This window comes from Flavobacterium ustbae, assembly GCF_003946915.1.
Taxonomy (GTDB): Bacteria; Bacteroidota; Bacteroidia; order Flavobacteriales; family Flavobacteriaceae; genus Flavobacterium; species Flavobacterium ustbae.
The window spans coordinates 1-57671 of sequence record NZ_RPOC01000022.1 but is presented as its reverse complement, the minus strand read 5'-3'; the positions used below and the strand labels follow the sequence as shown (position 1 = coordinate 57671).

The 57671-nt window shown below is 35.4% G+C and carries 45 protein-coding genes (1 of these 45 running past the window's edge); 11 read left to right on the top strand and 34 right to left on the bottom strand.

Features of this window, described 5'->3' with window-relative positions; translation table 11 throughout:
- From EG814_RS19290 to EG814_RS19270, 5 genes are all read right to left on the bottom strand, one after another.
- Positions 1 to 87 carry the 5' end (the start) of a 3-hydroxyacyl-ACP dehydratase FabZ family protein gene (locus EG814_RS19290; protein WP_125723511.1) on the bottom strand. It extends 351 nt beyond the left edge of the window, so only the first 87 of its 438 coding nucleotides appear in the window; it begins with the start codon at positions 85 to 87; its stop codon lies beyond the left edge, outside the window.
- Positions 88 to 98: 11 nt separating this feature from the next.
- Complete coding sequence (locus tag EG814_RS19285) at positions 99 to 1151, bottom strand: type III polyketide synthase (RefSeq protein ID WP_125723510.1); 1053 nt, start codon at positions 1149 to 1151, stop codon at positions 99 to 101.
- Positions 1148 to 1861, bottom strand: a complete 714-nt coding sequence (locus EG814_RS19280) for a methyltransferase domain-containing protein (RefSeq protein WP_125723509.1) — start codon at positions 1859 to 1861, stop codon at positions 1148 to 1150. Before EG814_RS19280 ends, EG814_RS19285 begins: the two co-directional genes overlap by 4 nt.
- Positions 1862 to 2989, bottom strand: coding sequence for an NAD(P)/FAD-dependent oxidoreductase (locus tag EG814_RS19275; protein ID WP_125723508.1), 1128 nt, complete (start codon positions 2987 to 2989; stop codon positions 1862 to 1864). It abuts the gene before it with no gap.
- 428 nt (positions 2990 to 3417) lie between these two features.
- On the bottom strand, positions 3418 to 4818 hold the full coding sequence (locus EG814_RS19270) for an alkaline phosphatase (protein ID WP_125723507.1): 1401 nt from the start codon (positions 4816 to 4818) through the stop codon (positions 3418 to 3420).
- Between the two features lie 148 nt (positions 4819 to 4966).
- Between EG814_RS19270 and EG814_RS19265 the strand changes: the two genes are divergently transcribed.
- Positions 4967 to 5323, top strand: coding sequence for a hypothetical protein (locus tag EG814_RS19265; RefSeq protein ID WP_125723506.1), 357 nt, complete (start codon positions 4967 to 4969; stop codon positions 5321 to 5323).
- Positions 5324 to 5463: 140 nt separating this feature from the next.
- Here the strand turns inward: EG814_RS19265 and EG814_RS19260 are convergent, their stop codons facing one another.
- The 5 genes from EG814_RS19260 to EG814_RS19240 form a co-directional block, all read right to left on the bottom strand.
- Complete coding sequence (locus EG814_RS19260; RefSeq protein ID WP_206430324.1) at positions 5464 to 5985, bottom strand: PPC domain-containing DNA-binding protein; 522 nt, start codon at positions 5983 to 5985, stop codon at positions 5464 to 5466.
- Positions 5986 to 6096: 111 nt separating this feature from the next.
- A complete protein-coding gene (locus EG814_RS19255; RefSeq protein ID WP_125723505.1) occupies positions 6097 to 7626 on the bottom strand; it encodes a glycoside hydrolase family protein in 1530 nt (509 codons plus the stop codon).
- Positions 7627 to 7843: 217 nt separating this feature from the next.
- Positions 7844 to 10024 carry an HAD-IIB family hydrolase gene (locus EG814_RS19250; protein ID WP_125723504.1) on the bottom strand — a complete coding sequence of 727 codons (2181 nt, stop codon included), beginning with the start codon at positions 10022 to 10024 and terminating at the stop codon, positions 7844 to 7846.
- A gap of 408 nt (positions 10025 to 10432) precedes the next feature.
- A complete protein-coding gene (locus EG814_RS19245; protein WP_125723503.1) occupies positions 10433 to 11332 on the bottom strand; it encodes a carbohydrate kinase family protein in 900 nt (299 codons plus the stop codon).
- 156 nt (positions 11333 to 11488) lie between these two features.
- Entirely contained in the window at positions 11489 to 12520 is a 1032-nt protein-coding gene (locus EG814_RS19240) for a LacI family DNA-binding transcriptional regulator (RefSeq protein WP_125723502.1), read from the bottom strand.
- A 392-nt stretch (positions 12521 to 12912) separates the two neighbouring features.
- Between EG814_RS19240 and EG814_RS19235 the strand changes: the two genes are divergently transcribed.
- From EG814_RS19235 to EG814_RS19215, 5 genes are all read left to right on the top strand, one after another.
- Positions 12913 to 15933: a SusC/RagA family TonB-linked outer membrane protein gene (locus EG814_RS19235; RefSeq protein ID WP_125723501.1), complete on the top strand. Its 3021-nt coding sequence runs from the start codon at positions 12913 to 12915 to the stop codon at positions 15931 to 15933.
- An 18-nt stretch (positions 15934 to 15951) separates the two neighbouring features.
- Positions 15952 to 17565: a RagB/SusD family nutrient uptake outer membrane protein gene (locus tag EG814_RS19230; RefSeq protein WP_125723500.1), complete on the top strand. Its 1614-nt coding sequence runs from the start codon at positions 15952 to 15954 to the stop codon at positions 17563 to 17565.
- 339 nt (positions 17566 to 17904) lie between these two features.
- Positions 17905 to 19452, top strand: a complete 1548-nt coding sequence (locus tag EG814_RS19225) for a sugar porter family MFS transporter (protein ID WP_125723499.1) — start codon at positions 17905 to 17907, stop codon at positions 19450 to 19452.
- Positions 19449 to 21032 carry a glycoside hydrolase family 43 protein gene (locus EG814_RS19220; RefSeq protein WP_125723498.1) on the top strand — a complete coding sequence of 528 codons (1584 nt, stop codon included), beginning with the start codon at positions 19449 to 19451 and terminating at the stop codon, positions 21030 to 21032. Before EG814_RS19225 ends, EG814_RS19220 begins: the two co-directional genes overlap by 4 nt.
- A gap of 57 nt (positions 21033 to 21089) precedes the next feature.
- Positions 21090 to 22226: a glycoside hydrolase family 26 protein gene (locus tag EG814_RS19215; RefSeq protein WP_125723497.1), complete on the top strand. Its 1137-nt coding sequence runs from the start codon at positions 21090 to 21092 to the stop codon at positions 22224 to 22226.
- A gap of 92 nt (positions 22227 to 22318) precedes the next feature.
- Here EG814_RS19215 and EG814_RS19210 read toward each other — a convergent pair whose 3' ends face one another.
- The gene (locus EG814_RS19210) at positions 22319 to 22798 is read right to left on the bottom strand and encodes a hypothetical protein (protein WP_125723496.1); all 480 of its coding nucleotides are present in this window, start codon (positions 22796 to 22798) and stop codon (positions 22319 to 22321) included.
- A gap of 219 nt (positions 22799 to 23017) precedes the next feature.
- Between EG814_RS19210 and EG814_RS19205 the strand changes: the two genes are divergently transcribed.
- Both EG814_RS19205 and EG814_RS19200 read left to right on the top strand, forming a co-directional pair.
- Positions 23018 to 23743 carry a beta/alpha barrel domain-containing protein gene (locus EG814_RS19205; protein WP_125723495.1) on the top strand — a complete coding sequence of 242 codons (726 nt, stop codon included), beginning with the start codon at positions 23018 to 23020 and terminating at the stop codon, positions 23741 to 23743.
- 305 nt (positions 23744 to 24048) lie between these two features.
- A complete protein-coding gene (locus EG814_RS19200) occupies positions 24049 to 24210 on the top strand; it encodes an aspartate-alanine antiporter-like transporter (protein WP_125723494.1) in 162 nt (53 codons plus the stop codon).
- A gap of 29 nt (positions 24211 to 24239) precedes the next feature.
- On the opposite strand, the gene EG814_RS19195 is transcribed toward EG814_RS19200, so the two are convergent.
- The 9 genes from EG814_RS19195 to EG814_RS19155 form a co-directional block, all read right to left on the bottom strand.
- Positions 24240 to 24686, bottom strand: a complete 447-nt coding sequence (locus EG814_RS19195; RefSeq protein ID WP_125723493.1) for a CopD family protein — start codon at positions 24684 to 24686, stop codon at positions 24240 to 24242.
- Between the two features lie 21 nt (positions 24687 to 24707).
- Complete coding sequence (locus EG814_RS19190; protein WP_125723492.1) at positions 24708 to 25424, bottom strand: anaerobic ribonucleoside-triphosphate reductase activating protein; 717 nt, start codon at positions 25422 to 25424, stop codon at positions 24708 to 24710.
- The gene (nrdD, locus tag EG814_RS21280) at positions 25381 to 25545 is read right to left on the bottom strand and encodes an anaerobic ribonucleoside-triphosphate reductase (RefSeq protein WP_206430323.1); all 165 of its coding nucleotides are present in this window, start codon (positions 25543 to 25545) and stop codon (positions 25381 to 25383) included. The genes EG814_RS19190 and nrdD overlap by 44 nt, the downstream gene beginning before the upstream one ends.
- Positions 25526 to 27649: a ribonucleoside triphosphate reductase gene (locus EG814_RS19180; protein WP_125723491.1), complete on the bottom strand. Its 2124-nt coding sequence runs from the start codon at positions 27647 to 27649 to the stop codon at positions 25526 to 25528. Before EG814_RS19180 ends, nrdD begins: the two co-directional genes overlap by 20 nt.
- 242 nt (positions 27650 to 27891) lie before the next feature.
- The gene (ric, locus tag EG814_RS19175) at positions 27892 to 28623 is read right to left on the bottom strand and encodes an iron-sulfur cluster repair di-iron protein (RefSeq protein ID WP_125723490.1); all 732 of its coding nucleotides are present in this window, start codon (positions 28621 to 28623) and stop codon (positions 27892 to 27894) included.
- A 31-nt stretch (positions 28624 to 28654) separates the two neighbouring features.
- The gene (gene nadB, locus EG814_RS19170) at positions 28655 to 30169 is read right to left on the bottom strand and encodes an L-aspartate oxidase (RefSeq protein WP_125723489.1); all 1515 of its coding nucleotides are present in this window, start codon (positions 30167 to 30169) and stop codon (positions 28655 to 28657) included.
- 28 nt (positions 30170 to 30197) lie between these two features.
- Positions 30198 to 31130, bottom strand: coding sequence for a quinolinate synthase NadA (nadA, locus tag EG814_RS19165; RefSeq protein WP_125723488.1), 933 nt, complete (start codon positions 31128 to 31130; stop codon positions 30198 to 30200).
- A gap of 293 nt (positions 31131 to 31423) precedes the next feature.
- A complete protein-coding gene (locus EG814_RS19160; RefSeq protein ID WP_164515349.1) occupies positions 31424 to 32743 on the bottom strand; it encodes an OmpA family protein in 1320 nt (439 codons plus the stop codon).
- A gap of 29 nt (positions 32744 to 32772) precedes the next feature.
- Positions 32773 to 39771: a T9SS type A sorting domain-containing protein gene (locus EG814_RS19155; protein WP_125723486.1), complete on the bottom strand. Its 6999-nt coding sequence runs from the start codon at positions 39769 to 39771 to the stop codon at positions 32773 to 32775.
- Between the two features lie 93 nt (positions 39772 to 39864).
- Between EG814_RS19155 and EG814_RS19150 the strand changes: the two genes are divergently transcribed.
- A complete protein-coding gene (locus EG814_RS19150; protein ID WP_125723485.1) occupies positions 39865 to 40872 on the top strand; it encodes an SAM-dependent methyltransferase in 1008 nt (335 codons plus the stop codon).
- Positions 40873 to 40890: 18 nt separating this feature from the next.
- Here EG814_RS19150 and EG814_RS19145 read toward each other — a convergent pair whose 3' ends face one another.
- Positions 40891 to 41448 (bottom strand): phage tail protein, encoded by a 558-nt coding sequence (locus EG814_RS19145; RefSeq protein ID WP_206430322.1) that lies wholly within the window; start codon positions 41446 to 41448, stop codon positions 40891 to 40893.
- A 211-nt stretch (positions 41449 to 41659) separates the two neighbouring features.
- A complete protein-coding gene (locus tag EG814_RS19140) occupies positions 41660 to 44011 on the bottom strand; it encodes a mechanosensitive ion channel family protein (protein WP_164515348.1) in 2352 nt (783 codons plus the stop codon).
- Positions 44012 to 44414: 403 nt separating this feature from the next.
- Between EG814_RS19140 and EG814_RS19135 the strand changes: the two genes are divergently transcribed.
- Positions 44415 to 44708 carry a winged helix-turn-helix transcriptional regulator gene (locus EG814_RS19135; protein ID WP_125723482.1) on the top strand — a complete coding sequence of 98 codons (294 nt, stop codon included), beginning with the start codon at positions 44415 to 44417 and terminating at the stop codon, positions 44706 to 44708.
- Positions 44709 to 44811: 103 nt separating this feature from the next.
- Here the strand turns inward: EG814_RS19135 and EG814_RS19130 are convergent, their stop codons facing one another.
- The 11 genes from EG814_RS19130 to EG814_RS19080 all read right to left on the bottom strand — a co-directional run bounded on the left by EG814_RS19130 (position 44812) and on the right by EG814_RS19080 (position 56242).
- A complete protein-coding gene (locus EG814_RS19130) occupies positions 44812 to 46431 on the bottom strand; it encodes a sensor histidine kinase (RefSeq protein WP_125723481.1) in 1620 nt (539 codons plus the stop codon).
- A gap of 5 nt (positions 46432 to 46436) precedes the next feature.
- Positions 46437 to 47450, bottom strand: coding sequence for a SpoIIE family protein phosphatase (locus EG814_RS19125; protein WP_125723480.1), 1014 nt, complete (start codon positions 47448 to 47450; stop codon positions 46437 to 46439).
- Positions 47443 to 47859 (bottom strand): anti-sigma regulatory factor, encoded by a 417-nt coding sequence (locus EG814_RS19120; protein WP_125723479.1) that lies wholly within the window; start codon positions 47857 to 47859, stop codon positions 47443 to 47445. The genes EG814_RS19125 and EG814_RS19120 overlap by 8 nt, the downstream gene beginning before the upstream one ends.
- On the bottom strand, positions 47840 to 48238 hold the full coding sequence (locus tag EG814_RS19115; RefSeq protein WP_125723478.1) for an STAS domain-containing protein: 399 nt from the start codon (positions 48236 to 48238) through the stop codon (positions 47840 to 47842). The genes EG814_RS19120 and EG814_RS19115 overlap by 20 nt, the downstream gene beginning before the upstream one ends.
- 18 nt (positions 48239 to 48256) lie before the next feature.
- A complete protein-coding gene (locus EG814_RS19110; RefSeq protein ID WP_125723477.1) occupies positions 48257 to 49093 on the bottom strand; it encodes an STAS domain-containing protein in 837 nt (278 codons plus the stop codon).
- A 224-nt stretch (positions 49094 to 49317) separates the two neighbouring features.
- Positions 49318 to 49959 (bottom strand): ligase-associated DNA damage response endonuclease PdeM, encoded by a 642-nt coding sequence (pdeM, locus tag EG814_RS19105; protein WP_125723476.1) that lies wholly within the window; start codon positions 49957 to 49959, stop codon positions 49318 to 49320.
- A gap of 6 nt (positions 49960 to 49965) precedes the next feature.
- Entirely contained in the window at positions 49966 to 52425 is a 2460-nt protein-coding gene (locus EG814_RS19100; protein ID WP_125723475.1) for a ligase-associated DNA damage response DEXH box helicase, read from the bottom strand.
- A gap of 281 nt (positions 52426 to 52706) precedes the next feature.
- Positions 52707 to 54308 (bottom strand): ATP-dependent DNA ligase, encoded by a 1602-nt coding sequence (locus EG814_RS19095; RefSeq protein ID WP_125723474.1) that lies wholly within the window; start codon positions 54306 to 54308, stop codon positions 52707 to 52709.
- A gap of 171 nt (positions 54309 to 54479) precedes the next feature.
- Positions 54480 to 55484, bottom strand: coding sequence for a ligase-associated DNA damage response exonuclease (locus tag EG814_RS19090; protein WP_125723473.1), 1005 nt, complete (start codon positions 55482 to 55484; stop codon positions 54480 to 54482).
- Positions 55485 to 55523: 39 nt separating this feature from the next.
- Positions 55524 to 55910 (bottom strand): YidH family protein, encoded by a 387-nt coding sequence (locus EG814_RS19085; protein ID WP_125723472.1) that lies wholly within the window; start codon positions 55908 to 55910, stop codon positions 55524 to 55526.
- A gap of 17 nt (positions 55911 to 55927) precedes the next feature.
- On the bottom strand, positions 55928 to 56242 hold the full coding sequence (locus EG814_RS19080; RefSeq protein ID WP_125723471.1) for a hypothetical protein: 315 nt from the start codon (positions 56240 to 56242) through the stop codon (positions 55928 to 55930).
- Between the two features lie 224 nt (positions 56243 to 56466).
- Here EG814_RS19080 and EG814_RS21275 point away from each other — a divergent pair, with 224 nt between their 5' ends.
- On the top strand, positions 56467 to 56595 hold the full coding sequence (locus tag EG814_RS21275) for a hypothetical protein (RefSeq protein WP_262700887.1): 129 nt from the start codon (positions 56467 to 56469) through the stop codon (positions 56593 to 56595).
- Between the two features lie 89 nt (positions 56596 to 56684).
- Here the strand turns inward: EG814_RS21275 and EG814_RS19075 are convergent, their stop codons facing one another.
- A complete protein-coding gene (locus tag EG814_RS19075; protein ID WP_125723470.1) occupies positions 56685 to 57314 on the bottom strand; it encodes a DsbA family oxidoreductase in 630 nt (209 codons plus the stop codon).
- Positions 57315 to 57671: the final 357 nt, after the last annotated feature.

The window sequence follows — 57671 nt, the reverse complement described above, 5'->3', positions numbered from 1 at the left end:
GCCATTTTCGTCTGCGTGAAGCAATTCATCAACAAATAAAAAAGGCTCACTGTACGGAAGCTGTTTGATGATTTCGTTTAATTCCATAAGCTCTTAAGTTACCATTGCAATAAAACTCTTTGTGCCGAAAAACCCGGGCCAAAACTTAGCATTAAACCTTTTTCTCCTTTTTTCGGATTTCGGTTCATAATGTTCTCCAAAACATATAAAACAGTTGCACTCGACATATTGCCATATTCTTTTAGTACTTCTTTTGTATCGTCGATATTTTTATTTAATCCTGCGAAAAGTTCTTGAACCGTGGTTACAATCTTTTTTCCGCCGGGATGAAAAATCATGTGGTCAATATCTTTTATTTCTAAATTATTCTGTTTTAAAAACGGATGAATAATATCGCCAAAATGAGAAGCAATCGTATCTGGAACTTCTATATCAAGAACCATCTGCAATCCGCCGTTGGTTAGTTTGAAACCCATCATGTGTTCGGCATCATAAAAATGATACATCTGTTCGTCCAGAATTTCGGGACCATTATCACTTTCGCTTGACGATAATAAACAACAGGCAGCTCCATCTCCAAAAATGGCAGCACTGACAATATTCGGCATCGAAAAATCATTGAGTTGAAATGTTGCTGTCGGCGATTCTACTGCAATTACCGCAGCGCGTTTTCCTGGATTTGATTTTAGAAAATTCTTCGCATAAATAATTCCAGATATTCCTGCCGCACAGCCCATTTCGGTTACAGGAAGTCGAACAATATCTTGTCTTAATTTCATTTTATTAATAAGATACGCATCAAGCGACGGAATCATAATTCCGGTACAGCTTACGGTAATAATATAATCTAAACTCTCAGGATCCCAATCTGCTTTTTTGAGTGCTTTTTCCAGCACTTTTTCTCCTAAAACAATCATTTCGCGGCTGTAGATATCATTTTTTTCTTCGAATGAAGTGGCCGTAAAAACCTCTGAAGGTTCCATAATGGAATAGCGTTTATCTACAGAAGCGCCTTCAAAAATCTTTTTTACTTTTTTGACAAAACGTTCTTCCTGACCTTCAAGCCAGACTTCTACAAGCGGAAGTATTTCTTCGGTTGTACGGGAATATTGCGGAAGCTGCTTAACAGCTGTAACGATCTTTACACTCATATTTTTGTAATTATCCATTGGTAACGGAAAGCCCATTTCCAGTTGATGGAATAGTTTTTTAAATTTAATTTTTCTGAAAAATGCTCTAATTCCCTTTTTTTGAATCCTTTTAGAATAGAAATAAGTCCGTCGTTGCGAGACATGGTATTAAGATTGAAAACAACGCCAATTAGCTGAAATAATCTATAAGCGACTTTGCTGCGATGCAAATCATTTACAACAATTCCAATTGAAGCATTACTATTCAATGTTTGCATTAGATCGCTGATCTGATTTGTAGTAAAATGATGCAATGTCAGCGTACACAAGACAATATCGTATTTTAGCGATTTAAACTCTTCGCTAAAAATATCCAAACATATATATTCAACATTGGTAAAATCTGCTGAAAGTTTTCGGGCATAATCAATCGTAAAAGCATTAGCATCAATTCCGATTAATTGAAATTTAAGATTATGTTTTTTTCCATATTTGGCAAGCATTCGTAGCATATCGCCATTTCCGCATCCAATGTCGGCAATTGTAATCGTTTTAGAAGTATCGGTCTTTTTTAAAAGTTCTTTTATCCCATGAAGCGTCAGTTTATTTCCGCCTAGCAACTGATTTATTGAAGCAATCTGATCTAGCGCGCCAATAAGTTCTTCGCTTTGAAGCGAAAAATCATCCATCATTTCGATTTCTTCTGTTCTATATTTGGTATTTACACTCATTTATTCACTAGTTATGGGACGGCCGTGTGTTTGTTTTATAATAAGGGAAAGTAATGACGGAAGCGATGCCGCAACGGTCGTTAATACGTGAGTAAGGTTTTTATGTGTGAGCGCTTTGGCTAATAATCGACCAAAAAGCAATCTTTTACTAAAATGCTTTTTCCATTCTTTACTGTATTTTTTTTCGAAGTCATTTCTGGATTCGATTTTTCCGTAATAAAAATCCAAAACTATTTCAGAAGCAATTTTAGCACTGTGAATCGCCATTGCCATTCCGTTGCCGCACATCGGGTGAATTAATCCAGCGGTATCGCCAATCATTAAGATATGGTTTTCCACAGGCTCTTTTTTATCGAATGAAATTTGGCTGATCGTTAAAGGTTTTTCGAATATGGAAGTGCTGTTTTCAAAAATGGCCTTTAGTTTTTTGTTTTTATAAAGAACTGATTTTTGATACTCTTCAATGTTTTTATATTTTTTAAAAGTTTCAAAATCGGCGAGATAACAAATGTTTATAATGTCTTTTTCGACTTTTGAAACACCGCAATAACCGCCTTGAAAATTGTACAAACCGACAAGACTTTCGTCAAAGTTTCCTTTATAATGCCCTTTTACAGCCAGCCACGGAGATTTTTTAGAAATAAAATCTCTGGACAGCACTTGGTCAATATTGGATCTTTTGCCAAAAGCGCCTAAAACAATTTTTGCAGAAAGCATTTCCTCAGAAGTAGTAACGGTAAAAATGTCGTTTTCAAAAGAAATATTTGTCACGGTTTCTGTAATAATGGTACAGCCGTTTTCTACTGCTTTTTGAAATAAAAAATGATCCAATTCGTAACGGCTGACTCCAAAACCGCCTAACGGAAGTTTCGTTTTTGCTGTTTTACCGTTTTGCGCCGTAAATTCAAAGTTTGAAATGGCTGTTGGATGAAGTTTAGAAACATCTATATCCAGCCAGAATAAATAGGGAAGAATTTCATTTGAGATGTATTCTCCGCAAACTTTGTGTTTTGGAAAAGTATTTTTTTCGATAAGAACAACCTTCAATCCTTTTTTGGATAAGTGTAAAGCGCCTGCCAGACCAGCAAGTCCGCCTCCAATAATAAGTACATCCGGATTTGTTCTCATACTACCAATTTAGCTATAAATTTTGATATGCTTTTATTAAATTCGATAAGAAATTAACAAAATATCAATGTGTTGGAAGTAGAAGTTATGTGTTAGAGTTATGAGTTGTGAGTTGTGAGTTGTGAGTTATGGGTTATGGGTTATGGTTTATGAGTTATGAGTTGTGAGTTGTGAGTTGTGAGATTTGAGTTATGAATTATGAATTATGAGTTGTGAGGTACGAGTTATGAGTTATGAGGTATGAGTTATGAGGTATGAATTATGAATTATGAAATGCAAATGCAAATGATAAATTATGAGTTATGACGTTTAACTTAAGAATATAAAATTCGACTATATCTTTAAAACTCACAACTCACAACTCATAACTCATAACTCATAACTCATAAACCATAACCCATAACCCATAACCCATAACTCAATAATTTCTAACTTTCTATAGAAGCTTTTAGCATTAAATAATGCATATCGGTATTTTTTACAAAAGGTTTCAGAAGTTCGCTTCCTGGGCCAAAAGCAGCAAGTTCTACATAATCGCCAGAATGATCCATGCTGATCCAACCTACATTGTTATGCTTTTTCTGAATTTCTGAATAGGCTTTAAACGGAAGTTTTTTATAATTATACAATCCGCCTTCTTGTTTTTCGAGTCCAGAATAGAAGCCCAATAAATGTTTTGCTTCTTCGTCAGTCAGGCTTATTTTGTTGGTTTCAAAAATCCAGTCTTTAATCTGCTGTAAATTGAAATCGCTATGAATGGCATTTAAAACATATTCGTTTGTGTATTTATAATCAGCAATGCTTTTGAAATTCTTTACGGCATCTGCTCCATAAATAAGCCCTGGATTGGCATTGCCGTGATCTGTAGTAATAATAACAAGCGTTTCTTTGTCTTTTTCGGCAAAATCTATCGCTGCTTTAATAGCATCATCAAAAGCCAACTGATCGTGAAGCAATGCCGAAATATCATTGGCATGAGCCGCCCAATCTACTTTTCCGCCTTCAATCAGCAAAACAAAACCATTTTCATGATCTTTCATTTGGTTAATTGCGGCAGTACTCATTTCGGCAAGAGTCGGCGTATTTTGCAATTCGGCAATATTAGCTCGGTCAATAGAATAGGGAAGTGCGCCCGAAGAAAAAACACCAAGTGTTTTATTTCCTTTTTTTAAATTGTTTAAGTCAGCACCATTTTTTAGAATCTGATATCCTTTCTGTTCGTATTTGCTGTAAACATCTTTTTTATCTGCTCTTTTTGCTGAATTGAAAAATTCATCGCCACCGCCCATTAGAACATCAATTCCAAGATCGGCGTACATTTCTGCAATTTCAGGCTCTGCATTTCTGCTATCAGAATTCACACAGAAACCAGCAGGAGTGGCATGAGTAATGGTAACGGTAGTCACACAGCCCGCTTTTTTACCGGCATTTTTGAACTTTTGCCAGATCGGCAGGTATTTTTCTCCATTAGTACCAACGTTTAAAACACCATTTTTGACACGATGTCCGCCTCCAAACGATGAGCTGGCTGCTGCAGAATCGGTTACTGCAGAACTAGCTGAAGCAGTATCCATCAACGCTCTTGAAACTTTATTTTCGTCATAAAGCGTAATCCAGTTTCCGTTTTTACCTAGAATATACTGAGAATATAAATTTGCCATTTGTAGCGTGCCAGAACTCATTCCGTCGCTAACCATGAATATAATGTTTTTTGCCTTTTTGCTTTTTTTAGAAATATCTTCTGAATTATTTGCAAATAGAACTGACGGACCTAGAGTGAAAAGTCCGGTTAACGCGGTAGAGCCTTTTAAAAATTTACGCCTATTCATTTTTTGATTGTTTTTAATGCGACGCAAATTAAAAACATTTTCCTTATTAACGAAACTTTGTTGCATTAATTTATTGTTGTTTTTTTCTAAATTTGCAATCTGCTCCAATTCCGATATTGGAATGGGTTTTATTTAGCATCAAAAATAAATGACGATACAAGATTTAGTTGGAAAGTATTCCATTTCAGGAAGCAATCAGGACGAAAGTAATGAGATTACCTATCAAGGCATTTTGACCTTAGCTTTAGACAAAAACAACCGAATAAAAGCGGACTGGCTTATCAATTCGCATAAACAAAAAGGAACTGGTTTTTTTAAGGATAATATTCTGGTCATCAATTTTAATTACAAAGGAGACGACAATAAAACGTATAAAGGCGTTGCCGTTTACAGGTGTATCACAAAAGATATCCTTGACGGATTTTGGTCAGAAAAACACGGAAACCCGCTATATTTAGGAAGTGAATATTGTTTGAGAATGGAGACTACAGAGCGATTGAATTAATGAATTTTAAACACATAGAAACATAGAATTTACTTTTTTGAAATAAAGAAGATAAAAAGAAACTAGTTTCTAACACATAGTTTTGTGTCGAGTTAACTTTGTCAAAGCTTACAAAAACTATGTTTCTATGTGTTTAAATTTTATTTTTTGCTATCAATACAAGGCAATTGTAGAACATTTGCATTCAACGGCTGTTCTATTTTTCTTTCCAGTTTTTCAGCATTTACCGTGATGTAAATTTCCATAGAACCCGTTCCGACTTTTAGTCCGAGAATGTGCCCACCGTAAGCGTCAAATTTGTCGTCGGTTGCTACGCCGTGCATGTGTATAGAAGGTTTGTCGCCGCTCCAAGCAACAGAACCTGTTATACTTCCCATTTCGACTTTATTAAATGTTTTAGGATGAAATTTCTTTTCATTAAAATCATAAAAACCAAAAGTAGCATCTTGCGCAAAACCAATTCCCGTGAAATTCGCCGAAGGAATATTTTGTTCTTTAGCCAATTTTTCGATTAATTCTAAAACATTATCGCCTTCGCGAAGAACCATCAGAAAACCTTGAGCTGTTTTGGTATAACGGCATTTTTCTGCATCATTTTTCTGTGCGTGTGAAAGATTAAAAAACAGAAAAAATAGTAATAAAGTTGCGATTTTTTTTATCATAGTCTTTGTGTTTAATTTTTTTAACGCAGATAAAACAGATTAATCCTTAAAAAAATTCGTTTTAATCCGCGTCTTTACGAAGTAAATCCGCGTCATCAGCGTTCCAAACAATTAGAGAGTTCCTGGACCCTGAACCTGAATAATTCGATTATGATCTTTTTCATATTTTTCAGGATCAGAAGCGGCATATTCATTTTCTGGTTCTGGAATAGCGTGAATTTTAGAATCACTTATCGAAATCACAGCCGAACAAACGTAGATTCCGACTTTTCCTTCGTTGTATTTAAAATCCAGTAAAGTCAATTTTACTATATCATTTATAGAAAGTTCGTAGTAATTTCCATAACGGATTATTTTGAAATAAATCTGTTTTTCCTCGCCAATTTCAAACTGGTTCGTTTGTATGTTTTGAAAGATAAAATTGTTTTTTACATCTTTTTCATTAAATCCCCAAGCTCTAAACTGTACAAAACCGTTCATGAAATCAATCGAAATATAATAGCCAGTTCCTTCTTTATCACATTCAATTACAAAACCAGTTTTTCCCATTCCTTCAACAGAAAGCGTTCCTTCCCAGACAAAATCCATTGACGGTTTTTCAAAACAGTAAATTTCGTAACCGCTTCTGCATCCAAAACGCCATTTGTTTTCATTTTCCTGAAGAAATTCTGCTGTTGGATTTCCCAAAATCGGCATGGGCTGCGGCAGGTCTTTTTGCTGAATCGTTTTCTGATATAATTTTTCCCAGAAATAGTAACTTTTTAACCGAAGTCTTCCGCTTTTATCGGTATCTAGCTCTTTTGGTGGCGGAATCACGCGATGTGTATTTACATTTCCGTCTGCGAAATAAAAATTATAAACCAAATAATGTTTTCCTTCTTTTACCACTCTCGCCGCATAATTGCCCTGAGGCATTAAAACATTATTATGAAAAGCGCAATATTCTCCTCTAAATTCTGGAGCAGACCAATAGCGTACTTTAATATCTTCTCGAATAGAACCTAAAAGATAATGCGTGCCTTTAATTTCGAAAACGCACGGACATTCTACATCGTCATATACGTACGGAATATGAAGCGGTTTTTGCAACACAAAACCTTCTTTTTCTCTTTTGGCAACACCAATACAACCTCTGCGGTATGTTGGTCCAGAGGCACTTCGGGAACAGATTAGTAAATAATCGTCTCCTTTGTATTGGTATTTAAAAGGATCTCTAAAACTAATCCATTCTCTGGGATTATTGTTTTGTCCTTCATAGTGTGGCGCTTCACTTTTGAAAGGAAGTCCGTATAGATTTTCTTTTTTCCAAGTAATTAAATCGGTAGAAACTGCTCTTCCTACTTTTTGCTCAATTCCTTTATCCTGACGTTTCAAACCAGTATAATACATTTCATAACCTTCGCCATCCGATTTTTTGCTCACATGCATCGTCCATAACATGTCATCGTCCCATTCGCCTGGATCGCCAACAAATAAAGCGTTTTTGACCCTTTTCCATGAAAGACCATCTTTTGAAACCGCGTGCGCAATATAATCGTGATTGGGAATAATTAAATGAAATAAATGATGAATTCCTTTTTCATCTATAAATACATCAACATCTCCAATTTCCCAGTTGCTAAATCCTGAACCTGAATACATTTTATTATTTATTTTATGGGTTATTATTTTTTTTTCGCCACGAATTCACGAATTTTTGTGAATCGTGAATTTGTAAAAAGTTGATCTTTCCGCCACGAATTCACGAATTTTTAAAACTTTAAAAATTGGCAAAAATTCGTCTAATTCGTTTTTTTTAACTGGTACAGTATTTTGAAATAAAATTCGTGAATTCGCGGCTTTTAACCATCACAGCTGATTACTTAATAATTTTATAATGTTTTAAACCTTCTAAAATTCCTTCTGAAGCTGCTGTTTTAGCCACATAAATGCTTTTTGTGGTTTCGTAAGCCAAAAGTTCTGCGCTTCTGTTTCCGACAATAATTCCTTTTACAGGGCCTCTAAACATGTCGACATCATTTCCGGAATCTCCCGCCGCGACTACATTTCCTAGTGGAATAGACCATTTTCGGCATAAAAATTTAATCGCATTTCCTTTGGAAGCACGTTTTGGAATAAAATCTAAAAACTGACCGTGGCTCGGAATAATATTTATTTTATACCATTCTTTTCCTAAAACCTCAATTAATTCGTCGTGATCGTAATGTCCTGCTTCATAATAATACGAGATTTTATACGGATTTTGAGCTTCATCTTCTTGAAGTTTAATCCATTTTACGGCTTTTAATTTATTGACAATTTCTTCTCTTTTCCATCTTCCAGAAAGAAATTTTGCCCAGCCTTTATCTAAAATATAATCTTCTCCGTTGGTGTAATAAATCTCGGTTCCGACCGAACAAATAATAAAGTCGGGTAGAGGAAATTCTTCTTCATTGATGACTTTTTTGACTAATTCCAGATTTCGTCCAGATGCCATTGCAAAAGCCATTTTATCCGTACGATTGGTTAAATGCGTTTTTAATTCTTTTAGACCAGGATTAGAAAGTTTAGGTTCGATCAGAGTTCCGTCAATATCTGAAACCAATATATGATCGATTTTACGTTTTAATCGGCTGATATTGATGTTTGGATAATGCTGTTTTTTGATTCCCGCACCAGACGAAACAGATAAATTTTCTTTTACTAAATCAACATAATGATTTACGTGGCTGACCCAACTGTAATGTTTCTGAATATTAATGGCGCCGTTGTTCGAATAATATTTCCATTGATTTTCATCGGTTAGAATATTTCGAAGCGCTTTTTTAATCTGACTTTCTTCTTGCGGATTTACCAATTCTCCGTTCTGGCAAACCGGAATAATTTCTGAAGGTCCGCCGTTCTTGGTCACGACAACAGGAAGCCCCGAACTAGCCGATTCTATAACGGTCAAGCCGAAGTTTTCATGCAAAGCTAAATTCACAAAAACACCTCTTTTTTCTGCCGCATAACGATAGATAATCGAAACTTCATTTTCTACATCATGTTTCTTCGGAATAGCCATTTTTCCATACAGATCGTATTTGTCCATTAAAAGAAGCAAATCGGTTAATACGTTTTTTTCCGATTCAGGCATTTTTGCAATGTCTTTTCGAATTCCGGCAAAAATGACCAGATTGGCAATACTTTGCAATTCCTTATCTTTTCCATAAACGTCAATTAAAGTATGCAGATTTTTGTGTCTGTCTGGTCTCGAAAGTGCCAGAATAATAGGTTTGTGCGGATTGGTTAAAAATTTAGAAATAGTTTCGGCAACCCAATATTTTCGTTGCGCTTCTTCCATATGTTTATCCGAATCATTTTCCTGATAATAATACGGAACAAATTTTCGAGTATCGATTCCTGGAGAGATGGCGTGGTATTTTCCGAGTTCGAAATTTTTATAGGCTTTGTAGGTTTCAATTTCCTGTTCGGTAGAAGTAACAATAAATTCTGCGAGTTCTAAGGTTTTTTCTTCGGCAGCAATTCTAGTTTTAAACTTGAACTTTTTTTCGAGTTCTTCTTCTGTTTCTCCGCTTTCAATTAATTTTTTCTTTTTATAAAAACCTAAAGAATGTCCTGTATGAGCAAATGGAATATTTAAAACGGCTGATAATTCGGCTGCGGCATATCCCGCGTCACCATAATGCGAATGAATCCAATCGGGAAAAATGTTATGCTGTTTAATGTGCTGCATTGCGCCATTCACAAAAGTATCTAGTCCCTCCCAAAGCTGTTCTTTTGCTTTGTATTTTTTTCCTAAAAACGGAATTCTTCTAATATCTAGTTTATCGTTGATAACCTCTACAGGCACCGCATATTCTGGAGAAAGAGCGGGATCGTCTATTAATCGGGTAAAAAGATGCACATGTTCGACATCTTCGTGCTGGGATAAAAATTCGGCTAATTCGTAAATGTATTTGGTTTGGCCTCCGTTGTCGGCATCCCGTCCAATTTCTAGACCAGAACCCTTTAGAAGTCCGTGTATATTGATAAGTGAAATTCGTAATTTTTTCATCATTTTTTCTTGATTATTATGAAAATGCAAGTTACACCGCTCTGGTCGATTAGGAAGAAATAATTACACTTTAAATTTACATAGTTCCCATGTTTGAAGGTTAAAACTGATGATTATAGTGTAAATGTCATATCTACTAAAACATAGTGAATAATGAAATACTCACTTGACTCCAGCTTTAAATGGAGGTTTGAATTTCAATTATGAATGGCTTTAGCCAAAATTGCGATTGGCTAAAACCTTGTTGTTAAAAAAAAATATACATCCAAGCTAAAGCTGGAGGCAATTCATTAAAAAAATTATGAACCCGACAGTCCCGAAGCCTCGGGATTAAAACCTCTCGGATTTCATTGTAGATTTAGAATGTAAATTCAAAATGTAGAGTTTGATGTATATATTTAAAATGTATTTCTAATTTTTATTAATCAGATTTTCAATATCAAGAATTGAAATTTCAGGATTTCCGCCTGCCGATCCTGCAACCAACGCGCCTGTTGCGCAAGCAAAATTTAAAGCAGCTTGGGGTTCTTTTCCATTTAAAAGAGAGGTAATTAAAGCGCCTAGAAAAGAATCTCCTGCACCAACCGTGTCTTCAACTTTTACGGTATAACCTTCGTTTTCATACAAATGTTTGTCCCATAATAATAGCGCGCCATCTTTACCTCTTGTAACGCAGATTGCAGTAGCATTGGTTAAAGAGCAGATAAAATTCATGTTTTCTTCTAAAGTAGTATAAGGAGAATCGAAAGCGGCACTAATTTCAGTCAGTTCCTCATCATTAAATTTAATAAAATTAGCAGACTGCATTAGGTGTTGCAGTGTTTCGTAATCATAATGCGGTTTACGCAAATTGACATCAAAAACTTTATAGGTGTGTGTATGGAGCAGTTCCTCCAATGCCTCTCTCGACACTTCGTCTCTGCAAACCAAACTTCCATAGATTAAAACATCTGAGTTTACAACTAATTCTCTAGCTTCTTCGTTTAAGATAATTTTATCCCATGCAGACGGATAAAGTATTTCATACGTGGCCGATTTACTTTCGTCTAAGGTTACATTTACTAATCCTGTTGGGTAATCGTCAGATTTTAGAATCGTAGTGGTTTCTAAGCCTAATTTATTGACTTCGTTTATAATGGCTTTTCCTTCTTCATCATTTCCTACACAGCTAATCATATTAGAATCAACGTCTAGTGCTTTCATGCGAAGAGCCACATTCAAAGGCGCTCCTCCAATTTTTTTTTCATTATCAAAAATATCCCAAAGTACTTCTCCGAAAGCGACGGCTTTTAGTTTTTTGTCGTTACTCATTTTAATTTTTTACTTTTTTAAAACATTAAATCGGATCTCAGTGGTTTTCCGATTCATAAAAATAGAAAAGATTGACGGTTTATGCAACCCATTTTTTTTAATATACGATTCCTTAACTTACAAGTAATTAAAAATTAAGTAGTAAAATACTGAAATTTAATTGTTTATTTTCTTTGTAGAATCACGTTCAATAAGACTTGCTTTAATAATTTTCGTTTCAAAATCAGCCAGATCCTTACCTTCATTTTCAATCCTTTCAATTACTTTCTGAACGGCAATTTGTCCCATAAAAACACCATGCTGGCTAATGCAGGAAATAGAAGGTTTACAGTATTTGAACATTTCACTATTTGTAAAACCAATAACCGAAATGTCTTCAGGAATTTTATACCCTCTGTTTTGAGCAATCGTCATCGATTCTACAGTAGAATATTCTTCGAGACCGATAATGCCGTCAACCTTTTGATAGTCGAGCATCGTTTTTATTTCGGTTTCAAAATCATATTCCTTTTTGATTAAAGAAATCAGTTTTTTATTTACAGGAATGTTGTAGTCTTCGTGAGCTTTTAAATAGCCGTCTATTCGTAGTTTTACAATTCCAAGATAATCCAGAACTGTCACAATAGCAATGTTTTTACAGCCTGTTTTTATTAAATGCTCTGTCGCTTTGTAGGAGCAATTAAAATCGTCTACAATAATTTTATCAGCGTCAAGCGAATCAAAAACGCGATCAAACATGACAACTGGTCCGGCATTTTTAATGAAGTTTTCAATGTGAGAAACGTGCTGTTTTGATTGAGTTTCCTCGCAAAGTGAGATTAGTAATCCGTCGATAATTCCATTTTCTAAAAGATTGATAGAAGTAATTTCTTTTTCCAGTTTGCCATTAGAAATTATTGTAATCAGATTATAACCTTTTTCATTGGCAGCCTGTTCCATTCCGTTGAAAATCTGAACAAAAAAATGATTCAGAATCGTAGGCATTATAACACCAATTGTTTTAGTCTTTTTATGGAGCAAACTTAAAGCAATGCTATTGGGTTTGTAATTATGAAGTTGTGCGTAATTTTTAATCTTATTTTTTGTGGCCGTACTAATGTCATGACTGTCGTTCAGGGCTTTAGAAACCGTTGCAATGGAAGTATTAAACTCTTTTGCAATTTGTTTGAGAGTAATTTTTTTATTCATTTTTTGGTATTCTTTGGAAAATGAAATCGACAGTATTTTTTGTTTTTAATTGACGAATATACAATATAATTTAAGTTGATTTATGAATTGTGTTTTTGAATTTATAAAAAATATTATATATATAAAATTGTAATCAATTTCCTTAATTATAAAAAAATCTCAAAAAATCTACTTAAACCTTTAAGTAAAATTTCGCTAAAAATTTCAATCTGTTTTGATGCCTTGAATTTGCTGCTTTTTTTCAATTACTGTTTTCAATTTTGAAGAATTAAGATTTTTTCGATTTGGAGTTTAATGAAGTTAAAAATTAAACTATTCCTATTTCACGTCTATATATTTGAACTATTAACAAAAAAAAGACCAAAAAATCCAAATTTAAAAAACCAGCGTTTATGAAAAATTACTTATTCAAAATGGTCATGTCCGTTTTCCTCTTGATGACGGCACATTCATTTTCACAAAATGTATCTGGAGTAGTGACCTCAAATACAGGTCCGTTGCCAGGAGTAGATTTGAAAATTAAAGGAAGCAATATAGGAACAACTTCAGATTTTGATGGAAAGTTCTCTATTTCTTTAGCTTCAGAAACAGCAATTTTAATAGTGAGTTATTTAGGATATGAAACGAAAGAAGTTGCATTAAAAAGAAATCAAAATATCACGATTACGTTAAACGAAAGCATGAACAATTTAGATCAGGTTGTAGTTGTAGGATACGGGCAAACGCAAAACAAAAAAGCGGTTTCGACAGCGGTAGGAGTTGTAAATGCGGCTCAGATTTCAGAATTGGCCGTAGCCCGTCCAGAAGCCGCTTTGCAAGGAACAACGCCTGGAGTTACGGTAGTTCAGACTTCGGGTTCTCCTGGCGCGCCACTTACGGTTCGTTTACGTGGAGCTTCTTCGGTTGGAGCGTCTGCACCATTATATTTAGTTGACGGGCAACAAGTTCCTAATCTGAATTTCCTTAATCCCGATGATATTAAAAGTATGAACGTTTTAAAAGATGCGGCATCAGCGGCGATTTATGGAGCGCGTGGAGGAAACGGAGTAATTTTAGTTGAAACCAAAACCGGAAGACGTAATCAGGCTAAACCGAAAGTTACAATTGATACCTATACGGGTTTTCAATCTCTTGGAAATAAACCAGATTTAATGAACAAAGACGCTTATGTTTCTTATTTAAATGATTTTAGAACTAAAAATCCAGGGAACGGAAATGTATTTACGCCGACGGAAATTGCCAAATTACCAAATACAGATTGGTACGGAGAATTGTTTGAAACAACTCCAGTTACGAGTTTGAGCACTTCTATTTCTGGTGGCGGAGAAAATTTCTCGTACATTATTTCAGGCGGACTTTTTGACCAGAAAGGTATGGTTGGCGGAAATGAAGGCAAATCGCAATACACGAGAAAAAATATTAAACTAAATTTTGAAACCGATCTTACAGCAAATTTTAATTTAAATGTCGGAATCAATTTGGTTGATGTAGAAAGAGATTATCTTTTTGAAAACCAATCGGGAACGGGAATTTCTATTATGAATTTTGTGAATTCTATTCCGGCCATTTATCCTGCTTTTGATCCAGAAGATCCTTCAGTTCCTTTTGGAATGGGAAATCAGCAGGGAGTTGTCGTTAATGGAGTTTCGTTGCCAACTGTTGGTGCTGTTGCCAATCCGTTTTTAGCTTTGATTATTACCAATAATAAATCGGTTTCAGATATTACGTCGGCGAATATTAAAGGAACTTGGAAAGTATTTAAAGATTTTAAAATCACAGGAACTTATTTCCACTATAAAGACAATACGTTTGACAAACAATTTACACCAACTTTTGATTTTTCTGATCAAGGTTACGTAAATACAAATGCGACATTGAGAGAAACAGTTTATTCGAACAAAATGACGCAGTTTGACTTAAACGGTTCGTATAAATTCTCCAATTTAGGAAGTCATAATTTAGATGTTTTGGCTGGAATGTCGGTTTATGAAACGTCTTTTGCAACGAGTTCAAGAAATGGAGTTGGCTTTTTCACGAATGATTTTGAATCGACCAATTTTGCTACAATCCGTAATCCGTCGGGAATTACTTCTGCTGTTCCTTATGCTTTTGATACGGCTTTGGTTGGATTTTATGGAAAAGTAAATTACGATTACGCGCATAAATACTTATTGTCAGGAACTTTAAGAGCAGATTCTTCTTCCAATTTCGGATCAAATAATAGAACAGGAGTTTTTCCTTCTGTTTCTGGAGGTTGGGTTATTTCTGAAGAAAGTTTCTTAAACGATTCTAAACTAATTAATCTTTTAAAACTTCGCGCAAGCTGGGGTATTAACGGAAGTGATAATATTAATCCGTTTCAATATTCAGCAGTGTTGAATTCAGGTTCAGGAACCAATTTTGGAGGAGAAAATGTTTCGGGTTTAACGCCTGCGTTTCTACCTAATCCAGATGTAAAATGGGAAGAAGTCGCACAAACGAATTTTGGTTTAGATATTAATGCTTTCAATAATTCGTTCGGTTTGACATTCGATTATTATATCAAAAAAACAAGCGATATGCTAATTCCGATCGGAGTTCCACTTTTCTCCGGATATCCTGCGCCTGCAACCAATATTGCCGATATGGAAAATAAAGGTTATGAATTATTGCTTTCGTACAGAAAAAAATATGGAAACGGATTTTCTTGGGATATCTCGGCAAATCTGGCTCAGAACAAAAATAAAGTGACCAGTTTAGGAAATAACGGACAGCCGTTAACCGGCGGAACAGGAACTTTTGTCTTCAATGATCCCATTACATTAACGACAGTTGGACATTCAATTGCAGGATTTTACGGTTATCAAATAGAATCTATTGATGGAGATGGAAATTTAGTTTATAAAGACAATGACGGAGTTGCCGGAATTACAGCAGCTGATAAAACCTATATCGGAAGTGCTCTTCCTGATTTTACTTATGGAGTGAATTTGGGAGCGGCTTACAAAAACTTCGATTTCAATGCTTTTTTATACGGTTCTGAAGGAAATGATATCTATGACGCGACGATTAGAACAGATGCGGGTTATTCGAACAGAAAAGATTCTTATTCTTCAAATGGCTTAAAAAACACTTTAGGTTTTGGTTTGACAGATTCTCAGGTTTCAGATTTTTATGTAAAAGACGGCTCATTCTTAAAACTAAAAACACTGACTTTAGGTTACAGTCTTCCATTGAGTTTAACAGACAAACTAAAAATCGACAAATTCAGAATCTATGTTACGGGTCAGAATTTATGGGTAAGTACCAAGTATGACGGAACCGATCCTGAGATTGGAGAATCTGGAGCCAATAATTCTCTGGATATGGGAATAGACAGAGGATTTTATCCACAGGCAAGAACCATTTTGGTAGGATTACAAGTTAAGTTTTAATTTAAAAATACTTTCGTTATGAAAATTATATATATAAAAAACAGTGTATTGGCATTTTCTATGTTATTGATGCTCAACAGCTGTTCTGAAGATTTCCTGACCATTGAACCAACCACTCAACTGACTGCAGATGCCATTCAGACCGATTCAGATTTTGAAGCTTTAGTAAATGCTGCTTACGATCCGTTGCGATGGCAGGTCGACGGCGCGGCGACGAGACATATGTATCCGGTTATGTTTCAGGATATGCGAGCAGACAATGTAGTTTCGCAATGGGCAACGTTTTGGGTTGCGGGTCAGGCTTTTGATAAAAATCCGATTCAGGCCAATAATCCGAGTGTGGAAGGAATGTGGAAAAAATGGTACACAATGATTTCCAGAGCTAATACCGCAATCGGAATTATTAGCGAAACTGAAAAAATAAAAGATGAAGCCTATAAAAATCAGTTAATCGCGCAAGCCAAATTTCTACGCGGATTTGCTTATTTCGAGTTGGTAAAACACTTTGGAGGTGTTCCGTTAATTACAGAATATATTAAAGATGCTTCTTATAATTTTAAAAAACCTAAAGCTACAGCCGCAGAAGTTTATGCGCAAATAGAGAAAGATTTATTGGAAGCGGCGCAAGTTTTACCGACAGTTGCAGCAAAGAAAGGAAGAACTACAAAAGGCGCCGCGTATGCCGTTTTAGCGAAAGCAAATTTATATCAGAAAGATTACAATGAAACGGTAAAATACTGCGAACAAGTAATAAGTTTAGGTTATTCATTAGAAGAAAAATTTGAAGACAACTGGGACTTAAACAACGAATACGGAAAAGAATCGATTCTTGAAATTGGTTACATCAGCGGCTCTTTATACAATAATTTTGAAGGAAATGCGAGTTATTCTAATCAGGGTTCGTCTACACATCAAATGTTTGGTTTTCTGTTTAATAGTTCGGTTGGAAACAGTGCTTTCGGAAATAGTGTGCCAAGACAGGAATTAATTGATTTTTATGACAATTCTGATCGAAGAAAAGAGTATACTTTTATTACGCCACAAACTATTGTACGAGGCGGACGAGGAGCAATTTCGTGCAATTGCAGCACAAATCCTGATGGTTCAGTCAATTTTGCGACTGAAGGACAATGGGTTTTCGGGACAGATACCTACAATTATTTCTGGCCAACAGGTACGGCGGCTTTTAAATCTAAAGCGAGTATGTATAAATATTGGATTCCGCCTGCGGTTCAGGATGCACTTCAAAATTATGCCGATTCTCCATTAAATGAAAAAATAATTCGTTACGCTGATGTTTTGTTAATGCACGCCGAAGCCAGATTAATGGGAGGAAATGGCGTTTTAAGCGGAGCAAGTTCATTTCAGTTAGTTACAGAAAGGGCATACGGAGCAGGAAATCCGAAAATACCAGCTTACAATTTGCAAGGTGTTAAAGACGAAAGAAGAAGAGAGCTAGCCACAGAAGGCTGGGACAGATACACCGATTTAGTACGTTGGGGAGATGCAAAAGCGGCTCTCGAAGCTGTTGGAAAAGTATTTATGGTAGGAAGAGACGAGTTATTACCAATTCCAGCATCAGAAATTCAGCAAGTTGGAGTGACAGTATTAATTCAAAACCCAGGATATTAATGAGTAGTTTATAGTTAAGTTATGTTAGCCTGAAGTTGGGCTGTGTAAAAAGCAGCCCATTTTCTTATTTAACTTGATTAATTTAAACACATAGAAACATAGAATTTTAAAAATCAATGTTAGAGTTTTTCTTAAAAAATCAAGATTTTTTTCACATAGGCTATGTGTTTTATTTTAAGTGAAACGACTTTTTATTCGCACTTTAAAACTATGTTTCTATGTGTTTAATTTTAATTGCATTCAAATTGGTTATTAATTTCTAATTTAACAGCAAAGAGCGTTTTGCATAAAACCTTGCGTCCTTGCGGTTAAAAAATCCAAAAACAACTTTAATATTAAATGAAAAAATCAATATTTGCCGCTTTTGTAGTTTCTTTAGGAGGATTTTTGTTTGGTTTTGACGCGGGAATTATTTCCGGAGTAATGTCGTACGCAGGACCAGAATTCAATTTAAATGATTTTCAGACCGGTTGGGTGGTAAGTTCGCCCTCTTTTACTGCCATGTTTGCCATGCTCATTTCCGGACGATTAAGCGATATAATCGGAAGAAAAAAACTGCTTATTCTCGCCGCATTTTTATACGCAGCGTCTATCGTTTTATCGGCTTATAGTTTTTCTTATGAAATGCTCTATATCGCCAGAATGATTGGCGGAATCGCATTCGGAATTGCACTCGTAATCGCACCAACTTATATAGCCGAAGTTTCTTTGGCAGAAAACAGAGGGAAATTAGTCTCTATTCAGCAGCTCAATATTGTGTTGGGGTTCTTTGCTGCTTTTTTGAGCAATTATTACTTCAATTATTTGCACACTTCTGGTCAGACTAGTTTTTTAACAGAAGAAAATGTCTGGCGCTGGATGCTTGGAATAGTGATTATTCCGTCAGTTGTATATTACATCTTTTTGTTTTTTGTGCCTGAAAGTCCACGTTGGCTTTTCACTCAGAAAAGAGATATTGAAGCCGAAAAAGTTTTGATTTCCATGCATGGAGAAGAAAAAGCAGAATTGGAAATGAAATCAATAATTGAAAGTTTAAAAGAAGAAAATCAAAATAGTGAAAAACCAAAAATAAAAGATCTTTTTAAACCTTCGCTAAAATTCGTTTTTACAGTCGGATTGGTTATCGGCGTTTTACAGCAAATTACGGGAATTAATGCCATTTATTTTTATGCCACTTCGATTTTCAAACAAACCGGAATTGGGAACGATGCTTCTTTTTCGTCGGGCGTTTTATTGAGTTTTATTACCGTTGCCTTTACAATTGTGGCCATGTTTTTAATTGATAAAATGGGACGACGCCCTTTATTGTTATTTGGCGTTGCTGGAATTGCCATCAGTATGACTTTGTGCGCATACGGATTTAAAGAAGCTAAATATCAGTTAACTTTAGAAAAAATAACCCTTTTAGAAACATCAATAGCTCAAAAATTAAATCCAATTGCAGGGAAAATTTATGATACTGATGTTGATTTTAAAAAAGAAATGAAATCTACTTTAGGAGAGCAGACCTATGCCAAAAATGAAGGGACGATTCTAGAAATGGCGACGCAGATGAATGCCGTTCTGGTCTTGGTTGGCGTAATGGGATTTATTGCTTGTTTTGCTTTTTCGCTTGGCCCTGTTATGTGGGTTTTGCTTTCCGAATTATTTCCAAACCGTTATCGCGGTCTTGCCATTGGTGTAATTGGTTTTGTAAACGGATTGGTGAGCTGGGTCGTACAGCAGGTTTTTCCGTGGGAATTATCCAATTTAGGAAATGCTGTAACCTTTTCTATTTTTGGTGGAATTGCTTTTATCGGTTTTTACATTTTATATAAAATACTTCCTGAAACCAAAGGGAAATCGTTGGAACAAATAGAACGTGATTTCGTAAAACAAGAAATATGATTCAGAACCCAATTTTAAAAGGTTTTAATCCTGATCCTTCCATTTGTCGTGTTGGAGATGATTATTACATCGCAACTTCAACATTTGAATGGTTTCCGGGCGTACAGATTCATCATTCTAAAGATTTAAAAAACTGGAAAGTGATTGCACATCCGCTCAATCGGCTTTCGCAGTTGGATATGAAAGGAGTTCCCGATTCTTGCGGCGTTTGGGCGCCTTGTTTATCGTATAAAAACGGAATTTTTTATCTGGTTTACACTAATGTAAAATCTTTTGACGGAGTTTGGAAAGACACGCCGAATTATGTTGTAACAGCACAAGATATTTTAGGAGATTGGAGTGATCCCGTTTATTTGACTTCAGCAGGTTTTGACGGTTCTTTTTTTCATGATGAAGATGGAAAAACCTGGTATACGAATATGCTTGTAGATCATAGAAAAGGAAAGTTTTTTGGCGGAATCGAACTTCAGGAATATGACACCGAACAACAAAAACTTGTTGGCGAAATCTTTTACCTGACTTCTGGAACCGATTTAGGATGTACCGAAGGTCCGCATCTCTATAAAAGAAACGATTATTATTACTTAATTCTCGCCGAAGGAGGAACAGAATACGGTCACGCTGAAACGGTTATGCGATCTAAAAAGATTTCGGGACCTTATGAATCGCATCCCGAAAATCCAATTTTAACGGCCAGAAATACTCCCGAATATGAGTTGCAGAAAGCGGGTCACGCCTCCTTTATCGAAACTCAAAATGGAGATTGGTATGTTACTTTTTTAGTCAGCCGACCTTTGACAGAACAGGGAAGGTGCATTTTAGGAAGAGAAACCGCAATTGAAGAAATTATATGGAAAGACGATTGGCCTTATTTGAAATCGGGTTCAAGTTTGCCAAGATTAGAAATTCCGTCACCGGATTTAAAAGAAGTTTTTGTTGAAGAAAATCCAGAAAGAGAAAATTTTGATTCTGATAAATTGCCGATTGATTTTCAAACCTTAAGAATTCCACAATCTGAAGAATGGATTTCACTTACTGAACGTCCGGGTTTTTTACGATTAAAAGGTAAAGAATCGCTGACTTCTACGCATACGCAGGCTTTGGTTGCAAGACGTTTACAGCATTTTAATGTACAAATTACAACTTCTGTTTATTTTGAGCCAACTAAGTTTCAGCATTTGGCGGGTTTGGTTTTGTATTACAACACAGGGCATTATCATTATTTTCATGTTACAAAAAATAAAAATGAAAAGATTCTTTCAATTGTCAGCTGTTGTAATTATACCATAATTGAACAAAAAGAAATTGCGGTTGTGACAGGAATTGAAGAAGTTTTATTAAGAGCTGAAGTCAATCGTGATGAACTGCAATTTAGCTTTAGCAACAATAAAAAAGATTTTGCTGTAATTGGCGAAAAACTGGATATGAGTATCTTGTCTGACGATTATGTTCGAGACGAAAGCGAACGTTATCGACCAGCATTTACTGGCTGTTTGATCGGATTGTGCTGTCAGGATTTGGCAACGAATTCAGTTCACGCTGATTTTGAATGGTTTGAGTATAGAATTTTAGATTGTTGATTTTAGATTTTAAATTTTTTTTTGAGAAGATAGAAAATAGAATAAAGAAAATAGACTATGGGATTAAGATATATTTTGATTGTTGGATTTTGTTTTTTGATGTTGAACTGCAAACAGAATTCTACTAACGAAAAAGCAAAACTTGCTGAAAAAAAAGAACTAAAACGAGCCAAATTTGAACCTGAAGATGGCGAAGTTATTCTATTTATTGGTCAGGAAAACGACGCTTTAGGCGGAACGGAAAAGGATAAAAATGGTTATTTTGATCATTTTCCCGCTCCAGGCGGATTCACGATGTATACTGATATTATGCCAGGCGTTACAGAAGAATTTGACGGACATTCGTTTACTTACACAGGCTTAGACGGAATTTACGAAACAGCAGATTGGGGCGACGGCCCAGAAAATATGTCTTTACAGCTTCATGATGCCGATTTTAAAAATTCAGCTTTGGCTATTGGTCTGGCGATAATTGACAGCGAAGAAAAAATTGCGAGTGGCAAACTAGATTCGTATATTCTAAAAATGGGGGATTTCTTTAAAAGCTTAGGAAAACGTCCTGTTTTTCTTCGAATCGGATTTGAATTTGATGGACCTTGGAATCGTTATGAAAGAGAAGCTTACATAAAAGCTTTCAGGCGAATTAAAGACAAACTCGACGACCAAGGCGTGACGAATGTGGCTTATGTCTGGCAGTCTAAAGGATTTGAAAGCACTTTAGAATATCTGAGTGAATGGTATCCTGGCGACGATTATGTAGATTGGTGCGGTTTTTCTTTCTTCAATAATTACAAACAGGAAAATATGATCGCTTTCGCGAAAGCAAAAAACAAACCCGTTTTTATTTGTGAAGCAGCACCAACTTCTACCGATTGGAAAAAAGATCCAAAAGGCAATACGGGATTAACAAAAGAAATGATTTTGTCCAATCCTAAACAGGCAAAAATGGCTTGGGAAGAATGGTTTGTTCCGTTTTTTAAAGTCATAAATGAAAATCCGAAGACGGTAAAAGCAATCAGTTATATTAATGCCAATTGGAAGGATAAACCGAGATGGAAAGTCAATCCGACTTTTAAAGGAATCGATTCCAGATTACAGCTGAGCGATTTCATCACCAAAAAATGGAATGAAGAAATAGGAAAAGATAAATATCTGAAAGCATCCCCAGAGCTTTTTGATAAATTATATAATTAAATTTTATTACAAATTCCACGATCAGCTTTAAAAAGAGAAAGCGCAAAAATCTTTATGATTTTGCGCTTTTTTATTCTGTATGAAATTGTTTATTACATCTCCAATTGCACTTCAAATTTCCCAACATAAGGATTCTCCGCCATTTGAGAATGTCCAATGATTAAAAGATAATTTCCTTTCTGGTCTAATTTTTTTTCTACATCCATACCAAATGGCCCATCTGAGGATTTATCCGGTGCAATGATTTGATTAAAGCGAATGTTTCCGCCTTCAGGAAGTATGATTTTTGCTTTGAGGTTTGCAGAATTTTCGTTTTTAAATTTGATGTAAACTTTAGAAGTGGCAGAATTCAAATTTCCTTCAGCTATAAAAAGTCCTTTCTCATTTTTTACATTCATGACAATGGTATCGCCAGTTTGGATGTTCTTTTCGACAACCGGTTCTTTATCTGCGACTTTTATTTGCTGCGTGGTATCTTGTGCAATTTCCGAAGAAGAAGTTTCGTTGCCGTTTTCTTTTTTTCCGCACGAAAAGCAGAGAATACAAAAAAGAATAATTACCAGATTTTTCATGATTGTTTTTTTAGTGTAAAAGCAAATTTACTTTCTTTCTGCGTACTCTTATTACATAATAATGATAAGAATTTGTATTTAAGAGTTGTAAATTTCTATTTTTCATTTCACTACAAATTTTTCCTGACTCATTACAAAATGTAAATTTTCGCGTTTATTTTATAAAAATAATAAATTTCAATCTCCTAAATTTGGTCATAATGCAAAAATAAAACGGCCATGGAAATCAATTTAATTACAGACTCAATTTGGGAGAATAAAAGAAAAAATTCCTTTTGGGAAAAACTATTCAGAAGGAATAAACCAATTGAAAAAGAACTAAGTACACCAGAAATTATAAATAAAAATTGTGAGGGGTTACAATTTGGAACTCATAACATTAAATCGTTTTTGTTTTCTACGGATATGGCGCTTATCGAAAACAACGATGCCGATGCAATTTTGGCAGTTTATCCTTTTCCGCCTTCACCCAAAATCATCAAAACACTGATTGATTTTGCAGGAAAACCAATTGTTTGCGGTGTTGGAGGTGGGAAAACAAAAGGCAAAAAATCTTTAGAAATGGCTGTTTATGCAGAAGAGGCCGGTGCGGCAGGAATTATTGTAAATGTTCCGTTTGAAAATAAGGATATTAAAAAAATCAGAGAGAAAGTGGCAATTCCAATCATATCAACGGTTACTACTTCTGATTATAAATTTTTAAAAGAAAGAATAGAAGCAGGAGTAAATATTTTCCATGTTTCAGGCGGAGGGAACACAAATGAAATTGTAAAGGAAATAACAGTTCAATTTCCTAATTTTCCTGTAATGGCAACGGGCGGTAAAAATTTGGAAAGTATAGAAGAGTCGATAAACTCTGGATCAAAAGCGATTGTACTTTCGCCGCCATCCAATAAAGATTTATTTAAAACTGTAATGGAAAAGTATCGAAAGACTTTTGGTTGATTTTTAAGATTCTAAGGTTCTGAGATGCTAAGATTAAACATTAGTCCAAGGTTTCAACTTTGGATACATAAAGGGAATTTCTTCTGTCTGTGTACCCAAGGTTGAAACCTTGGGCTATGTTTGGATTGGAAGATGTAATTAAATTGATATAAGCTTCAACGGAAACATAGTTCCATTTTTATTGGTCTGTTTAAAAATATTTAGAGGAAAGAAAAATAGTGGATTTATTGTAATTAATTGTTTGTTAGTGTTTTAAGTTTGGCGTGTTCTTTTTTTGATTAAATTTATCTGAAAAATAAAGCAATATGGTTACAGCTATACTTAGAGCAAATCCTGAACTGGCACTTTTTTTATGCCTGGCTCTTGGATTCTTAATCGGCCGCATTAAAATCGGGACATTTAAAATTGGTGTAGTATTAGGAACTTTATTCTCTGGAGTGCTAATTGGCCAGTTGGATATTGAATGATGTCTTAGTTGGAACTTATTATTTGAAAGTTAAATTCCGCCATAACGCAATGTTGATCCTAAAACCAGCATGGCAACTCCTATTGAAGTAACAGTTAAAATAATTACAGCTATATTTTTGATATTATTTTCATTGAGATTAGGAATAACATAAAATTGAGCACAAACAGCGCAGATAAAAGTACAGAAAAGTAATATCAGTTTAAGCGAAACTACTTTTTCAAATCCGCTAGAAAAATGAAACCAGGTTTCTGCAGTTATACCAAAATCGTATGCCATCCAAATTCCAGTTATAATCAATAAAGCGAGAGAAGACATTCCGAGTTTTTCAAATTTCTTTTCGAAGTTTAAAATAATGTGATGATCTTTTTTCTTTAAGGCTGTCGGAAGATAACAAATGGCTAAGAGCAAGTGGCCGCCAACCCAAATTGTTGCCGCTAAAAGATGAATGATTAAAATAAAATGATGTAAGGTCATAAGTCCTTTATTTTTACGTTGTTATTCTCTAAAAATAACTTTTATTTTTTCAGTTGAAAAGTTTTTAAGCTGTATTTTTTTATTTGAATGATCTAATTTTGAAAGCGTTGGAACATTATTCATAAAGTGCTGGATAAAATAATTTCCTTCAAAACCTTTTACTTCAAGATATTCAATCATTCTGATAAAATCATTTTCTGTAATTAACGAAGAATGAAAAGTGGTGCGAACTTCAAATATAATATTCGACCGAATTAAAAGCGAGAGACTTTCTTCAAATTCAGAAAATAAGCCTGATTGCGTTAGTTTTTCAAAGGTATGAGGAAGACTTTTATAATCTAACGCAACATAATCAATTAATTGATCATGAATCAGGCTTTTCAATATTTTTGGGTTGGAACCGTTGGTATCTATTTTAACCGCAAATCCCATTGCTTTGATTTCTTTTATAAAATCAATTATTTTTTTGTGTAAAGTACATTCGCCACCGCTTAATACGACACCGTCTAATAATCCTTTTCTAGTTTTTAAGAAAGAAAGAACGTCGTCAAAACTTATTTTTCCCTTTCCTAAAACAATATCAGGATTGTAGCAGTATAAACACCGCATGTTACAGCCCGCAAACCACACTATGCAGGCTGCTTTATGCGGATAATCTAATAAAGTAAAAGGCGTGAGGCTAAATATTCCTTTATTAGATAATGGTTTCTTCGAAATGTGTACGCTGTTGGTGTTCACCTTTTTTTCCAATGTTAAAACTTTCTACAGGCCTGTGATATCCCATTACACGTGTATAAACCAAACATTTACTTCTTTGGGATTTTTTTTCTTCTAGAATTTTAAGCGTTTTCGTTTTCATAAGCCAAGTGTTTTTGATTGTTTTTATTGAGTAAAATTTCGTCGCATTTTGGACAATATTCATGTTCTCCGTTTAAATATCCATGAATAGGACAGATGCTAAAAATTGGTGTTACCGTTATATAAGGCAGTTTAAAGTTGGTTAAAACTTTTTTCACGAAGTTTTTACAAGCTTCAGAACTGCTTATTTTTTCTCTCATATAAAGATGTAAAACTGTACCACCAGTATATTTACATTGTAATTCGTCTTGAAGCAATAAGGCTTCAAAAGGATCGTCGGTATGGTCGACTGGAATTTGTGAACTATTGGTATAATATATGTTTTCACTTTGCCCTGCCTGCAAAATTTCAGGAAAGCGTTTTTTGTCTTCTTTGGCAAAACGATATGTTGTTCCTTCTGCCGGAGTTGCTTCAAGATTGTAAAGATTTCCAGTTTCTTCCTGAAATTCTTTCATCCTTAATCGAATGTGATCTAGAATTTCTGTTGCAAAATGGATTCCTGAATTTGAAGTAATGTTCTGCTTTCCTTCAGAAAAATTAACCACCATTTCATTCATTCCGTTTACACCAATGGTGGAAAAGTGGTTTCTAAAATGCTTCAAATAACGCTGTGTGTATGGGTAAAGCCCGCGATCGTACATTTGCTGAATAAAGGTTCTTTTTTTCTCTAAAGTCGATTTTGCGATTTGCAGCAATTGATCTAAATGTTCAAAAAGCGTAATAATATTTCCTTTATGCAAATATCCTAAACGCGCCATATTGATGGTTACAACACCAATGCTTCCCGTCATTTCGGCGCTTCCAAAAAGACCGTTTCCTCGTTTTAATAATTCTCTTAAATCGAGCTGTAGACGGCAGCACATGCTTCGAACGGCATTGGGTTTGTAAGCTTCCGGATTTTCGATACGATTGCCATTTTTATCCAAAATATATTGGCTTCCTATAAAATTCTGGAAATAGGACGAACCAATTTTGGCTGTATTTTCAAATAATAAATCGACATTTTCTCCTTGCCAGTCAAAATCTTCTGTAATATTTACGGTCGGAATTGGAAATGTGAACGGCTGTCCATTGGCATCTCCTTCTGTCATAATCGTATAATATGCCTTATTAATAAGATTCATTTCATTTTGAAAATCGCCATATTTCAAATCGATTAGTTTAGATAGGCCTCTTTTTTTAGCTTCTAGAACTAGATTTTCATTATCGATGTTCAAAAATAAATGTTGATCGTTTCGTGTCGGAATCTGTTCTTTTAGATCGTCGGGAACATTCCAATCTAAAGTGATATTCGTAAAAGGCGACTGCCCCCAACGCGCTGGCACATTTAAGTTATAAACAAAACTTCTCACAGCTTTTAAAACCTCATCATAACTCAGTTGATCTTTAAAAACATAGGGAGCCAAATAGGTATCAAAAGAACTGAAAGCTTGAGCGCCTGCCCATTCGCTTTGCAGAATTCCCAGAAAATTAGCCATTTGTCCCAATGCTTCTCTAAAATGAGAAGGAGGTCTGCTCTCGACACGGCCACGCACGCCATTAAAACCTTCATTTAATAGCACACGCAAGCTCCAACCAGCGCAGTATCCGGTAAGACAATCCAAATCATGAATGTGTATGTCGCCATTCCTGTGAGCAGAACCTTCTTCTTTATTATATATTTTATCAAGCCAATAATTGGCAATTACTTTTCCTGCTGTATTGCTGACTAAGCCAGCATTTGAATACGAAATATTCGCGTTCGCATTAATTCTCCAATCAGACTGATTGATATATTCTTCTACAGTCTGTGTACTATCGATATAAGTGGTGTCGTCGTTAAATCCATTAATATGTTCTCGCTGTAATTTTCTTGTATGGCGATAAATTATAAACGAACGCATGGTTTGAAAATAGCCATTCTCAAAAAGTACTCTTTCTATTATATCCTGAATTTCTTCTACAGGCCAAGAATATTTTACTTCAAGACTACAATAAACAAGTTTGAAAATTCTCTTGTCTACAGGCTGATTGACGCTTCGAAATGCTTTTGAGATTGCATCTTGAATTTTATAAGCTTCAAAAGGCTTATAGTCTCCATTGCGTTTGATCACATATTTTTCCATTCTTTATGACAGTTTCAAGTTGGTTTTTTTCTTTAGGGTCTTTTTTTTTTACTTCAAAGTGCGCTAAGTTATCTTATTAAGACACTGAGCAGAATCTATATTTTAAGTTTGCAAAGCTTTGTCTAGACAAACTTTATTTCAACAAAGCTTTGCGAACTTTTCAGTATTTATAATCTTAAAAAAAGCCTCGCGTTCTTTGCGTAACCTTTGCTTCTTTGCGGTTAAATTTTATGCAAAGTCCGTTAAGATACTTTTTCAAGTGTTTTTTCAAGTTCAATTGCTTTCGGAAAAAGAATATTGTTTTCCAAATGAATATGTTTTTTCAAATCTTTATCAAATTCTTCTAGCATTGCAAAAGCTGCTTTATAAGTATTGCAGGAATCAATTGGTGGCGTATAGTTATTGCTTAATGCCCTGATTCTTCTAAAACGTTCACCCTCGGTAACATGATCGTCTTTTAATGTTGCAATTGGATTTTCGATAGAAAAAAAAGGCGGTGTTTCCAGTTCTGTGCCTTTACTGTGGGCGATTTTCATTTGTTTTATGAAGGGAAAAACAACCAACTCTTCTCTTTTCATATGAGCTGTCAGATCTAGATACGATTTTGAAAAAATGGTATGAATCTCGTGTAGCTCAGGATGAATCGCACCGTGAACACCGCATAATTTAGTTAAGTATTGAAGAATAATTGGAGATTTTTCTTCAACATATTTATGATGAATTTTGGTTATATAATCTGCTATCATGTCGGGCGACCAACTTTTATAATCAAAAGACTGATTGGCAGAACCGTTTCTTGCTTTTTCTATATGTTCGATAAGAACTTTTTCTTCAATATCTCTCTTTTTGCAGACTTCTTCAATTGTGCGATGTCCTTTGCAGCAAAAATCAATATGCAGTTTTGTAAAAATGGCTGCTGTTTTGAAATCATCTGCTACGATTTCACCTATTGTGGTTTTACTTGTTAGTTTCATAGTGATAGAGGGGTATAGATTAATTTTGGTTTCAGCACATTTGTTTGTTTGTTGTGGCTTTGCATTGCTTAATTATAAGTAATGAAGCAGCGATCATATTCGAAAATTCTATAAACGGAATAGTAATTTCGTGTCTTTCAGTAAGCGAAATAGAATGATTATGGAGCGCTTTAATTTTTTCAAAAGCCAATTCGGCATCACGATCTTCACTCGTGTAGAAAGACGTGACCAATTTTTGCAATTCTTTTTTTAATATTTCAAAAGCATGGTAATCGTTAGTTTGTTCTGCTTTTGGAAACTTCGGAATTAATATTTTAGATGAAAAAAGAAATTCGGCAATAGTTTTATCTACATTTTCTGAGGCTTGATGCGCAAATACCAAAGCTTCAAGAAGGGAGTTAGATGCCAAACGGTTTTTTCCATGAAGTCCTGTTCTGGCACATTCTCCAATAGCATAAAGATTTTTGATTGTTGCGACACCATTTTCATCTACACGAATTCCTCCGCACTGGTAATGTGCCGCAGGAACAATTGGTATCAGATCTTTTTCTGGATAAATTCCTAATTGATTACAATGGGCAGTAATAATAGGAAAATGTTCTGAAAAAGCTTCGTGATCCAAATGTCTGCAGTCTAAATATACATGATCTTTTGAAGTTAATTGAAGCTCTTTGCTAATAGCATTTGAGACAATATCGCGTGTTGCGAGCTCACCACGCAAATCATATTTAAATAAAAATCTTTTTCCTTCTTCATTGATAATATGAGCGCCAAAACCACGTACAGCTTCCGAAATCAAAAACAACGGATTTTCTCTTCCTGTATATAAAGCCGTTGGATGAAACTGTATATACTGCATATCTGTAATTTCTGCTCCTGCGCGTGCTGCCATTGCCAAACCGTCGGCAGTTGCTATTTTTGGATTTGTTGTATTTTCGAAAAGCTGCCCGCATCCGCCAGTACTTAAAACAATAGTTCGAGTTCTGATGTATTTAATGCGATTATGTTTCTTTTCATAAAAAAAAGCTCCGGTACAAGTAGTTTTAGCTTTTTTTGTTTCCGTATTGATGTCAATGACCAAATGATTTTCCAAAAGTTCAATATTGGGCATCTTTTTAATCATTTTGAGCAGTTTATGCTCAATTTCCTGTCCGGAGCTATCTTTATGATGTAATATTCTATGTTGAGAATGTCCGCCTTCTAGACCTAAATCCCATTGGCCATCTTTAGTCTTGTCAAATGAAGTTCCAATTTCAATTAACTCTTTCAGTCTGTCTGGCGCTTGACTTATAACCATTTTGACAATTTCTTCATCGCATAAGCCTCCACCAGATCTAAGTGTATCTTCAATGTGTTGATTAAAACTGTCATTCAAGTTTTCTGTTACCACAGCAATACCACCTTGTGCCAATCTGGTATTGGTGTTTTTTGCCGTTTCTTTCGTCATTATAACAATAGATAAATCGGGACGTTTTTTTGCCGTTTTCATAGCAAAAAATAATCCTGAAATACCAGAACCTATAATTAATATATCTGTTTTAAGCATGTTACTTTGATTTAGAGTTATCTGGTTTTTATGAAAGTTCAAGCATCTTTTTTATTGGTTTTAATGCTTCTGTTCTGAGTTCTTCTGCAACCAGCATTTCTGGACTTTCATTTTTAAGGCACAAATACAGTTTTTCTAATGTATTCATTTTCATAAAGGCACACTCACTGCATGCACAGCTATTGTTTTCTGTGGTAGGAGCCGGAATCAGCGTTTTATCAGGTACAGCTTTGGCAAGCTCATGCAAGATACCGGCTTCTGTGGCCACAATGAAAACGGCAGCAGGATCCGTTTTAATGAAATTAATAATTCCAGAAGTTGAGCCAATGTAATGCGCTGCTTTTAAAATATGGCTTTCAGATTCTGGGTGTGCCGCAATTTTTGCAGACGGATTTTTATTATATATTTCAATAAGTTTGTCTAATGAAAAGGCTTCGTGCACAACGCATGAGCCTTTCCATAAGACAAGTTCGCGCTTGGTTTCATTTTGAAGATATTTGCCTAAATTTTCATCTGGCGCAAATATGATTTTTTGTTCTGCGGGTATAGACCCAATTATTTTTTTGGCATTTGCCGAAGTGCATACTAAATCGCTCATTGCTTTTATTTCGGCAGAGCAATTGATATAAGTTACAACGACATGATCAGGATGCTGTTCTTTAAACAATTTGAAATCTTCGGGAGGACAGCCGTCTGCAAGTGAGCAGCCAGCATTCCAATCGGGTAAAACTACTTTTTTTTCAGGGTTTAAAATTTTGGCTGTTTCTGCCATAAAATGAACACCTGCAAAAACTATTAAATCAGCTTCTGTATTTTGAGCTTTTTTTGCCAATTCAAGACTATCTCCAATAAAATCTGCTATTTCCTGTATATCCTCATCTTGATAATAATGAGCCAGCACAATAGCATTTTTTTCTTTTTTCAATCGGATTATCTCCTGGGCTAAAAAGTTCTTGTTCATATTAATTCTTAAAATTTTTCTGCTAAAACCATTGTATAATAGCTAATAGCATTTCTTTTGTAACTTGATTAAAAGTATATTTTAGTACATCATTTTAATAGGGTAAATATATTATCATCATTTTGTTCAAAACATGATTCTAATCATACTGCGTTAGATTTGTTTTTTTATATTACGCGGAGGTTTATTTTATAAAAGTTGTTGAAAGAAAGGGTTTTGTGTTTTAAAAAGAAAAAGTCCGAAAGAAGATATTTCTCTTCTTTCGGACTTTAATTTTAGAAAACTATTTAAGATTACTTAGCGTCTATCAGCGTAAGCGAAACTCTTCTGTTTAACGCTTTATTTTCTGCTGGAGTATTTGGAACTAAAGGTTCTTTTTCTCCTTTTGAAAACAAATGCATACGATTAGATTCTATTCCTTTATTCTTCAAATAGTCAGAAACAGCTTCAGCTCTTTTCATTCCAATTTCAAGATTACGAGCTTCGGTTCCGATATCGCAAGTATAACCTGTAATATTTAGTTCTATATCTTTATTCGCTTTTAGAATTTTAGCGATTTCGTCTAATTTTGTAGCAAGCTGTGGAGTTACGTTAGTGTTTCCAACTTCTTGAAAGGCAAGAGGTTTTTCAACGATGCTTCTTTCAGTTGGCGTCAGTTCTTTTTTGACTGGTTCAGTTTCAACAACTTTTTGTTCAACTGGAGTAGTTTTCTGAACAGGCGCTTCTGTTTGAGCCACAGTTTCTGTTTTTGGAGCTGCAGCTACAGGTTCTGGTCTATCTTTTGTTAATGAAAAACCTAGTTTTAGCTGTATACCTGCAGAGAAGTAACGGCTTTCTTGAACAATTTTTCTATTTCCGCTTGTGCCATTAGCCTGAATATTATCTAGTGAGTTCGGATTATAAGCCACGATATTAACATCTACACTCTCTTTTGCTAATTCTGTCAAGCCATAATCAACGTATATTCCAGTATAAAGCTGTGTTTTTTCTTTTAGTTTAAAAGTAAGACCAGTTTCAGCACTTAATAGAAAAGAAGGATCTAAACTAACGGTTGTCTTATCTTGCCAATTTGTTACTTTACCAAATCCGTGAGAAGGCAGATCGTCAATTAAAAGATTGATATCAGGGTAGTAGCCACTCAATTGCAATTCTGATGCTGAAGCTTTTACGGTCTGTTTTCCTGGAAAGAGAATTTTTCCTCCAAAACCAAAATACAATTGTGTCTGAGAAGCTATCGAAGTTCTGTATTGCATAAGAAGCGGAATTGCCACCCCAATAAAATGCTGATCTTCTTTATAGTTAGTCGGAGTTACTTGGTATTCAAATGCAGAAGTCTGATCATCAACTTCATAAGTTGAAATTGTCGTTCCGTTGTCTAATTCGAAACTATTCTGATTGTAAGTAACATCGACTCCTGTTGAGATTCCCCAGTGATCGCTGAAGAAATAGGTGTATCCGACACCTATTCCTCCTCCAAATTTTAATTTACCGTTTCCGATATTGCTATCATAGAGAATTCCAGAAGGGCCTCCATTAATTTTAAAATTAATTTCCTGAGCCTTTATCGTGACATTAAACAGTAGTAGTGTAGCTATGGTGATTTTAATTTTCATTGCGTGTAATTTTAAATTAAATCTCATTTTTATTTAACCAATAAGTTGATTGTTTTTATCTGACCGTCTGCCAGTTTAAGAACGACAACGTATAAAGCTACCTGAGACGGAGCGATAATCTGATTTTGATTTTTTACATTTGAAATAGTCTGGACTAATCTTCCTGTAATGTCATAGATAACGACTTCTGATCCGTTTAGTTGAGATTCGCTAAAATCACATTCTAAAGTAAATTCAGCTCCAGGTCTAACTGGGTTTGGATAGATTTTGATTTTTTTGGTGAAAATTGTTCCGCTAGTCTCAATTGGACAAGATTGGATTGAATTTCCATTTTTATCTTTTGCTACAACATAGTATGTACCGTTTAAAGGCAGAATTTCGCTGTAATACTGACGGGTTGCGCCAGAAACGGCTGCTCCATTTTTGTACCATTGCCAAGCTACATAATTATTCGATTTATTATCGAAGAATAAAACATTTGCCCATTGCTGTATGACAAGTCCAGATTGGCTAACTTGAATTGGTTTCACAATGGTCGTAGCCGGATTATAATTTTGATCACCGTTTTGTACAGCGGTAATTGTCGAGCTTCCTGATCCAGAGATATTTAAAGTTGTTCCTGAAATTGTTCCCAAGGCTGCATTTGCAATAGTATACGAAACTGGTAAACCGCTATCTGCTGTTGCCGTTAGAGTGACAGTATTTGAATCTGTACATCCGAATTCTAAAGTCTGATTCCAAGTAATGGTCTGATTGGCTTTAGTAATTTCGAATTCTGCACCATTAAATACAATAGTATAATCTGCTCCTGCGCTAATTGATCCTAGTTTGATATTGTATTTTCCAACATTTTCGCCTGCATCTCTAGAAAGCAGACCAGTAATTATAGCATTTGTATCTCCATTCGCAAAGCCTAAAGACGTAAAGTTAAATACTGGATCGGCTGTACCGTATACTTTTGTATGTCCTGTAGCTGCCGTTATAGTAAGCGTATATTTTTGTGTGGTAAAACTAACTTCATTTCCATAATTAACTACACCATTACTATTTACAGCATAACTTCTAACATAATAAGTTCTATTTCCTCTAAGCCCTGATACTGTATTTGTAAATGTTCCTAAAGAAGCCGTAACATTTATTTTAGTGTCTGCTGTTGTAGGTTCTGTATGCAATGCGTAGACAAAACCAACTTCTGTTAGACATTCTCCTTTATCTGTATTTATTCCGTTTGAAGAAGCGGTACCAGATAATGAAACACCAGTTGAAGTTACTTCAGATACTGCTAAAGTGTTTAACGTTACAGGATTAGCGGGTTGAATTATTTCGACAGTTATAAAAGTAGAGCAAGAGTTGGCATCTGTAACGGTTACCGTATATGTTCCAGCAGCAAGATCAGTTGCAGTTGCGGCAGTTCCGCCAGATGGAGCCCAAGAATAAGTATACGTTCCAGTTCCGCCAGCTGCACTAACTGTAGCATATCCGTTATTTCCGTTATAACATGAAACTTCTGTAGCTATTACATTTAGAGATAAAGTATCTGGTTCTGTTATTGTGATGGTATTTACCACAGAACATGAGTTTTCGTCTGTAACGGTTACAGTATAAGTTCCAGCAGAAAGACCAGTTGCTGTAGCAGAAGTACCTCCAGAAGGAGCCCATAAATAGCTGTAATTGCCTGTTCCTCCAGTAGCTACTACTGTAGCTGTACCGTTATTGCCTCCACTACATGAGACATTGGTTTGCGAAGCTGATGCCGAAAGTGGAGTAGGTTCTGTTATTATAACAGATGCTGTTGTAAAACAGGTATTTGAATCGGTAACGGTTACTGTATATGTACCAGGACTTAATCCAGTTGCGGTTGTAGCAGTTCCGCCAGATGGAGCCCATGAATAGGTGTAAGTTCCAGTTCCTCCAACAGCTGTTACTGTAGCTGTTCCGTCATTGGCTTGATTGCATAAAACATCTGTTTTAGCTATTGTAGCCGTAAGCAAAGGAAGTTCTTCTATAATTACTGTTGCTGTTGTCTGACATAAGTTGGCATCTTTTACAGTAACGGTATAAGTCCCCGCTGCAAGTCCAGTTGCTGTTGCAGCCGTACCTCCAGATGGAGCCCAAGAATAGGTATAAACTCCGGTTCCTCCTGTTACACTTACAGTTGCAGATCCGTTGGAATTGCCATTACAAGAAACATCAGTTTTAGCTATTGTTGCATTAAGCGCGTCAGGTTCTGTGATAGTAAAACTTTGTGTTTTGGAACAAGAATTAGCGTCTGTAACAGTTACTGTATAAGTTCCTGCACTAAGTCCAGTTGCAGTTGCTGCTGTACCTCCAGACGGAGCCCAAGCATAAGTATAAGAACCTGTTCCTCCAATTACACTAACTGTAGCAGATCCGTCATTTGCATTATAGCAAGAAACATTTGTAGGAGTTAAAGTTAAAGACAAAGCGTCAGGTTCTGTAATTGTAATGGTATTTACAACAGAGCATGAGTTTTCGTCTGTAGCGGTTATGGTATATGTTCCAGCACTTAAACCCGTTGCTGTTGCAGCCGTACCTCCAGATGGAGCCCATAAATAGCTGTAATTGCCTGTTCCTCCAGTAGCCACTACTGTAGCCGTACCGTCATTACCACCATTACAAGAGACATTGGTTTGCGAATCTGTTGCTGAAAGCTGAGAAGGCTCTGTAATTAAAACAGATGCTGTTGTAAAACAGGTATTTGAATCGGTTACGGTTACTGTATATGTACCAGGACTTAATCCAGTCGCTGTTGCAGCAGTTCCTCCAGATGGCGACCATGAATAGGAGTAAGTTCCAGTTCCTCCAGATGGAGTTACTGTAGCTGTTCCGTCATTTGCTTGATTGCATAAAACATCTGTTTTAGCTATTGTTGCTGTAAGTAAATCTGGCTCTTCAATGGTTACTGTTGCTGTTGTCTGACACAGATTGGCATCATTTATAGTAACAGTATAGGTTCCAGCCGCAAGTCCAGATGCTGTTGCAGCCGTTCCTCCAGATGGAGCCCAAGAATAGGTGTAAGCGCCTGTTCCTCCAGTGACATTTACTGTTGCAGATCCGTTAGTGCCTCCGTTGCAAGAAACATCAGTTTTAGATGTTGTTGTGTTAAGTGCATCAGGTTCTGTGATAGTAAAAGTTTGTGTTTGAATACATGAATTAGCATCTGTAACAGTTAAAGTATAAGTTCCTGCAGAAAGACCTAATGCAGTTGCACCAGTTCCTCCAGATGGTGCCCAAGAATAGGTATAAGCACCTGTTCCTCCTGTTACAGAAACGGCTAAAGATCCGTTAGCGCCACCATGACAAGTAACATCTGTTTGTGAGTCTTTGGTGATTTCAATTGCTGGCGGAGCATTAATCGTAAAGTTTTTTACAATAGAACACCCATTGCCAGCAGTAATGGTTACGGAGTAATTTCCTGCAGCAAGATTGGTAGCGGTGTCAGCATTTCCTCCAGAAGGAGACCATACATAAGTAAATGGTCCAACTGCTCCTGATGGAACCACACTTGCAGATCCTGTATTTATACCATTACAGGTTAAATCAGTTTGAGAAGTAGTAGCTACTAAAGTATTGGTTGTAGAGATGGTAAAGTTTTTGGTAATAGTGCACCCATTACCGTCTGTAATGTCACAGTAATAGTTGCCAGCTGCTAAATTGGCAACCGTTTGACTTGTAGCACCTCCAGGAGTCCATAAATACGTATAATTTCCAACTCCTCCAGCAGGTGTAACAGTTGCTTCTCCTCCTGTAGAACAAGTAGCATCTATTTGAGTGGTAGTAGCTGTTAATTCAGAAGGCTCATTAATCGTAAAACTTTCAGTAATCCAACATCCTTTAAAATCCGTAATTCTACAGGTGTAAATACCTTGTGTAAGTCCGGTAGCTGTAGCAGCAGTTCCTCCAAATGGAGCCCATGAATAGGTATATCCGCCATTTCCTCCTAATGGAGTTACTGTAGCAGTTCCTGTGGCAGTTCCATTACACAGTACATCTGTATGCGATTTTGTAGCTGACAAAATTGCTGGCTCTGAAATAGTAAAACTTTGTGTAGTCTGACATAAATTTGCATCTGTAACAGTTACCGTATAGGTACCCGCAGCAAGGCCAGAAGCTGTAACAGCAGTTCCTCCGACAGGCGCCCAAGAATACGTATAAGTTCCAGATCCGGTTCCTCCAGTAACATCTACTGTTGCATAACCATTTGTTCCCCCATTGCAAGAAGCATCAGATTCAAAACCTACACTGGCAACTAGGGCAGGTGGTTCTGTTATAGTGAAACTTCTATCTGTTTGGCATCCTTTAGCATCAGTAACTGTTACAGTATAAGTACCTGCAGCAAGTCCTGTTGCTGTAGCCGTTGTTTGAATAGGAGTTGTATTCCAAGAATACGTATAAGTTGGTGTTCCTCCACTTACAATAACTTCTGCAACACCATTAGCACCTCCATAGCAACTTGTATTTTGTTTAACTCCTTCAGTGGTGCTTAAAGGTGCGGTTGGCTGGTGAATGGTAAACATTCTGGTTGTTTGGCAGCTGTTAGCATCGTATACAGTTACAGTATAAGTTCCTGCAGTAAGTCCAGTTGCTGTGGCAGTAGTTTGAACAGGATTTGTATCCCATGAATAGGTATAAGCTCCCGTTCCTCCAGTTGGTGCTACCGTTGCAGTACCATTGGCACCTCCATGGCAGGATACATCTGTTTTTCCTCCTCCAATAGCTACATCTAAAGCTGCGGTTGGCTCGTTAATAGTAAAACTTCTGGTTGCGTCGCATCCATTAGCATCGGTAACTGTCACAATATAAGTTCCTGCGGCAAGTCCTGTTGCTGTAGCAGTCGTCTGAACAGGATTTGTATTCCATGAATACGTATAATTTTGAGTCCCTCCAGTTGGTTCTACCGTTGCGGTACCATTAGCGCCTCCTTTGCAGGATACATCTGTTTGTCCTCCTCCAGTGGCTGCGCTTAAAGGCGCAGTTGGCTGGTTAATGGTAAAGCTTCTAGTTGTTTGGCAGTTATTGGTATCGGTAACTGTTACGGTATAAGTACCTTGTGTAAGACCTACTGCCGTGGCAGTTGTCTGAATAGGAGTTGTATTCCACGAATACGTATAATTTTGAGTTCCTCCAGTTGGTTCTACCGTTGCAGTACCATTAGCACCGCCGTTGCAAGACACATCTGTTTTGCCACCTCCAGTCAATGCGCTTAAAGGTGCTGTTGGTTGAGTAACTGTATAACTCAGTTCTTTTGTACATAATTTGCTATCGGTTACTTTAACAGTATATGTTCCTGCCATAAGATTCATTCTGTCTTCAGTTGTTATTCCATCATTCCATTCAAAAGTATATGGCGAAGTTCCTCCCGAAGGAGTAAAATTGATACCTCCTGTATTTCCTCCATAACATGCAACATCAGTTTTAGTAGCGGTACCATCAATTGCAGAAGGCTGATTTATAGTTAGATTATTAATAGTTTTTGTACACGTTTTTGAATCTGTAACGGTCACAGAATAGTTTCCTGCTGGAAGTCCTGTTCTATTTTGGGTTGTAGTAACTCCATCATTCCATAAATAGGTATAAGGTCCAGTTCCGCCTGTTGGAGAAAAATTAATTTCTCCCGTACTTGCACCATTACAAAGTATATTTGTTATTATTGCTATTCCGTTAAGTTCTGCAGGTTGACCCACTGTAATATTGTTTATCGTGGAGTTGCAATTATTAGTATCAGTAATGGTAACTGAATAGGTGCCAGCCGTAAGGCCTGTTCTATCCTGTGTAGTTATTCCGCCTCCCCAGTTATAAGTATAAGATCCGCTACCTCCTAAGGGAGAAAGATCTATAGATCCGTCATTACCTCCATTACAGGATACATCTGTAATTGTCGTTGATGCTGATATAGCAGGGTTTTGAGTTATGGCAAAGTTTTTTGATATAGAAGTTCCTTCACTATCTGTTATTAGAACAGAGTAATTAGTTGGGGATAAGTTAACTGCAGTTGCTCCTGTAGATCCATTAGACCATGCGTATGTATAAGGTGATTTCCCTCCTGAAGGCACTACCGTCGCTGTACCATTATTAAAACCATTACAAGCAATTGTTTGCGATTGTGTAGCAGATAGGGCAGCATTGGTTGTAAATGATTGGTTACTTCCGTAAGCTGTTCCGACCGAATTTCTTGCATATGCTCTATAATGTATAACTGTTCCAGGAAGCAGTGAAGTAGCGTTTACAGTAAAAACACCAGTCTCATTGCTCGTCGTTACATTTGTAACACCTGCACCATTTAGTACTGGGTTTGCTGTCGTGGACCATACAATTCCTCTAGCTTCTATCGCTGCACCACCATCAGTATTTGAACCTCCTAATGTGGCTGTTTTTGCTCCTATATCTGTTGCCGGAGTGGTGGTTACGCTAGGAACAGTAACTCCATTTTCAAATGTAAAATTATCAATAGCAAAATAATCGTAATTGCTACTCAATTGGATTTCTAGTTGATCTATAATTTGATTTGTATTATTAGAACCACCTAAAGTGGCAAAATCTACGAATGTAAATCCGTTTCCAGGCAAACTGTAGCCTATATCAAGACCAGTAGTAGTTTTTACTACTGTGAATACGGTTGATCCAGCAAGTTTTCCTCTAAAAGTTATACTCCCTGGTAGCCCATCAAAGGTTTTATTTGGAAGTATTTCAGCAACTCCAGTTGCATAAAGCCAAAGATTTTTTATTTTAAAAGTACCAGATGCGGAAGTAATAGTGCCAGCTTGTCCAAGAACAACCTGGCCTTGCGGATCAGCGACTTGAATAAAGCCTGAAGTTGCGCCATAACCTAGACCGCCTAGTTGTGCTGTCTTAAAGCCAAAATTAGAAGTTAGATTAAAAGTTTTTCCATTTGATGTAAATGTTGACATATCATTAGGTGCACTGTCAAAGTTTTCGGTATAAGCCTGCGCAATTGTATGCTGTATAGCAAAAAGAAGCAGAGGTATTAGTAGGTAAAGTTTCTTCATAATTTTCTGATATTTAATTATCTATTTAGTATTGCAGTAATATCTTTTTGACTTATATTTCGGACTTTAAAAAAAAAATCAAAGTTTTTTAATATGTCTAAACAAGAACTTACGATTATTGTTAAATCTATCATAGCATCAAATACTTTAGGAGAGCAGTTAGAAGCTGCTCAGCAGCTTTCTTTTTTTTATAAAAAACTAATAAAGCATAGTCATTCAGATGCCAATGAAACATTGGTAAGTGGAGGAATTGCTTTATCGAGTTCAGGTGCAGCTGACTGTGTTGATGATTATCTTAGAACAGTTTCTTTTATAAAAGGAATTTATAAAGCCATAACAAAACTTTTAACAGATTCGACCGAAAAGAATATTAATATACTCTATGCAGGCTGTGGACCTTTTGCAACATTAATTCTCCCTTTATTGCCATTGTTCGATAAAGGAAGAATTAGTGCTATTTTAATTGATATAAATGCTTCCTCTTTAGAATCCGTTCAAAATTTTATTACTTTAATTGATCTTGAAGAATATGATCTTCAACTGATAGAATCTAATGCAATCACTTATGCAATTCCTGAAGATTTTATTGTAGATTTGACGATTTCAGAAACGATGGATTGTGGTTTAACACGTGAACCTCAAATTGCCATTAGCAGAAATATAATAAAACAGTTATCTTCTAATGCTATATTTATTCCTCAAGAAATTAGAATAGATTTAGCCTATACATTTTTTGATTATGAGCCTTATTTTAGGAAGACAATAAACGAAGTAAAGGGCTACAAAGAATTGCAGCCCTATCCTTATAAGGTATTTGTAGATAGATTATTTACAATAAACAAAGAACATTTTGGCAGAGAAAATCATAATTCAAAAATAGAAAGTGCTTTTTATACTCTGCCAGCTACCTTTGAAAATTATCCTGATGTGTGTCTTTTTACCGAGCTTACAATATTTGATGATGTGGAATTAAAAACTGCTGAGTCTTATATTACAAATCCATATTGTCTTATGTCTATGTATGGCATTAGAGATTATTCAGAGATCAAATTAATATATGATTTTGGCGAAATACCAAAATGGTCCTATCAATTGCAATGATGCTATTACAATTTGGTATTAATTTCTTGATGGATATATACCTTCAACACAGATAATATAATTTATGGCTAGGTAAGGTTGCATATTATTTATAGGAAGACCTTGACCAGTAGCAGCGGTGGTAATATTGCTGTTTAAATTCACACTTGGTGTTGACGTTGCAAAACCTAAACTTGGTGTAAATACTCTTGATACGAAAGAACCTGGAACAGCAATTGAAGCATCAGCCACAGGCGTAGAATCAGTTGAATTTGCGCTGCTCACAGAAATTTTTCCAGGTCCAGTATGCACGTGTGGTGGCATATTACTTGTCAGAATTGTAGTAGTTTCTGTACCAGCTGTTTGACCTAAAGCATAATTTTGACCAGATCTGCTGTTTCCTTGTCCAATAGGTACAACACCTTGTAAATTTGGTAAAGCAAAGTTTGTTGTTCCATTTCCCCCATAAGTAGTGCCTAAAATTGAAAACAAAGTTTGGTTTTGTGCAATAGACAATAGCTGTCCTTGACAAAACATGTAGCCTCTAGGAGCAAAATTTCCTGCAAAAATTTTAATTACACCAATCAATTCGTCCATAATTTTTAAGATTTTTAATAGTTAATGTTAGTTTTCGTAGTGTTTTACTACAATGCTAAATTACTTTATAACAAAGTGCTGGGTACGGGGGTTTTTACCTGTTTTTGCTAAAGTGTTATTATTTAACATATTAATGCCAAAATTTAAAAAAACGAGAAATAATATCATAAAAAAAGGCGGTAAATTTGATTACCGCCTTTTCTGTTATATTTTAACTGGAGAATGTTAAACCTTTGTTTTTGAAACTGATATAGAGTTCTTGTCTTGCTGAACTTATCGTTTCTTCGGTTCGGTAAATACTGCACCAAAACTTGATTAAAAGTTTATATTTTCCATCAGAAATAGAGCTATAGTATATTTGTGATGGTTTTGAATTGTTTACCAACGGAAGATTGGCAAGTGTTTCATTGACGATTGTATTAATTTCTTCCGGAACTGTTTCTCCGTTAATTTCAAAAGTAACTTCTACCAATTTGAAATTGTCTGTATAGGTCCAATTCGTAATATTTTGAGATAATAAATTACCGTTAGGAATAATAATTTCGGCACCGTTTGGAGCATTAATTTTAGTTGTTCGAAGTCCCATAGATTTTATACGGCCAGATTCTGAACTAATTTCGACCACATCACCAACCTGAATAGGTTTGTCAAAAATCAAGATAATACCCGATACAAAATTATTTACCACATTTTGAAGTCCAAGTCCGACACCAACTCCTAAAGCTCCTAAAAGAATACTCAGTTTGTCAAGAGGCATTCCTGAGGCTGCAACAGCCAGCAGATAACCACTTATTAAAACCACCAATCGGGTAATAAGCAATTTAGAATGCTGCCTTTTATTGATGTTTTCTTCGTTTTCATCGTCGATTTCACCAAAGAAATACGCTACATATTTTTGTAGCAAATGGGCAGCCCAAATAATAATAAAGAATAGAACAATATTACCCAGCGTAAACGTAATACTTCCAATCGTATTTGGATGGCTTAGTAGTTTTGTTAAAGAGGCTCGAACCGATTCCCAAATATTCAAATTTGAAGCAATCACTATTAGCCACATATAACTGATTGCAATAATGAAAGGTTTCTTTAATGTATAAGATAAGTTCTCGTAATCAAACATTTTTTCAATTCCTCTTTTTACTCTAGTGGTGTAAATTTGAAGTAGGATAATCTCTAAAATAATTTTCAAAAGCACACTTAAAGCAACAATTTGAGTAAGCGATATAAAAGCGGTAAGGCTTAACATATTAGAAAGAGAAACTCGTCCGAATAAATTATATAGAATAGATAAAATATTTAACCCAATAAAAATGATAGTTGCCCATTTAAAAAAGGCTTTTATATAAAGTTCTTCTTTAAGTGTTTTAATCTGAACTAATCCATAACGAATTCCCAAAATATTGATCGCTACAAACGCTAATCGCTGTAATAATCCGATGGTAATGAATAAGTCTAGAAAGCAAAGCGCAAAGAATAATCCTAATAGAAAAAGCCAGTTTCTCATAGCAACTCCAGACCACTGATCTTTGAAAAGCACAATTAAAACTCCTAGCAGGAAAAGCTGAATTAATTCTAAAAATAGGGCAGGAGCATACAAATTGGTAACTACAGCAATATTTAATGCAATAACGAGAACAGGCATTAAAACACCTCGATTTAAATATTTAAAGTTTAAGAGCTGCAGGTTTTCGGCATAACCGTTTGTTTTAAGATATTTGATGTTTCGAGAAATATACCAAAACAAAAGTCCCATAAAGAAACATAAGGTAATAAGTCCGCTAGCTTTGTAGCCTAGATAATAAGCCGCAACATTCTCTTCAATTATGATTTTTGCTTTTATATTATGCGTTACTTTTTTCTTGGCTGCAGAATCGCTTATCTGCCATAAAGAAGAATATTCTTTATTGAAAATATTGATTCCAGATTTTTCCAGTTTATCTTCAACGGCTACCAGAGCATTAGAAACCGAAATTTTACGCTGTACCGTAAGTCTCTTTTTGTTGTTTAAAGTAGTTTGGTTTTGAGTCATCAGACTATCAGTAGAGACGTATCTTTTTCTAAGATCTCCAAATTCTTTCTTAAACTGTTTACGACGAATAGTATCCTTTAGCAGCGTAATTAATGTTTTGTCTTTGCGAAGATCGATTACGCGTTTTTTTATGCTTTCAAGATTCAGATTTCGAGCATCAATTGATTTGTTCTGTTCTTCCAGTTCTTGCTCAATTTCTTGCAGTACAACGCGATACATAGACTGGTTTCGAACATTCGGATTTGCTCCTTTTAAACTAGCTAAAATTAAGTTTAGTTTACTTTCAGTACGTTTCATTTCGGCAAAGAGATGACGGGTATCACCTGCAAAATCAATATCATTATAAGCTGACTCTAGAACTTCTCCAGCTTTTTCAATAGCCATTAAATAGTCACTATCTGTGGCTGTAGTGTCATTAAATAGTTTGCCTCGGCTTTCTTTTTTGACCGTTTTTTGCTGTTGAGCATAATTAAGTTGCGAGAATAAAAGAAATAAAAATAGAGGAAAAAAATACAAAGTCTTTTTTTGAATCATAATTTAAGGGCTTATTTAGGGAAGCCAAATTTAATTTTTTTTGAAATACTTTCAGTTAAGAAAAATTAAATTTAAAAGAAATGCTATTTATTTTATTTCTAAGTTTTTATTTCAATTCTTCGGCAAAAAATTCCTTCTGAAAAAAGAACAAATAATTACATTTTTAAAATTCATTTTGCTAAAGAATCACACATACAATGATGATAAATAGTAAGATAGCGATTAGAATTAAGACCTTAATTGTAGAATGAATCGTTTTTTGCGTTTTTAAAAGCTCTTCGGTACTTATTTCGCTTGGTTTCCTTCCCTTCATTTTATATTTTTACTTTAGAATCAAAACAAATTTTAATCAAAAAACTTTCCAAAACAATAGGTCAATTTTTTTTGACTACCCGCAATAATTATGGAAGAAAAAGAAACTTGTCCAGCACAAAGACTACTTAAGATTTTATCTGGAAAATGGAAGGCTGAGATTTTTCGCCTAGCTGTAGAATCGCCTTTGCGGTTTAATAATTTGTTGCGTCAAATTCAGGGTTCAAACAAACAGTCTTTGGCTACAGCTTTGAAAGAACTGGAAGAAGAAGGGCTTTTGGAAAAAACAACAATCAAATTGAAGCCACTCCATATAGAATATTCTTTAACAGAAAAAGGAAAAGCTCTAATTCCAGTTTTTCGGCAATTAGAGGGACTTTCTTAATCTTCGAAAAAATAGGAAATAATTTTGTTCGTTATAGTTCAAAATCTAATCTGCTGAAATTGCATTTTTTTTTTAGCTAATGACAACCAACGACTAAAAATAATTATCTTTTAGGAAAATAAATCCAAAAAGTGGTTCCTTCTCCAGGTTTACTGCTGAAATTGATTATTCCGTTATGGTTTTCAATAATTCTTCGGCATAGCGCCAAACCAATACCATTTCCTCCATATTGATCACGCTCGTGAAGACGCTGAAACATATCAAAGATTCTATTAGAATATTTGCTGTCCATACCAATTCCGTTGTCAGAAATTGCAATTGTATCGTAATTTTCAGCTCCCATTGGCTTATTTTCGTCTATAGGAAGATCTTCGTAAGAAACCGTTACAGAAGGTTGGGTTGCATTAAATTTTAAAGCATTATTAATTAAATTGTAGAATAATTGGCGAAGCTGCGTTCCAAGTCCAGAAACCTTAGGAAGCGGATGTACACTAATTACGGCATCCTTTTCTTCTATAACCAGACTTAAATCACCCAAAACTTCAATCAGAATTTCATTCAGATCGACTTCTTCAAAATATTGTTCCTGATTATCAATTCTTGAATAATTGAGAACATCGGTAATTAAGTTGGATAATCTTCCAGCTGCCAGTGTTATTCGGTCAAAATAATATTTTTTCTTCTGGTCTTCGCTCAAATGCTCTCCGGCACGAGAAAGCATAATCATAATTTTTCTTAGAGGTTCTTGTAGATCATGACTGGCGATATACGCAAACTGCTCTAATTCTTTGTTTTTAAAACGAAGTTTTGAGTTGGCGCTCTCCAGTTCACGCTGAATAAGTTTTAGTTCGGTATTGTCTTTCAATGTCTCAACCATCATTTTCTGAGCATTGATATCGACAAAATAGACTAACCAGCTATTAAAGCTTCCGTTTTCGGTATTGTTTGGAATAATCGAAACCAAATGCCAAATGTAATTTGATCCGTTTTTTATTCTGGTTTCTCCCAAAAAATCAGATCTGTTTTGTTTGGCTCTATTCCAGCCTTCTAAAATAGAATCAATATCTTCTGGGTGAATAAAATTGATTAAAGTTTTACGGTCAAAAACTAATAAAGGCCTTTCTAAATAATTTTCTAAAGATTCGTTTACCAATAAAACATTATTTCGATCGCTAATCACACAGATTAAAATCGGAATTGTATTGGCTAACTGTTTGTATTTGTTTTCGCTTTCAGCCAATTTTTCTGAAAGCGCGATAAGTTCAATGTTTTTCTTTCTAATCTCATCATAAGGAGACAAAGGCGGCTCAAATTTGAAATAGTCAATCAGCGTTTTTATCTTCGCTTCTGAAAGAAGACTTGGCGATGAAATGGGCTGGCTTATTGTGGTAGTAGATTGATTATTAGAATATTTATAATCAATATGACCCGAAATTTTTGACGCATAATTGAATGCCTCAGGAGAAGAACTTTTTAAATCTTCTGTATCTGTAATTATGGCAATGATTTCTTTTTGAGTAGCTTTAATAATATTAACTCCCAAAACCAGCAGTGAATTTTTACCTTTAGCGATAGCGCATCTGGCCACTTCAGAGACTGCTGTAGAAAATCTTGTTTGAAATGAAGATGCCATGCCGCACATTTCGGCAATTTTCATACATCGTTTATGGGCCAATATCAAGTCCATTTCATTGTCAAGATTTATTTGTATAATCTCCTTCATACGCCTTAATTTATTTTTCCCACAAGAATTGTTGCATCATCTGTGCCTCTAACATTATCTTTATAAAGAGCCGATGCAATAATGCCGGGACTTTGTTTAAATACGCCGTTTAAATCATTTAAATTCCATCTAGTGCGTAATCCGTCGCTGTGCATTATTATAATCTGATGCTTTTTATAAGGCACAATAGTGTTATTTAAAGTTCGCGGAATGTTGTGGCCGATAATTCCGTTATAAGGAGTGTAGGTTTTGTTTTCTAACCCATTATAAATTCGGGTATTAATATTACCAATGCCGCAAATATTCCAGGATTCTGATTTGTAATCGACAGATGCTATTGTTGCAACTAATCCTCTTGTTTTTTTTACTTTAGAATGAATATCTTTCAGAATTTCTGTAGGATTGGTCTCGATAGTTTGCCTAAAAACTTTAATTGCAGCTTCGACTGCTTCGTTGGCACTTTCTCCGTGACCTAATCCATCGCCTACAAATATCTGAAAACCTTTGCTGTTTTGTTTTATATAATACCCATCTCCGCAAAGTTTTTCACTTGGATAATTGACAGCAATTGAAGTATAATTAAGTCCGCTTTTGAAAGGAATTAATTGTATTTCTGGTTTTTCACAGATTCTTACATATTGCACGCAGCCCCAATTTTTGATAGAGTAAATTTGAAAATCATTGCTAAGCCTTTTAATAGAGCCTAAACCATGTCCTAGTGTATTAGAAGAAGAATATCCATCATTCATAATTTTTGCAACATTATCAAAACCTACGCCTTTGTCTAGGCAGTAGATTTCGATTTCACTAAATTCTCCATTTAAATGTGCGCGGTAAAGCATTTCACCGCCATTTGCATATTTTATTAGATTAGAAGTAAGTTCAGCAACAATTATATCTGTTTCTGCAGCTCTATGTGGAGTAAAACCCAGTTGAAGGGCAAGATTGTGTATTTCTCTTTTTATAAAAGCAATGAGACTTCTGTCATCGATTTTATAAGTGGAAAACGTATTATCCATTTTTCCATTTTGTTATAGTAACGGTTGTGCCGTTTCCTAGTTCTGATTTAATGTCAAATTCATTGACAAGTCTTTTTGTTCCGGGCAAGCCTAATCCTAGACTTTTTCCTGTACTATAGCCGTCTTTCATAGCCAATTCAATATCGGCTATTCCCGGACCCTTATCAATAAAAGTAACACGTACGCCATTCTCTCTTCCTTTACTGACAGATTCGATAATGACTTTTCCGCCTCCGCCATATTTGAGCAGATTACGCACAAGTTCGCTAGTGGCAGTAATGAGTTTGGTCTGATTTAAAATACTCATTCCAATCTTTACGCCATATTCTTTAACGCGATTGCGTAACGGCACAACATCCTGTTCTCTTACAATAAGGGATTCTTCTTTGTTATTCGTTATCGTCGTCATACTCCAGCTCTTCGTTATCGCTTGTGTGCATTCTTGAGCGAAGTAAATCCATTCCTCTTTCTACATTTAGGGCACTTAAGACCCCATTTAGAGAAAGCCCTAGTTCAACCAATGTTATCGCAACTGCAGGCTGCATTCCAACAACGACGGTTTGTGCATCAAGTATTTTTGACATAACAGCGATGTTTCCTAATATGCGTCCCATAAAAGAGTCTATAATAGAAACGGCTGAGATGTCAATCAAGACACCTTTTGAACTATGTTTGCTAATGGTGTTTATTAAGTCTGATTCAAGATTTTCTGCCAGCTGATCATATAAATCTACCTGTATGGTTACAAGCAGAAAATCTCCCATTTTTAGTATAGGAATTCTTTCCATAAAAAAAACTTATAATCTTTATTCTACAATTTTCTTTCTTTTTACAACAGCTAACTGAAGCATATCGAAAGCTGTTTGTAATGCACTCGCAAGAGATGCTTTTGTGGTAATGCCACTAAGGTCGATTCCTAAATGTACTACCGTTTGTGCAATTTCTGGTCGAATACCACTAATGATGCATTCTGCTCCCATTAAACGTGTTGCACTCACTGTTTTAATAAGGTGCTGTGCCACTAGAGAATCTACGGCAGGAACACCCGAAATATCCAAAATAGCGATAGAACTACCAGTATCCACAATCTGCTGTAAAAGACTCTCCATTACTACTTGTGTACGAGAGCTATCTAGTGTTCCAATAATTGGTAAAGCAACAATACCTTCCCAAACTGTTATTACAGGAGTTGAAATTTCGCTGATTTCATCTACTTGTCTTGATATAATGTCTTCTCTTCCTCGCATAAATGCTTCAAAAGTCATAATCGTCATGTCATCTAAGATTGCATTTAATTTTAGATTAGCATCATAAAGTGTTGCAGGATCTGTGATTAACTCAGATAATATTTTAGAGCAAGCTTCTTTAAAAGAAATTAGGTACTGTGCATTTTCTCTTGGCGAAAACCCGCGTTTACCTCTTGAAGAAGAAATTCCAACAATCAGATCTTGAACTTTTTCAAATTCGTGCGTATCATTATCATCTGACTTAGCTAATGCGTTTAAAAATAGTGAAGCAAATTCTTTTGACTCTTCTTCTTCCATTGCACCATCGCCAGATCCGCTTTCTAAAAGAATTTGAGACCATATCGCTAATAATTTGTTTTCGTGCTCTTTTAACACGCCTAGTAAGTTGTTCTGCATTTTGCTGTAATTTGGATTTTTCTCTATCAAATATATAAATTTATTTCATAAAAGAAGAAAAGAATTATTAAAATCAATAAGAAATGAAAAGATATTTTTTACTTTTTTAAATGCGCTTATTATCTGTTGATTAGATTAATATATTTCAAATTTTAATTTAAATAATGCTTGCAATTATTTTAGGTAATTTAAATAAGTAAATAAATTCATATAGTTTTATAGACTTAAGTCTCTTTTCTATTTATTAAAACAACTTCATTTCCAGCAATAGCATAAACGATATGGTCTGTTTCTGGTCTTAAAATAAATTTTCCGGTAAATTCGCCAAACGCAGGCAAAATCATTTGATTGGATTTGTGAAAAAAACAGCGCAATTTTAAACTTTGCATTCCCAAACCACGCAGGGTGATTCCCGGATGAATATGTCCCGAAAAATTAAAAAGATTTTCTTTTTCTGTCGGATGATGTGTAAACAAAAAATTGCCAATTTCTATGACTTGTAAAACAGAAATTCCAATTTGATGATAATGTTTTTCATCAATAATATCGTGATTTCCAGCAACAAGAATTAATTGGCTTTTGCATTTTGTAACCCAGTTTTCAAATAAATTCCATTCCGTATTTTTAGCGCTATGAAATAAGTCTCCGAGAAAAATCACTTTTTCAGGGCAAAAATGTTCAATAACGTCAGTTAATCTTTTAAAGTTTTCTGCAACAGCATTTTGCGGAATTGCTATTCCGTGTTTTCTAAAATGAGATACTTTGCCCAAATGGACATCAGAAATAATTAAAATGTTTTGATCTTCCCAAAAAACTGCTCCGCTTGGATGAAGCGTAAAAGTTTCGTTTAATATTTGAATTTTCATAAGTGGTTATTTCAGGTAAGAAGCAGTCATTTTCTGGATTCTTTCGGCTAAGGTTTCACTCGATAATTTTTCTCTTAATCGATCTGTAATAATTGGGAAACTAAATGGTGTTGGCTTTACACATTGTTTCCAAATAATACTCTGATTGGCAATTCTTTCTAAAGCTAAAATTAAACGTCCTTCTTCCAATTGATGCTCAAATGTTTCACGATAAGCTTGGTGCAATAATAGATTATCGGGCTCAAAATCCCTAAAAACTTCAAATAATAATTGAGAACCGCTTTGCAAATGTTTGGTTTTTACCATTTTTCCTGGAAATCCTGTAAAAACTAATCCTGAGATTACCGCAATATCTCTAAATTTTCTTCTTGCCATTTCAGTCGAATTTAAGCTTTTCTGCAAATCATGATGAACATATTCGGTTGAAAAGAGATTATTGTCTAAAACGGCTTCTATATCTATTTCCTGATCCGAAAGCAATTCAAAACCATAATCATTATAAGCCAGAGAAAAAGTGATCGATTGTAACAAACTAATTCTGAAGGCCAATAGACTTGCCAGCGCTTCATGTACAAAACGGCCTTCAAAAGGATAAAAAATGGCATGATAGCCTTCTCGTGTTTTGAAAGTTTCAATCAAGAATTCGTCGGAACTTGGCACAATAGATTCTTTTCGCTGTCTTTGAAATAAAGGGTGTAAAGCTTTTAATTCTGGCGAAAGATTATCGGTATTGGCACGATATAATTCTTTTCGAAGCAATTCGCTCATTTGAGAAGAAAGTGCTAAACGTCCGCCCATCCAACTCGCTATTTTTGATTCTTTCTTAGGACTTGCCTTTTTAACCAAAACCTGCATATTTCTGATTTTGAATAATTCGAGTTTTTTTCCTGCGAAAATGAAAGTGTCGCCTGGCTTCAGTTTCGAAATAAACCATTCTTCAATCGTTCCAATATAACCGCCGCTCAGAAATTTGACATTCATAACAGCGTCTCCCACAATAGTGCCAATCTGCATTCTGTGATGCATGGCAATCATTCGACTATTAATTTTATAACAGCCGTTTTCGTCGATTTCTACTTTTTTAAATTCGTCATAAGCATGTAGACTTTGACTACCTTGTGTAATAAAATTTAAAATCCAGTTCCAGTTTTCTGATGTAATCGTTTGATAGCTAAAAGTGCCTTGAATTTCTTTATAAATTTCGTTAGGATAAAATCCGTCAGAAACCGCTAAAGTATTGAGATATTGAACTAAAACATCCCAACTGTTTAAATACGGAACACGATCTTCAATTACACTGTTCTCAACCGCTTTTTTTAAAGCCGAAGCTTCTATAAGTTCGATAGCGTGTGTAGCCAAAAAATAAATAACACTTTCTTTTCCAGGCTGATGTCCGCTTCGTCCGGCGCGCTGCATGAAACGAGCCACGCCTTTTGGTCCGCCAACTTGAATAATTGATTCTACAGGAGCAAAGTCAACTCCCAAATCTAGACTCGAAGTACAGACTACTACTTTTAATTCCTCATTTCGAATAGCATTTTCAACCCAAAGACGAGTTTCTCGGTCAATGCTTCCGTGATGCATCGCCATCTCTCCAGCAAATTCAGGATATTTTTCGAGCAATCGCTGATACCAGATTTCACAAGCCGAACGAACGTTTGTAAAAATCAATGTAGTTTTACTGGATTTGATAATTTTTGCCGCTTCATCAATTAAGTGCAATCCCATATGTCCGCGCCACGGATACGTATCCATTTTTTCGGGAATAATAGAAACCACTTTTATTTTTTTATGAATAACTGCTTTAATCAAAACAGAATTATTGAAAGCTTCAGAATCTACGCCAAGCAAAACTTCTTGTGCTTGCTGTAAATTGCCAATTGTAGCAGAAATTCCCCAAATGCGTAAATTTTTAGCAATTGTCTTTAATCTAGATAATGCCAATTCGATTTGCACGCCACGTTTTGTTCCAAGCAATTCGTGCCATTCATCAATTACAATCGAGCTGCAATTTTTGAAAGTATTTGCATAACCTTTGGAAGCCAAAAGCAATTGCAGACTTTCTGGAGTAGTAATTAATAAATCGGGCATTTTGCCTTTTTGTTTGGCTCTTTCTGCCGAAGAAGTATCACCTGTACGAATTCCGACTGTCATTGGAATATCCAAATCATTAAGAACTCTTTCTGCCGCTTGTTTTATTTCGACAGATAAAGAGCGAAGCGGTGTAATCCAAATGGCTTTTAAACCAGTATTATGTTTTGTTTTATAATTCGGATTTTCTTTAATATAATTTAAAATGATCGGAAGCCAAAGCGCATAGGTTTTCCCACTTCCAGTTGGGGCATTCAATAAGCCATTTTTTCCTTGCAGAAAAGCGGTCCACGTCTGAGTCTGAAACGGAAAAGGTTTCCATCCCTGACTTTTAAACCAATTATTGGCGATCGTAAATAACTCTTCTCTATTCATTTTTTATTTTTTTGTTTTGCCACGAAGGCGCTAAGGCTCGAAGTTTTTTTAAATCTCGCAAAGTCGCTGAGTCGCAAAGTTTTTTTGTTCATTTTTGTCATCCTGAGCGGAGTCGAAGGACACGCAAGTGCTCTACAAAGATTGGCGATTTTGATTGTGGAGTTTCTAACCTGTCCTTCGACTTCGCTCAGGAGGACAAGCGTACTATGTGCATTCAAACCAAGTGAAACGCCTTTTTATCAGCACCACGAAAACTATGTCTCTATGTGTTTAAAAATCCCCTAAACAATCATATTCTTTAAATCCTCAATAGAATTAGCCTCTTCAATTTTTTTATCATGCCTCCATCTTAAAATTCTAGGAAATCGGGTAGCAACACCACTTTTATGTCTTTTAGAAAGTGCAATTCCTTCAAAACCAATTTCAAAAACCAATTTTGGAGTCACACTTCTTACGGGGCCAAATCTTTCTAATGTATTTTTTTTGATAAAATCGTCTACCATTCTGAATTCAGCATCTGTTAAACCAGAATACGCCTTCGCGAAAGTGACGAGCTCGCGTTCGTTATTTTCGTTTTCCTGCCAAAGCGCAAAAGTGTAATCAGTAAATAGATTAGATCGTCTTCCGTGGCCGCGCATGGCGTAGGTGAGGACTGCATCTATCGTTAAAGGTTCGATTTTCCATTTCCACCAATCGCCTTTTTTTCTTCCAACCAAATACGGAGAATCTTTTCGTTTCAGCATTAAACCTTCGCTTTTCATTTCGCGAGATTTTAACCTTTCGTTTGCAATGTCTTCCCAAGTCGAAAAAGTAACCCTCTCAGAAAGCTGCAACGGAATATCTTTTCCTAATAGAGTGGTAAAAAGTTCTTCTAATAAATTACGACGTTCTTCGTAAGGAAGATTTCGAATATCATTTCCTTGCCATTCCAATAAATCGTAGGCTTTGATAATTACTGGCGTTTTCTTTAAAACAGAAGCAGAAACATTTTTTCGCCCAATTCTGGTTTGTAAATCATTAAAAGTGCCGATTTGATTTTCTATGAACGGAAGAATTTCACCGTCAATAACAGTTCCGTTTGGAATAATGCCTAGAAAAGAACTGAATTCGGGATATTTATCTGTTACTAACTCTTCACCACGGCTCCAGACATAAATTTCGTTGTCTCGAATTATGGTTTGCGAGCGTATGCCATCCCATTTATGTTCGGCGCTCCAATCTTCTGGATTTCCTAAATTTTCTAGTTCGCCTTCGATTGGATAAGCCAAATAAAAAGGATACGGTTTAGATAAATAATCGCTGCTTTTTTCGTCTAAAATTAATTCTTGAAACGTAACCGTATTCGGATTCCAGTCGCCCATTAATTTATAGGCCAGCGTGTCTTCATCAATATTTTCAGCTTTTGAAAGTGCTCTTGTCATCAGTTTCTGACTTAAACCAATTCTGAAACTGCCAGTGATTAATTTAGTGAAAACGAATCGTTCGTAATAATTCAAATTCAGCCAATTGGTCTGTAAATATTCTTTTTTCTCCGAATCTGTTTTCTTTTTCAAAGCAACTATTTCCTGCAAATATTCCGTCAGACTTTTATCGGAATGTTCTTTTGTGGTCGGAATAACAAGCGCAATGGTTTCGGCTAAATCGCCTACGATGTGATAGCTTTCTTCAAACAGCCAAAGCGGAATATTGGCGAGTTCGTTTGCCCATAAACGCAATAAAGTCGTATTAACTGGTCGGGGAGGGCGGCGATGCGAAAGTATAGCAATGGTCCAAACTTTGTCTTCATCGCTTGCTTTCAAGAAATAATTAGTCAGCGCATCAACTTTTACCGATGTTTTATTAGAACTATCTAAGGTTTTTATAAGTTCGGCAAAGTTTTTCATTTTGAGTTATGGGTTATGGGTTATTAGTTATGGGTTATTAGTTATGGGTTATTAGTTATGGGTTATTAGTTATGGGTTATTAGTTATGGGTTATTAGTTATGGGTTATTAGTTATGGGTTATTAGTTATGAGTTGTTAGTTGAATTCATAATTCATAATTTATTTTATAATTCATAATTCATCACTGTCATTCGTTTCTCCATCATATTGCGTGTGAGCTGTTCGGGCGTCGTAGCCTAATTCTCTGAGGTATCTGGAAAAAATATCCGAATATCCGTGGGTACAAATTACCTTTTCAGCGCCAGTTGCTTTTATGCTTTCTAATAATCCTGTCCAATCGCAGTGATCACTCAGCACAAAACCTCTGTCAACAGCTCGTCTGCGTCTTGCTCCGCGAAAAGCCATCCAGCCGCTTGCAGTTCCGGTTACAAATGGAGTCATCCTTCTAATCCAAGAACTTCCGTGTGCACTTGGAGGTGCAATGACAATATTACCCAACAAATCTTCTTTTTTAGTTTCGACAGTAACTCTGGTAGTCGGGGGCAATTCAATTTGCGGACGAACAATATTGGTCATGTTTTCAATCGCGCCATGCGTGTAGATTTGGCCAATACTTGGGTCAAGATATTTTAATAAGCGCTGTGCTTTTCCTAAAGAATAACCAAAAAGAACAGACGTTTTTCCTTCCGCACGATTTTCTGCCCACCAATTATTAATATCGGTCATTACATCGGTTTGCGGTTCCCATTTAAAAGCCGGAAGTCCAAAGGTGCATTCGGTTATAAAAGAATGGCATTTTACAACTTCATACGGAACTGAAATTCCGTCGTCTTCTGTTTTATAATCGCCAGTAAAAACCCAAATTTCGCCTTTATATTCCACTCTTATTTGAGCAGAACCAATAATATGTCCCGCAGGATGAAAAGAGAATTTTACTCCATTTATCGTAAAAGTTTCATTCCAGTTCTTGCCTGTAACATTTATTTCGCCAAGACGATATTTAATAATTGGAACATTGGAATAATGGGTGATATAATTTTCATGTCCCCATCGCGAGTGATCAGAGTGACCATGTGTAATAATTGCATTTTTGACTGGCCGCCATGGATCAAGATATACATCTGCTTGATGGCAGTAAATTCCTTTATCATTAAATTCTAGTAATGGCGGATTCATTCAATTAGATAATTAGAAAATTGGATAATGTGTCAATTTTTATGAGGTTGCTGCTATAATTAGATAGGCTATTAGTGATATGCTTAGTACAAATAGCATCATTGTAATAAAGGTAAGCATTGCGGTTGAATACTGATACCTTCCTGCTTTTAATAGTTTGATCGTGCGCGTGTAACGTAGATAAGACAACAAAATAGTTAATGCGCCAGCTATCAATAATCCAATTCCTAAGTAAATAGTGTAATTGCTATTTGGTGCAACAGTTTCGGCAATATATTTAGCAGGAAGCTGTTTTAGAAATAATGAAAATTTAACCGCTACAAATCCAAAAACCATTATTCCGATTCCAGTACGAATCCATGCTAATAAAGTTCTTTCATTAGACAAGTATTCGTTCATAATTTCCTGATCATTTTTTGGAGACATAGTAGTATGGCGATTTTTTAGTGTTCAAAATTTCTGTAAGGAGGACAATTATATTTATCATCTTCATGATCTAGATTATAGCTGTCATAAGGGTTTGTTTCATCATAGCTAGAAAAAGGAGTATTGTCTTCAGCCAGATTTAATCCGCTTTCTATGATTTCATAGGCATCATCAGAATCATAATCACATCTGTAATTTGTATCTGGATTTTGTCCCGAAGTAAATTCTTCATCCAATGCTTCATTTTCATGCGCAGTGTCAATGTGATCAGGTTTACTGCATTTAAAATCATTCATGTTTGCGGTGTATCGGCTGTTGGCATCTTTTTTCATGGCTACTTTTTTTAATTAGTAATTCTTTAAAAAAAATCTATATACAAATTTGAAAATTAGACGCTTAAAAAAATTATAGGATTTACTTTTAATCTTACATGATTCATTTATGAGGCTTATTTACGGTACTATTTATTTTATAAAACAGAAATATAATTCTGTAAAATAAGCACTTAAGTATTTTGCAACTTTGGCATATTAATAATTTAAAAAATTATAACATTATGGAAACTTCAAGAAAAGATTCGAAATCTGGAATGAAAGATTCTGGAAAAACTCAAAAATCAACCACTGGTTCTAGAGGAAAAGGCGCTACAAAATCTAACGATTCAAAAGGTAGAGCAAATCATTAATTATTTTTAGTTTATAAAAGAAACTAAATAATAAAAGCGTGCTGTTTAAATGTAGACAGCACGCTTTTAGGTTTTAATAATAAGAAAGTTTATTTTAAAACTTCTTGAATTGTTTTTACAAAAGTTTCAATAGGCTGCGCACCCGAAACTGCATATTTACGATCAAATACAAAGAAAGGAACACCTTGAACGCCAATTTCGGCTGCTTCTTTAATATCTGCCTGAACTTCTTTAATAAACAGATTTTCGCTTTCTAAAACTTCTCTAATTTCGTTTTCTTCTAAACCAGCTTGAACTCCTAATTTAATTAAAGTTGGACCATCGTTTAAATCTTGTCCGTCAGTAAAATAAGCCTTAAAGAAAATTTCCTCCATTCGATCGCCCATATTCTTAGTTTTCGCCAATTGAATGATTCTATGTGCATTTAAAGAATTCGAGATAACGGCTTTGTCAAAATTATAATCTAAACCAACGCTTTTAGCTCGTTCTGCAACGTTTTTATGTATTTCTTTAGATTGTTCAACCGATATGCCTTTTCTTTCTGCTAAGAATGTATAAACGTCTGTGTCTGGCTGTGAAGTGATCGTTGGATCAAGCTGAAAGCTTTTCCATTCAATTTCAAATTCATCATTAGGAAATACCGCAAGCGCAGTTTCCAATTGTCTTTTTCCGATATAACAAAACGGACACATGATGTCCGACCAAATTTCTATTTTCATATTGTAAAGATAAGAATTTTGTTTGTTTTGTTTCAGGTTTCAAGTTTCATGTTCTTAGCTTGTGTGTTTTTAACCGCAAAGCACGCAAGGATTTTTATTTTCTATTAGAAACATAGCCCACGGTTTCAACCGTGGGAACGTTTTAATAATCACAAATATCCTTAGCAATTTATAAAATCTGCCTACCCACGGTTGAAACCGTGGGCTATGTTAGACATTGATTGTGTAAAAAAACAACTTTGCGAACTCCTATGTTTGCATAGTTATAAAATCAATCTTTCAAATACCTATATTTGGATATAATAAAGTGAAAAGGATGAGAGTCGATTCGCGGCTAAATGACTCATGAAGTACATT

What these genes read in the sequence shown, in the direction of transcription:
- EG814_RS19285 (WP_125723510.1), bottom strand. Translation starts at nt 1,151, where the DNA reads ATGAGTGTAAAGATCGTTACAGCTGTTAAGCAGCTTCCGCAATATTCC.
- EG814_RS19280 (WP_125723509.1), bottom strand. Translation starts at nt 1,861, where the DNA reads ATGAGTGTAAATACCAAATATAGAACAGAAGAAATCGAAATGATGGAT.
- EG814_RS19275 (WP_125723508.1), bottom strand. Translation starts at nt 2,989, where the DNA reads ATGAGAACAAATCCGGATGTACTTATTATTGGAGGCGGACTTGCTGGT.
- EG814_RS19270 (WP_125723507.1), bottom strand. Translation starts at nt 4,818, where the DNA reads ATGAATAGGCGTAAATTTTTAAAAGGCTCTACCGCGTTAACCGGACTT.
- EG814_RS19265 (WP_125723506.1), top strand. Translation starts at nt 4,967, where the DNA reads ATGACGATACAAGATTTAGTTGGAAAGTATTCCATTTCAGGAAGCAAT.
- EG814_RS19260 (WP_206430324.1), bottom strand. Translation starts at nt 5,985, where the DNA reads ATGATAAAAAAAATCGCAACTTTATTACTATTTTTTCTGTTTTTTAAT.
- EG814_RS19255 (WP_125723505.1), bottom strand. Translation starts at nt 7,626, where the DNA reads ATGTATTCAGGTTCAGGATTTAGCAACTGGGAAATTGGAGATGTTGAT.
- EG814_RS19250 (WP_125723504.1), bottom strand. Translation starts at nt 10,024, where the DNA reads ATGATGAAAAAATTACGAATTTCACTTATCAATATACACGGACTTCTA.
- EG814_RS19245 (WP_125723503.1), bottom strand. Translation starts at nt 11,332, where the DNA reads ATGAGTAACGACAAAAAACTAAAAGCCGTCGCTTTCGGAGAAGTACTT.
- EG814_RS19240 (WP_125723502.1), bottom strand. Translation starts at nt 12,520, where the DNA reads ATGAATAAAAAAATTACTCTCAAACAAATTGCAAAAGAGTTTAATACT.
- EG814_RS19235 (WP_125723501.1), top strand. Translation starts at nt 12,913, where the DNA reads ATGAAAAATTACTTATTCAAAATGGTCATGTCCGTTTTCCTCTTGATG.
- EG814_RS19230 (WP_125723500.1), top strand. Translation starts at nt 15,952, where the DNA reads ATGAAAATTATATATATAAAAAACAGTGTATTGGCATTTTCTATGTTA.
- EG814_RS19225 (WP_125723499.1), top strand. Translation starts at nt 17,905, where the DNA reads ATGAAAAAATCAATATTTGCCGCTTTTGTAGTTTCTTTAGGAGGATTT.
- EG814_RS19220 (WP_125723498.1), top strand. Translation starts at nt 19,449, where the DNA reads ATGATTCAGAACCCAATTTTAAAAGGTTTTAATCCTGATCCTTCCATT.
- EG814_RS19215 (WP_125723497.1), top strand. Translation starts at nt 21,090, where the DNA reads ATGGGATTAAGATATATTTTGATTGTTGGATTTTGTTTTTTGATGTTG.
- EG814_RS19210 (WP_125723496.1), bottom strand. Translation starts at nt 22,798, where the DNA reads ATGAAAAATCTGGTAATTATTCTTTTTTGTATTCTCTGCTTTTCGTGC.
- EG814_RS19205 (WP_125723495.1), top strand. Translation starts at nt 23,018, where the DNA reads ATGGAAATCAATTTAATTACAGACTCAATTTGGGAGAATAAAAGAAAA.
- EG814_RS19200 (WP_125723494.1), top strand. Translation starts at nt 24,049, where the DNA reads ATGGTTACAGCTATACTTAGAGCAAATCCTGAACTGGCACTTTTTTTA.
- EG814_RS19195 (WP_125723493.1), bottom strand. Translation starts at nt 24,686, where the DNA reads ATGACCTTACATCATTTTATTTTAATCATTCATCTTTTAGCGGCAACA.
- nrdD (WP_206430323.1), bottom strand. Translation starts at nt 25,545, where the DNA reads ATGAAAACGAAAACGCTTAAAATTCTAGAAGAAAAAAAATCCCAAAGA.
- EG814_RS19180 (WP_125723491.1), bottom strand. Translation starts at nt 27,649, where the DNA reads ATGGAAAAATATGTGATCAAACGCAATGGAGACTATAAGCCTTTTGAA.
- ric (WP_125723490.1), bottom strand. Translation starts at nt 28,623, where the DNA reads ATGAAACTAACAAGTAAAACCACAATAGGTGAAATCGTAGCAGATGAT.
- nadB (WP_125723489.1), bottom strand. Translation starts at nt 30,169, where the DNA reads ATGCTTAAAACAGATATATTAATTATAGGTTCTGGTATTTCAGGATTA.
- nadA (WP_125723488.1), bottom strand. Translation starts at nt 31,130, where the DNA reads ATGAACAAGAACTTTTTAGCCCAGGAGATAATCCGATTGAAAAAAGAA.
- EG814_RS19160 (WP_164515349.1), bottom strand. Translation starts at nt 32,743, where the DNA reads ATGAAAATTAAAATCACCATAGCTACACTACTACTGTTTAATGTCACG.
- EG814_RS19155 (WP_125723486.1), bottom strand. Translation starts at nt 39,771, where the DNA reads ATGAAGAAACTTTACCTACTAATACCTCTGCTTCTTTTTGCTATACAG.
- EG814_RS19150 (WP_125723485.1), top strand. Translation starts at nt 39,865, where the DNA reads ATGTCTAAACAAGAACTTACGATTATTGTTAAATCTATCATAGCATCA.
- EG814_RS19145 (WP_206430322.1), bottom strand. Translation starts at nt 41,448, where the DNA reads ATGGACGAATTGATTGGTGTAATTAAAATTTTTGCAGGAAATTTTGCT.
- EG814_RS19140 (WP_164515348.1), bottom strand. Translation starts at nt 44,011, where the DNA reads ATGATTCAAAAAAAGACTTTGTATTTTTTTCCTCTATTTTTATTTCTT.
- EG814_RS19135 (WP_125723482.1), top strand. Translation starts at nt 44,415, where the DNA reads ATGGAAGAAAAAGAAACTTGTCCAGCACAAAGACTACTTAAGATTTTA.
- EG814_RS19130 (WP_125723481.1), bottom strand. Translation starts at nt 46,431, where the DNA reads ATGAAGGAGATTATACAAATAAATCTTGACAATGAAATGGACTTGATA.
- EG814_RS19125 (WP_125723480.1), bottom strand. Translation starts at nt 47,450, where the DNA reads ATGGATAATACGTTTTCCACTTATAAAATCGATGACAGAAGTCTCATT.
- EG814_RS19120 (WP_125723479.1), bottom strand. Translation starts at nt 47,859, where the DNA reads ATGACGACGATAACGAATAACAAAGAAGAATCCCTTATTGTAAGAGAA.
- EG814_RS19115 (WP_125723478.1), bottom strand. Translation starts at nt 48,238, where the DNA reads ATGGAAAGAATTCCTATACTAAAAATGGGAGATTTTCTGCTTGTAACC.
- EG814_RS19110 (WP_125723477.1), bottom strand. Translation starts at nt 49,093, where the DNA reads ATGCAGAACAACTTACTAGGCGTGTTAAAAGAGCACGAAAACAAATTA.
- pdeM (WP_125723476.1), bottom strand. Translation starts at nt 49,959, where the DNA reads ATGAAAATTCAAATATTAAACGAAACTTTTACGCTTCATCCAAGCGGA.
- EG814_RS19100 (WP_125723475.1), bottom strand. Translation starts at nt 52,425, where the DNA reads ATGAATAGAGAAGAGTTATTTACGATCGCCAATAATTGGTTTAAAAGT.
- EG814_RS19095 (WP_125723474.1), bottom strand. Translation starts at nt 54,308, where the DNA reads ATGAAAAACTTTGCCGAACTTATAAAAACCTTAGATAGTTCTAATAAA.
- EG814_RS19090 (WP_125723473.1), bottom strand. Translation starts at nt 55,484, where the DNA reads ATGAATCCGCCATTACTAGAATTTAATGATAAAGGAATTTACTGCCAT.
- EG814_RS19085 (WP_125723472.1), bottom strand. Translation starts at nt 55,910, where the DNA reads ATGTCTCCAAAAAATGATCAGGAAATTATGAACGAATACTTGTCTAAT.
- EG814_RS19080 (WP_125723471.1), bottom strand. Translation starts at nt 56,242, where the DNA reads ATGAAAAAAGATGCCAACAGCCGATACACCGCAAACATGAATGATTTT.
- EG814_RS21275 (WP_262700887.1), top strand. Translation starts at nt 56,467, where the DNA reads ATGGAAACTTCAAGAAAAGATTCGAAATCTGGAATGAAAGATTCTGGA.
- EG814_RS19075 (WP_125723470.1), bottom strand. Translation starts at nt 57,314, where the DNA reads ATGAAAATAGAAATTTGGTCGGACATCATGTGTCCGTTTTGTTATATC.